Raw genomic sequence first — 55,947 nt, forward strand, 5'->3', positions numbered from 1 at the left:
GCCAATCGATACGTACCCTCAGGCAACTTGTCCGCCAGACCGGCAAGGCAATAGCTCGATAGGTCTTCCGGATCGGACACGCCCCCAACCGCGAAGAAATCATCACCATTAGGCACGATGCCGATCTGACCCGCGCTGCCGTCAAACTTTTGCGCAGACAAACTGGCGCGCTGTCCAGCGCTCAAGGTTTTGGCGTATTCGTCGAAACCCTTTTGGGTGGTGAGATGGATCGCAGTTGCATCTTGCCCGCGATCGGGCTGGATCAGATCGGTAATATCAGTCATGTTTGTGTAAGTAAGCGTGATAAACTGCTTGTCACGCGCGAATTCAAATCGATCAGGGGATGGCGATGATCAAACATATGCTTGCGGGGGCTGCAGTGGTGGCATTGGCAGCGTGTTCCTTGCCCGAAGATGTCAGCGATGATGTCGGTGTCACAGCACCCGGAGCGCCGGACGCACCCGAAGCGCCTGATGCGCCAATCGCAGGTGACGTAACCTACGAGAACAATTCAAAAGGAAATTCCGGCGGTGAAGGCGGAACGCGCGAATTTTCCTATTCATGGCCTGGCCAGGTGGCTGAGATACCGGCCCTCGCCGCAGAACTCGAAACGCGGCGCGATGCGCAGCTTGCCGAGCAAAAAGAGTGGTGGGCAGACGCGCTTGCTGATTGCCCCGAAGAGTCGGCATCATGCCGCAATCTCTCGTTTGAACTTAGCTGGCAAGTCGTCGCCGATACGCCCCGTTTTCTCAGCCTTTCACACGGGTTTTACATGTATACCGGCGGTGCGCACGGCAATTCAGGAAGAGGCGCGCTCATTTGGGACCGCGAGGCAGAAGCCTCTATCGAGCCGAAAGCCATGTTCACCTCGATAGACGAGCTCGATGCTGCGATCAGCGAAACCGCCTGCACGATGCTCAATGAAGAGCGCGGCAAACGGCGCGGCGGTGAAAGCTATGGCGATGAAGGCGAATGGCCCAACCAATGCGTAACGATGGAAGAAACAGTGCTGTTCGTGGGATCATCGGGCGGCGACAAATTTGATCGTCTCGGTGTCTACTACGCCCCCTACATCGCCGGCGCCTATGCTGAGGGGGACTTCGAGTTCATCCTGCCTGTAACGCAAGCGGTGATCGACGCTGTGAAACCCGAATATCGCGGCGCTTTCGCAGTAAAGTAGAAATTGGCGCAGACCTTCGCTACATAGCGGGCATGACCGAATATCAACTCGTAGAGAGCACAGACACCGTCTACCGCGACGGCACGATCAAGCTGCACACTGAAGAGGGCTTCGATGGGATGCGAAAGGCAGGCCACCTTGCCGCGACCATCCTTGATGAAGTCGCCGATTTGGTGGTGCCCGGCGTAACAACCGCGCAGATTGATGACCGCGTGCGGGAAATGACACTGGATGCCGGCGCGGTACCCGCAACGCTTGGCTATCGCGGCTATGCGCATTCCTGCTGTATTTCGATCAACCATGTAATCTGCCACGGCATCCCTTCGGATAAAGCCCTGAAAGAGGGCGATATCCTGAACGTGGATGTCACCCCGCTGCTGGATGGGTGGCACGGCGATACGAGCCGCATGTTCTATGCGGGTGAACCTGCGATCAAGGCCAAGCGGCTGGTCGATGTGACGTATGAATGCCTGATGCTGGGCATTGATGCGGCCAGCAAACCGGGCGCGCGGCTGGGCGATATTGGCGCTGCGATTGAGGCTCACGCGAAACAGTTCCGTTACGGCGTGGTGCGCGAATTTTGCGGGCACGGTCTGGGCCGGTTGTTCCATGACGCGCCAGAGGTCGTTCACGCTGCAAAGGCGGGCACCGGGCCGGAGCTGAAACCGGGCATGTTCTTCACCATCGAACCGATGATCAACCTTGGCAAGCCTTGGGCCAAAGTGCTGGGCGACGGCTGGACCGCCGTAACCCGCGATAAGTCGCTCTCCGCGCAGTTCGAGCACTCATTGGCGATCACAGATGACGGTGTGGAAATTTTCACGAAAAGCCCGACCGGGCGGGATAAGCCGCCTTATTGATCCAAAATGGCCAGCGAACGTTTTTGGGATGCTTGGCGCAAAGTTGCTTTAGCTTTGTGTTTTGGGCCGGGTTTGATCACGGCTTTCGCAAGCTGGGACGGCAACCTTGCAGGCATTGCGGGCCTCATCGTTTTCGGGTGTATGCTACCAATTCCTCAGGCGGCGATGTTCTTTGTTTCCAACGCGGTTGCAAACCGGTCGACGCGAGCGGTTTGCGTTGCAGCTTCGGTTTTGGCCTTCGTAAATTACTGCTTCTACTTTTTTGTAGCCTTTGATGCGAGCTCAAGCTCGACATCTTCGATAAGTCTGGTCATCCTCCAGTTCTATTTGGCCATCGTAGCTTTGTTGGTTGTTGGGGTATTTGCATGGCTGCGCTCAGTTTTTTCGGACGGGGCGTAAATGTCCGGGAATCTGCTCACAAAAACCACACCGCTAGAACCACGACCATCACCGCAATCACCGCGACCGAAAACGCCAGCATCGCCAGCACTTCGCGGGTGATGCGGCCTTTGGTTAACCAGTCATAGCCCACCGCAATCGCGACCGTGATCGGCACTTGCACGCCGATTGCAACGGGATCGGGCAGGGCGAGCACTTGCACCACGCGGGCATAGGCGGGGGTCATCAGCGCCAGCGTCCCGATCAGCATCGCCTGACGGTGCGCGTGGATATTGCGGGCTCGCGCAAACAGCACAGCGGCGATATAGAGCGGGATGAAGGTCACGAACGCTGCGATGTTGACCACGGTGACTTCAGGTCGCCCCAACTCCTCTCCGATATTCACCGCAAGAATGCCGCCCGAAACGGCCATCGCCGCGACCAGCACAATGGATGCGCGCCCGCTTACCCGATGCAGCGCAAAACGCGCTCCGGCAGTGAGATAGGCTTGGCTGGAAAGCAGCGCGAGCCACGCCAGCATGGCCGCTGCGTGAAACACCACCAGCGGCGTGTAACGCGCCTGCACCTCGGAATGCGCCGCCGCTTTCACAGCGAACGCGATCACGGTGAACACCAGCAATCCGAGCGCAATGCGGCCCATCAGGACATTCGCCTGTTTTTCACTCACCGAGGATTTCAATTCAAACGTCCCTTGCAGCCCTGATCGCGGCGCCTGCGGCAAAGGGCGCGATGGCGACCAGTGTGAGGCTTATAGCTGCAACGAAGCCGAGGCTTGCTTGATCCTGACGCGCGAGCGCGCCTGCGCCGAAAATCAGGATCGGCAGGGCAAGCGGGATGAGCATCAGGCCAGATAGCGCGGCTCCAGCGCGCAGGCTCGCAGTTAGCGCCGCGATGATCAATCCGATGGCGGCAAGTCCCGGTGTGCCTGCCAGAAGCCCAAGCAGAAGCAGGTGCAAGCTCGGCCCATCCAGCGCAAGCAAAGCGGCGGCTGGGAAAGCGGCCAATATTAGCGGAGGGCCAAAGCTGAGCCAATGTGCGAGCAGGCGCACCGCCATCATAATCTCTTCGGTAAATCCGCGCAGGCGCAGCTGGTCAAATGTGCCAAGCTCTATGTCCTGCGCGACCAGTTTTTCCAGCGGCAGGATCGCGGCGAGCAGAGCGGCAATCCAGACAATTCCGCCGCCGGTGCGGCCCAGCAATTCCTGATCCGGCCCCACGGCGAAGGGATACAGCATCGCCACCGCGACAAAGAACACTACGGGCAGGGCGGCACCGCCGCCTGTAAAGGGGAAAAACTTGCCCAGATCGCGTTTGAGCAGCGCGCCGATCATGCGGGCTCATCCATTGGCGCAAAATCTTCAATGGCCAGAGTTCGCAGGCCGTCTATCGCGAGCGTCTGGTGCGATGCGATCAGCGCAGTTCCGCCGCCGCCAATATGGAGCGCGATTAACGCAGTGACTTGCTCAATTGCCGCCACATCCAGCCCGCTAAGCGGCTCATCCAATAGCCAGATCGGCACGCCGCGATTGAGCAGCGCGGCAAGGCCCGCCCGCTTACGCTGTCCGGTCGAAAGGTAGCGCACAGGCACATCCAGCAGCGGCTCCAGCCCGAGCACCTTGAGCGCGCCTGAAGGATCGCGGCAGCCATCGATGCGCTGCCAGAAGTCCAATGATTTGCCGAGTGGTTGATCCGGATCGAGGCCAGTGCGTTCGTCCAGCAATCCCAGCTCGCCCTTGCAAATGACGCTGCCTGCGTAAGGGGTGGTGAGGCCCCCCAGCGCGCGGATCAATGTCGTCTTGCCGGTGCCATTCGCACCGGTGATGTGCAGCGCCTCTCCTTCGCCCAGTTCAAACGACAGCCCTCGAAACAGCAGCCGGTCGCCGCGGCGACATGCCAGCGCGTTTGCAATAAGCTTTGGATTTGGAGAACCTTGCATGGTCCCGTGCGTTAGGCAAAAGCGACCCCGCAAACAACTCTCACTTCAGGAGCCCCCATGGCCAGTGTCACCGAGCTGAACGAAAAAGAACGCGCTACCTTGCTGGCGGACCGCCCCGAATGGGAGCTGACGCGCGAAGACAAAGCGATCACGCGCACGTTCCAGTTTGGCGATTTTTCCGAAGCATGGGGCTTTATGAGCCGCGTGGCATTGCTCGCTGATACGCAGGATCATCATCCCGAATGGTTCAACGTCTACGCCAAGATAGAGATTACTTTGACCACGCACGACGCGGGCGGATTGTCACAGCGCGATGCGACAATGGCGCGCGCGATCGACAAACTGGTCTAAAGCTCAACTCCAACACCCTGGCTGCGCATTTCCTTGCGCAATAGTCCCGGCATCCAGCGTTTAAGGCGGCGCATGCGCTTTGCCATTTTGCCGACGGTGTAATGCAGATCGTCCCCGTGGACGGCCTGCCACACGACGCCCGGCACGATGTCGACAGATGACACTTCGACACCGGCCTCGATCAGGGTCTCTTTGGCGGTCTGGTTCGAGTCTTCCTGAATTTTTCCGATGATTGGCGTGTCGATAAATCCGGGGCAAAGTGCGGCAACTTTGATCCCGTCATCGGCCCATTCCGCATCCAAACTTTCGGTCAGGCCGCGAACGCCCCATTTGGTTGCGCAGTAAGCGGCAAGGCCCGGTGCGCCGATGATGCCCGCGAGGCTTGCGGTGTTGAGCAGCACAGAGCCCGGCGCGGTTTCGGCGAGGTAGCGATGCGATGCCTGCGCGCCGAAAATCACGCCCTTCATATTGATGTCGAGCATGCGGGTGAGTTCGTCTTCGTCTTGATCCACCAGCGGCCCGCCATCACCGATACCGGCATTGTTGAACACAACATCGATGCGTCCGCCAGCGGCTTTCGCGAAGTCGGCCAAAGCCTTGTCCCACTGATCGCGGAACCGCACGTCGAGCGTGTGTGTCGAAGCTCTGCCACCGGTGATCATGGACAGCGTTTCGGCCATCCCCGCCTCGTTGACATCGGCGATGCCGACGAACCAGCCGCGTGCCGCAAAAAACACGGCGACCGCGCGGCCAATGCCCGATGCGCCGCCAGTGATGAAGATGGAACGGGTGGGTTCGCCTACGCTTGTTTCTGTGCTCATATCTGTACCCGCCCTATTTCCCGAGGAGTGCCGCGCCTTCGCGGTTCTGTTTGCGCACTTTGCCGGGCATCCAGCGCTTGGCAAAGTTCAGTTTCTTGGCAGTTTTGCCGACGAGATAGTGCAGATCATCCCCGTGGACAGCCTGCCAGATTGTCTCGGCGACTTCTTCAACCGGTGTGATTTCAAGTCCTGCGGCTTGAACGCGTGTTCGCACCGCTTCGTTCGAATTGCGATTGCCTGTGCCATCGAGCAGCGGCGTTTCGATAAAGCTTGGGCAGATCGAGCAGGACTTGATCCCCTCCGGTGCCCATTCCGCATCCAGACTTTCCGCGATGCCGCGCACCGCAAATTTGGTCGCGCTGTAAACGCTCATGCCGGTGCCGCCGCTGATGCCGGCCGCACTCGCGATGTTGACGAGTGCCGATCCGGGTGCCGTCTTCTGGAGATAAGGATAGACCGCCTGAGCGCCGTAAAGAACTCCGCGCAGATTGATGTCGAGGCAGCGATCAATCTCTTCGGTTTCCAGCTCGGCAAGCGCTCCGCCTGTGCCGATACCGGCATTGTTGACCATCGCATCGATCCGCCCACCAGCCGCGGTCGAGAACGCTTCCAGCGCGGTGTCCCATGCGGCGCGATCACGCACGTCGAGTTTGTGCATGTAGGTGAAGCCGCCGGGGATCAGGCCGAGCGTGTCTTCCATGCCGGTTTCATTGATATCGGCGATGCCAACAAACCAGCCGCGCTCCCCGAAATAGCGCGCCGTTGCGCGGCCGATACCGGAGGCTCCGCCAGTGATGAATATGCTGCGGCGCGGTTCTGATGCGCTCATGTGATCCCTCTCCAATTGCGATTTGAAACTTGTCTATCGCGGGGAGGGTCGCTTGTCATCAGGCCAAAGCGGCTTTCAATCCCTGCACATGATCCTCGCCTTCGACGATCTCGGCAGTCGAAGGCTTCAGCACATCGCCCAAAGGCTCCGCGCGTCCACCGATACATTCGGCGAGGAAGTTTTCGGCGACGGCAAAGAACGCGATCGAGTTGGCAGGTTTCGCAAAGCCGTGGCCTTCATCGGGATAGAGCACGTAGGTGACAGGAATGCCCGCGTCTTTCATCGCGCCGACGATCTGGTCGCTTTCATCCTGCTTCACGCGGGGATCGTTCGCGCCTTGCGCAATCAGCAGCGGTTTGATGATCTGATCCGCCTTGTGCAGCGGGCTGGCCGCTTTCAGCAGTGCGAGCCCTTCCTCGGTTTCGGGGTTGCCCATGCGTTCGTGAAAGGTTTTGACCAGCGGCGCCCAGTATGGCGGGATCGTGCCGAGCAGCGTTTCGAGGTTGGACGGGCCGACAATGTCCACACCGCAGGCAAACACGTCCGGAGTGAAGGCGAGGCCGGCCAGCGTCGCATATCCGCCGTAGGATCCGCCCATGATCGCGACCTTGTCTTTGACCGCGATCCCTTCGGAAACGGCCCAATCGACCGCGTCGATCAGATCGTCATGCATCTTCAGGCCCCACTGTTTGTTCGCAGCGTTGAGGAAGCTTTTGCCGAAGCCGGTCGACCCGCGAAAGTTGACGGACAGCACCGCATAGCCGCGATTGGCGAGCATTTGATGCGTCGAGTTAAACCCGTACCCGTCGCGCGCCCACGGTCCGCCATGGACAAGCAGAACCATCGGCACCGGAGCCGATGGACGCCCATTGCCATTCGCATCGCTGCCAGCGGGCAGGGTGAGGTAGGATGGCAGTGTAAGCCCGTCGCGGCTGGTAATCTCGACCGGATGCAGTCTTTGCAGCGGCGCGCCTTCAAGCTCTGGCCGCGTGACGTAAAACGGCGTCAACGTGCTTGCGTCACGATCATAAATATGGCTCGCAACCGGATCGCCGACCGGATCATTCCACACGATCCATGTGCGGTCATCCTCGGTGCGGCTCATGATGCCGTATTCGCCATCAAACTGAGTGCCGAGCCAATCAAGCGAGGCCTTCATCTCCGGGTCAATCGCAGTCCACTCGGTCTTGAGATAGTTCACGGCATAGGCCTGTATCTCGCCGGTTTTCTGATCCTGCATCGCGCCGCTGATATCGGCTTTGTCGTCCTCTGCGATCAGTGTGCGTTCACCCGTCGCGGTGTCCTGAGCATAAAGCGCTGCGGTGTCGCGCCCGCGGCTATCCATCCAATAGAGGATCGATCCATCGACGGTGTATCCGCTAGGCGAAGTGGTGAGCGCATCTTCCATCGCAGTGCTTTCAAACGGCTCATCGCTGAACGCGCCATCGCTGAATCGGAAATAGTCCGTCCCGCCAGCCTCGTTTTGCGCCATCGCCATGCGAAGGGTCAGGCTGTCATCGGACATAAAACCGGCATAGGCATTGTTCTCATAGACCAGCTCAAGCGCGCCGGTGTTGAGGTTGAGCCGGTGAACATCGTGGAACTGCGCGTCGCGATTGTTCAGGCCGACGAGCACTTCATCAAGGATGGTTTCAGACGCGCCGACAATCCGCACCCGCGTTTCTTCAAACGGGGTCAGGCAAACCTCTTCGCCGCTGGCAATATCGATCCGGTAAAGCAGGAAGTTCTCGTCCCCGCCTTTGTCTTGAATATAGCCGACGCTCTTGCCATCGGGTGCCCAGAAATGGTCGCGGATCGGGCGGTCTGTCGAGGAAGTGATCGCCTTCGCATCATCCGGGTTATCGCGCGGCGCGAGCCAGATATTCAGCGTGCCATCCAGCGGCGCGAGCCAGCTGAGCCATGTGCCATCGGGGCTGATCTTTCCTTGGGCGCGGGTCGGATTGCCGAACAAGGCATCGCGCGGGATCAGCGGAAATTGGTCGATAGCAGTGTTGGCGGCGCTCATGGTGTCTCCCTTGGGTAAGGGTGACAGCTAGGTATGCGGCGGAGAAATGCAATTGATCATCCCCCCGCTACAGTATTGTTCTATCCCTTACCTTTGGTCTTGGTTGCCCCCGGCTTGGCATTGCTTTCGATAAATTCGATGATCTGACCGGCAATATCCTTGCCCGTCGCGTTTTCGATGCCCTCAAGGCCAGGAGAGGAGTTCACCTCCATAATAACCGGGCCGTGATTGCTGCGCAGCAGATCAACGCCGCATACGTTCAGGCCCATTGCCTTCGCCGCGCGCACCGCGGTGGAGCGTTCCTCAGGCGTGATCTTGATCAATTGCGCGCTGCCGCCGCGGTGCAGGTTGGAACGAAATTCACCCTCTGCGCCCTGACGTTTCATCGCCGCGACGACTTTGCCGCCCACGACGAGACAGCGGATGTCCGATCCGCCGGCCTCTTTGATGAATTCCTGCACCATGATCGCGATGTTCGCGCCGCGGAACGCTTCGATAATCGACGCGCCGCCTTTCAGCGTCTCGGCCAGAACCACACCGATGCCCTGCGTGCCCTCTAGCAGCTTGATCACCACTGGCGGGCCGTTGACCGCTTTGATCAAATCCTCGGCCTGCTTTGGATCATTGGCATAAGCTGTCAGCGGCAGGCCCAATCCGTATTTGGCCATAATCTGGGTAGAACGCAGTTTATCGCGGCTGCGCCCGATCGCGACACTTTCATTCAGCGACCAGACCCCGCCCATTTCAAACTGCCGCAGAACCGCGAGGCCATAGGCCGTGATCGAGGCACCAATACGCGGAATGACTGCATCATAACCCGTCAGTGTCTCGCCCTTATACGTCACGGTCGGACGGTGGCTGGCGATGTTCACGGTGCAGCGGGTGGTGTTGAGAATATCGAGAGTGTGCCCGCGCTGCTCGGCCGCTTCGACCAGACGCTTGTGCGAATAGAGGTTTGGGTTGCGTGCGAGCATGGCAATTTTCATCGGCTTACTCATGATCTTTTACCTTTTTTGTTCTGCATGCTGACAGTCTGAAGCCAGGAATGGCCGCTATCCACCAGAAATCGGCGGCGTAACGATGATCGTCCAATAAGCATCGGAAATTTCATATCCGACCGATCAGCCAGACTGATCTCGGCCCGGAATTCGACGCTGCCAATCTTCAGCGGCGTCTTGATGACATAGCGTTGCTGTGTGTCACCGTTAGAGCTTGTTATGCCTCTGATGTCCACATGGACGGCTTCACAAATATGCTCCTCGCCATCCCAATCGACTGCGAACCGGATCAGCTGCTCGCCGTCCCGGTCAATCTCCTCGATCACGTGCCCGTGCAGCGACGATGTCCGCGCGCCGCTATCGATCTTGGCAGGGATGCCGTGCAAGCCAAGTTGCGGCAGATCGACAAGCTCGCGCCAGCCGACGATGGGCGATGTCTTACCCATTACAGGTCAATTGGATGTGGATTTGCGCACGGCGCATCATGTTTCCTGTCGTTCTCATAACTGATCTGTGTGCCTTAGCGTGAGATCGGGATCGCACCAACATGTTGGTTCAGGCGTGCGACCAGCGGAGATTGAAGGGGAAGATCTGCGATGTCCGCTACCGACCCCATTGCGGGCATGTGCTCAACAGTATTGTGCTTTAGTTGCCGAAGCTCTCTGACCACCAGTCCCAACCTTTGGGAAATTTCCCCAAGTCTTGAGATGTGGTGTCAGTTCCCGATTGGGCGCCCCTCTGAAAATTCTTAGAATTCCGCCGTTTTTTAAGTTTGGCACGCCTGATGCAAAGTGGTGGGCATCAAGCGGAACACCCCGCCGGACACACAAAACGGAGACTTAAAATGACCAACACCGCCAACAACTTCGCCGCAGCCGCCCTCTCGATCATCATCTCGGCCGGCCTCTTTGCTTACGCTATTATCCCGGCCAGCCCGACACTACTCGCCTAATCGCTCCCGATACACAGAGTGAAAGACGATATGAAACGAAAGCTCGCGATAGCAATCTCCGGAATCTTTCTCGTAACCGGCCTCATCAGAGTTGGTGTTGGTGCGATTGTGATCAGCGAATCAACCGGCTGGTGGCAATTGGGCGGAGAAGCAGCGCTCGCTGTTGCAGAAACACAGCAATTCATCGGTGATGCGAGCACAAATCTCGTCGGTTTCACACCTTTCTCCTACTTCGTATTCCTATTGTTCATGGGAGCAATCGTCAGCGTGGGCGCTATCGCGCAAATGCGGCGCAAAAGCTGGGGTCTTGCGCTGATCGGCACCTATCTGTGCTGCCACGCATTCCTGTTTCTCAACTTCATGACGATCAACCCAAAAATCGGATTGCTTGCTCTTGCATCGCTGTTGGCGCTTATTCTCGCTTGGGCCAACAAGGATAGTGCATCGAGGCGTGAACCTTCTCCGCTCTAGTATCAACGCACGGTCGTCCCGGAAACGAGGGCCCGCTGACGCAAAGGCCATTGTAGCTCTAACGAGCGTCTCACCGCTGCGATTTCTCATATTTTTGGTTATCGGCCTACCGGTTGGGTTCATCCTGACGAGGCTAGGGTTCACTTACCACCTTAGGATCAGACCTGCGCATCAACTTTCCTACACCTACCTAAACCGCTATCAGGCAGGCGGCTCTTTCAAATCGTTGACGCTCGATTTTCTCTGTAAGGCAGGCCTACGCATTGTGTGTGCAAGTTGGACAGTGGTCACCCGTGTCCTACATTTCTCTTTCACAATAAAAACAAATATCTAACGCTGTAGGCACCGCATGACATGTTGGAGAATGTGTCATGTGTGTCCTACACGTTTCAGCCCGCTTCTGCCGCTTCCAGTTTCTCGCTGAACGCCATCCATTCCGCTTCGACCGCGTCCAGTTCATCGGACAATTCGGAGCGCAAGGATAACAGCTCGCTCATGCTTTTATCGGTGAGATGTTTGGCGGCGCTCTCTGGTTCATACATTGCCTTGTCAATGGCGCTGCGGTCCGATTGCAGTTTGGCCATCGCTTTTTCCGTGCGTGCCACATCAGCTTTCACGCTGCGGATCTCGGCCCGCTCTTTGGAGCTTTTCTTGCCGCCTTTGCTCTTGGTGCTTTTACCGCCGCCCTCTTTCTTCGGCTGGTTCAGGCCCAGCACGAAATCGATGTAATCCTCCATGCTGCCGGAGAATTCCTTGGCGGTGCCTTCGTCCACCAGCACGAGCCTGTCGGCGCTGAGCTCGACCATGTGCCGATCGTGGCTGATCAGGATGACTGCGCCGTTGTAATCGTTGAGCGCCTGCACAAGAGCTTCGCGGGCATCGACGTCCAAGTGGTTGGTCGGCTCATCCAGAATAAGCAGATGCGGCGCGTCTCGGGTGATCAGGGCGAGCGCAAGCCGTGCGCGTTCTCCGCCGGATAGTTTGGCGACTTTTTGCGTGGCTCGGTTGCCTGAAAAACCAAACCGGCCCAGTTGCTCGCGGACTTTGCCCGGTGGCATGCCCTCCATGGCGTGGGTCATATGTTCTAGCGGGGTTTCGTCGCCGGAGAGTTCTTCCACCTGATACTGGGTGAAATAGCCGACCTTCATCTTGCCTGGTGCGTTCACTTCGCCTTCCATCAGGGGAAGCTGTGCGGCGAGCAGGCGCGCCAAAGTCGTCTTACCGTTGCCGTTACGCCCTAGCAGCGCGATGCGATCATCCGGCTCGATCCGCAGGCTGACCCGTTTCAGGATTGGCACATCAGCGGTGTAGCCGACCGCTGCCATATCCATGGTGATCATCGGCGGTTTCAGCTGGCTGGGGCTGGGGAAATCAAAGCTGAGCGAGGGGTCTTCCATCAGTGCGGCGATGGGCTGCATTTTCGCCAGCATCTTGGCGCGGGATTGAGCTTGCTTGGCAGTCGAGGCGCGGGCGCTGTTGCGGGCCACGTAGTCTTGCAACCGCGCACGCTGGGCATCCTGCGCAGCTTTGGCCGATTCCAGCTGAGCTGCGCGTTCGGCTCGCTGCTTTTCAAAGCTGTCATACCCGCCGGGATACAGGGTCAGCTGGCCGCCTTGGAGATGCAGGATATGATCAGCGACTTTGTTCAACAGATCGCGTTCGTGGCTGATGACTAGCAGTGTGGCGGGGTAGCTTTTGAGGAAGTTCTCGAGCCACAAGGTCGCTTCAAGATCGAGGTGGTTTGATGGCTCATCAAGCAGCAAAATGTCAGGTTGCGAAAACAGCAGCGCGCCTAGCGCGACACGCATTTTCCAACCGCCTGAAAAACTGTCGAGCGGCTGGCGCTGCATTTCCTCATCAAAGCCGAGGCCGATCAGAATGCGCGCGGCACGCGACGGCGCGCTGTAGGCATCAATCGCCAGCAGCCGATCATGCACATCGCCAAGCCGGTCCATGTCGGTGCAGGTTTCGGATTCTTCCAGCAGCGCGGCGCGCTCGGTATCCGCGGCCAATACAACTTCTTCGGGTGTCGTATCCCCGCTCGGCGCTTCCTGCGCGATATAGCCGAGACGGAGCTTGGACGACTTCGTGATTGCGCCTTCATCCGGCTCGATCTCGCCGATCAGAGCCTTCATCAAAGTCGATTTGCCTGCGCCATTGCGCCCGATCAGGCCAACCCGCGCACCATCAGGTATCGCAGCGCTGGCGTGTTCCAGGATCGAGCGGCCGCCAAGCCGGACAGTGATATCATCGATGGTCAGCATGGCGCGCCTCTAGCAAGTCATTGCGCGCTTCCCAACGAAATTGAACCTGCAACAAAAGGAATTCGCAAAGCTTGCATCCTTGCCACAGACGTTTAGCCAAGCGGCATGGATATGGAACATCTGCTGCAACGCTATTTTGGCACAACCGATCTGGGCGAGGTTCAGGTTGATGCCATCCCCGCCGCCACGGACCGGATGCTGGTTGATTTCGGGCTTGAGAAAGACAGCGGGAAGCGTTTTGCGCTGTGGAGTCTTCTGTTCATGATGGATGCCGCGCCTGATTTGGACGTCGCGTTTGAAGATGAAGAAGAGCGCGAGGCGGCGCGCAATTTCATGGATATGATCATCGCCGCCAGCCAAACGTAGTCAGATCAAAGCGCCGGTGCGTCGTAGTACCGCCATGAAAACAGCGCCATGGCGGCCCTGTGCGGGGACCACCGTTTGCCGATCTCGCGCAGTTCTTTTTCCTTTGGTCGTTCGTCCAATTCGAGCAAACGTCGCACGCCTTCCTGAACCGCCAGATCGCCGGCAGGCCACATGTCCGCGCGCCCTTCGGCGAACATCAAGTATATCTCCGCCGACCAGCGGCCGATGCCTTTGATGCGGGTGAGTTCCTCGATCGCTTCTTCATCGCCCTCGGGTAGATCGTCGAAGTCGATCTCACCCGCGGCGACCAATTCACATAGCGAGCGTGCATAGCCCTGTTTTTGGCGCGAAAGGCCGCACGCACGCAGAGTGTCGAAATCACGTTCTAACACGCATGACGGCGTGAAATCCTCGCCCAGTTCTGCCGCGAGCTTGTTCCACATAGACGTGGCCGCCGCGACAGAGACTTGTTGACCCACGATAGTGCGCAGCAAAGTCTTGTAGCCCCGATCTCGCAAGCGCGGTTCGGGGTAACCGACACGCTGCAGTTCAGCGGCGAGCTTTGCATCCCGCGATGCCAGCTCATCAAGCCCGGCGCGAATTTGCTCTGCGGTGATGCCCACTTGGTTGTTCCTTGGCTTGCGTTGAATTTCGGAACGTCCTAGCAGCCCGTCTGTTCATCCGATAGCGCGCGTTCTTGCGCTCAATGTCATTGTCAAAGAGGAAGTCTGTCCATGCCAAAGCTCGTCGTCACCAACCGCGAAGGTGAAACAAGCGAAATCGATGTCGAAAATGGCCTAACCGTGATGGAAGCCATCCGCGACAATGGCTTTGACGAATTGCTCGCTCTATGCGGCGGCTGCTGCTCCTGCGCGACGTGCCACATTTACGTTGATGGCAGCGAGACAGCTGGCATGTCCGAAATGAGCGAAGACGAAGACGACCTGCTGGAATCTTCGGATCACCGCAAAGAAACATCGCGTCTCTCCTGTCAGGTTCCGCTCACGCCAGAGCTTGACGGACTTAAGGTAACTATCGCCCCTGAAGATTGATGTTGTTTGCCGGACCGGGGTTCGCACCCTAAATCCGCGCTCATGAACATTACTCAACCTATCGGCGAAACGCTCGCCTTGATCGGAAATACTCCGCTCGTACGCCTAACCGGCCCCAGTGAGGCAGCAGGCTGTGACATCTGGGGTAAGTGCGAATTCGCCAATCCCGGTTCTTCGGTAAAGGACCGGGCGGCGCTTTATATGATCCGCGATGCAGAGGCGCGCGGGGAGTTAAAGCCGGGCGGCACTGTGATCGAAGGGACGGCTGGCAACACCGGTATCGGCATCGCGCTGGTCGCGAATGCGCTCGGTTACAAGACGATCATCGTCATGCCGGACAACCAATCGAAAGAGAAAATGGACACGCTGCGCGCACTCGGCGCGAAGCTCGTTCTGGTTCCGCCGACCAAATATGCCGACCCATGCCATTTTCAGCATGTATCGCGCCGCATGGCAGAGGAAACCGAGGGCGCGATCTGGGCGGGTCAGTTCGACAACACTGCCAATCGCAAGGCTCATATCGAAGGCACCACCGAAGAGCTGTGGGAGCAAACCGGCGGCAAGATCGACGGCTTCACCTGTGCAGCGGGCACTGGCGGAACGATTGCCGGCGTCGGAATGGGATTGAAGGAAAAAAACGCGAATATTCGCATTGCTTTGACCGACCCGCACGGCGCCGCACTCTACAACTATTACGCACACGGTGAGCTTAAAGGCGAAGGTTCTTCTGTCGCCGAAGGGATTGGGCAAGGACGGATCACCGCCAACCTCGAAGGGGCACCGATCGATACCCAGTTCCGCATTTCTGACGAAGAAGGAATGATCTGGGTCGAGCGGCTGCTACGTGAAGAAGGGCTTTGTCTCGGCCTCTCATCAGGGATCAATGTCGCCGGAGCCATCGAACTCGGCAAGCAATTGGTCTCCGAAGGGCGAGACAATCCGCAGGTCGCGACAATCCTCTGTGATACCGGCTTCCGCTATCTCTCGACGCTGTACAACGCTGAATGGTTGGGAGCGAAAGGTCTGCCGGTGTTTGACTGGCTGGCGCATGAGGGCGACGCCTGATACTCTGGCGCAATGGCAGAGAAACAACTCTTCAGCCGATTGATCGGTGAAAAGGCAGACGGCGAAAGCGCGCCGCTTGGCGGCAACCGAGAGGAAGCGGCACAGCGCCTTCAGGTCGGACTTTTCGGAATTGGTGCTATGGTGTTGCTGGTCGGGCTTGCGAGCGTGATCGGCAATCAAGCTCAGTTGAGCGAGGAAAATGCGGTGCCAGAGGCTGCTCCCACAACAGAGCCGACCGATGCTCCGCCGCAGCGCGACCCGCTGGCCGATGCTGGCGTCGTCCCGGATATTCTGGCTGAACCAAGCCCAACGCCAACTGGTGAAGAACCAATCCTGCCCGAACAGGGCGGTAGCAATGCTGCCGGGCCGCCTGATGATACGCCTGCTCAATAGGATTGCGCTGGCGGGATTTACGATTGCCGCCGCTTCGTCCTGCACATCGGAGCCTAAGGTCTCCGCCCCAGAACCGGCCTGTTTCAGCGGCGAAACGCCGCCAGATTTGGCCTTAATGACCAGCTTGCCGATCTACTGGCCTGCCAATTTCTTTTTTGATGGGCTGGACGGTGAGATTGCGGAGCCCCCCTGGCAGCGGCTCATTATCGAGGAATGCCATACCCTGATCCCCCTCGACACACTTTCCAAGGATTCAGCTGGAACCGATCCTCTCCTTGGGCATGAACGGCTCGCCGTGATCCAACCGCGCGGGCTTTCACCTGCAGATAATGTGGCGCTCGATGAATGGGTGCGCGGGGGCGGGCAATTGCTGCTTGTGCTCGACCCAATGTTGGTGGGGGAATACGATTCTCCGCTAGGCGATCCTGCAAGACCGGTTGAAGCAGCGCTTATTCCACCAGTCGTCGCGCGCTGGGGTCTACAAGTCAGCTTCGATGAGAATCAAAGCCCTGATCTTCAAACGGAGATCATTGGCGAGGGGCTGGTTCCATTGATGCAAACAGGCACAATTTCTCGGGTGGACCCCTCTGATGAGACTTGCGGAGTTATCGCAAACGGCGCTGCGGCCAGTTGCCAGATCGGTGAGGGCCGGGTGACGCTTCTCGCCGACGCGACGGTCTTTGAAGCTGATGTGGAAGCGAGAGAAAACGGGTATCACCCATTGCTCAATCTGTTGAAATACAGCTTTTAAAACTACTGATCGGGAAAATTGCGGGAAAACGTCTGACGCGCGGTCTTATGGTAAAGGACTCGCGCGGGAACTCTGTGGAATTGGCCTGTTTTCAGCGGTTTCTTAAGGGAAATTGCGGGAATTTCCGTACTTCTTCGAGCTTAATGAAAATGTTACAAGTCTAAAAATTACATATAAAACAGTAAGTTCCCGACTAATCCCTAGATTTCCCGTAAAAAGCCCTTTCCTCGACACTGCGTTAACGATAATACCGTCTTCCATCAAACATAGCTGTTTGCCTCGCGTCACCTGTTTCGGTCGGCGCGCTGCTCCCGCTCGCGCGGTGGCGGCGACGGAAAAGTCATGGCTAAGCGCGTGTTTGAGATGAAGGCTGGTCGAGAGGGTTTTGGCCAGTCAGGGATTTTAGGGGAGCGCCGCAAGTGTCTGCGTTTGAGGGATATAATGGCCAAGCTTTTTCGCCTTCCGGCGATAAAGGCCGCTTTGTCCTGCCTCCCGCATTCCGCAAAGCGGTGAAGGAAAGCGGCGAGGGTGCGAAAACGCTCTGCCTTGCCGTGCATGATCGGTTTGACTGCCTGATCGGGTTCGGTCTCTCTCGTATCCCTGAGCTCCATGCAAAACTCGACAAAGAAGAAGAGCGCGCGATCCAGATGAAGGATTTCGATTGGGGCCGCGATGTCCGCGCCCAGCAGCTTTTTGGATTTGAGCAGCTTCCGTTCGACGATAGCGGGCGTTTTGTTATGCCCGATCACCTGCGTGATCTCGGCAATGTCGGCGATGGCCTCTATTTCCACGGCGCTGGCGATTTCTTCTTTATCTGGAATCCGGAAGAGCTGGCGCGGATGGACCGCTCCTTCCGCGGCGCTCAGGTTACATGCAAAAAGTTGATGGCCGAGGCGGAAGCTAAAGCCAAAGCGAAGGGCGGTAAGAAATGACCGCTCCCCATATTCCTGTGCTCCTCGAAGAAGTGATTGCAGCGATCAAACCGCGTGATGGACTGTCAGTCGTCGACGCGACCTTTGGTGCAGGTGGTTATTCCGCTGCATTGCTGGACGATGGCGCGCGCGTTTTCGCGTTTGATCGCGATCCGAATGCTATCCGTAATGGTGCTGCCATGGTCGCCAAATATGATGGTCGGCTTTCGCTGCACCAAGAGCGCTTTGCTGAAATGCGCGCCGAGCTTTCGCGCATTGGCGTTGAGCAGGTTGATGCGGTCGTGATGGATATCGGCGTGTCTTCGATGCAGCTTGATCAGGGAGAGCGCGGCTTTGCATTTTCGACTGATGGCCCGCTCGATATGCGCATGAGTCAGTCAGGTGAAAGTGCCGCTGAATTTCTCAACACCGCAGATGAAGCAGCGATTGCAGATGTGCTGTATGAATACGGGGAAGAGCGTCAATCACGCCGCGTCGCCCGCGCGATTGTTGCTGCGCGCCCGCTTGAGACAACGGGCGAGCTTGCCCGCGTTGTTCGCCGCGCGCTCGGACACAAGCCGCATGACAAAAAAGACCCGGCAACTCGCACATTTCAGGCCGTCCGCATCCATGTGAATGACGAACTTGGCGAACTTCGCGCCGGACTCGTTGCTGCGGAAGCCATGCTGAAAGAGGGCGGCGTTCTTGCAGTGGTTAGCTTTCACAGCCTCGAAGATCGCATCGTGAAGCGCTTCTTTAAAGAGGCATCAGGAGCAGGGCGGGCCGTTTCGCGTCACCTGCCTGGTGAAATTGCGGGGCCGGACCCGGTTTTCGCAAAAGTTTCCAAGGCGATCCGGCCATCTGAGGCCGAAGTTGAGCGCAATCCGCGCTCACGCTCATCAACACTGCGCCATGCGATCCGCACGGCTGCACCAGCACGGGAGGCTGCATTATGATCGTAACAAATTCACAATTGCGTTCGCTCGGTTGGGCGGCATTGCTTGCGATTTGTGTTGGCATGTTTGTGGTGCTCAGCCTCCGCGTGCACGCGGTGCATAGCGAAGTGCAGCTCGCCGAGCGGAAGATCGTATCGCTCAAGCGTGAGACGAAGCTGCTTGAGACAGAGTTTCAAACACGCGCCAACCAGCGCCAAATGGCGAGCTGGAACAGAGTCGATTTTGGTTTCAAAGCGCCGCGCGCAGATCAATATTTTGATAGCGAGCGTCAATTGGCCAGTCTTGGCCAGCCGCGTAGCCCGGGCGCACCAAGTCCGATCCGCGTTGCTCGTGCTGATACCGGAACATCGTCTAGCGCACCGTCAGAAGAGCGCGAGATGGTTTCGCCATTGAGCGGCGAAGCGATCACGCTGGCGTCCGCTGCTGTTGAGGCAGATGGTGGTGCTGTATTTGCCGATGCCTTTGGTGACTTCTTGATCGAGGCCTCTCCGATCCGCGCTGCTAACGCGCAGACGGTGACTGGCGAAGCTGCGGCCGGATTTGCGCAAGAAATGGCCGGGGGCGGCGAATGAATGCGTTTAGCCCTCAACTGGGGCTGGACTTTGGCTCAAACGCGTTCCTTGAACCCGAATTAAAGCCTGCTGGCGAAGGCGCCGCCACTGGACCGGCCATCCCCGCTGGCCGCGTTCAATTGGTGCAATTGCGGTTCCAGTCAGTTCTGACAGCGCGTATGCGTGTCTTGCTGATCGCTGCGGTTTTTGCGATTGTCGCCTTTGTTGCAATCATTCGGATTGTTTGGTTGGGCTTTGCAGGTCATGCGCCAAGTCAGTCGAGCCTTGCCGATCAATTGCTGCCACCGCGCGGAGAGATTACTGATCGCAATGGCGCTCCATTGGCCCGTGCCTTCCCTGCTTACGCGCTTTGGTATGATCCCGATGCTATGGGTGACGGCGGTGCGCCACTCGTTGCAGCGCCGAACGAGGTTGCGGCGCAGCTCAAGAGCATTTTTCCGGATATGGACGAGGCCAAGACTGCCGAACGTCTCGCAACGGGCCGTGCGGGTTACCTGCGCCGCCGCGTGCTTCCCGAAGATGCGAACCAAGTATTCGACCTTGGTGAAATCGCTCTGCAATTCCCGCAGGAAACCGATCGTCACTATCCTCAAGGGAGGTTGGGCGCGCATATCTTGGGCTATGTTGTAGAGCAGCAAGGCGGGCAGCTTGGCATGGAGCAGGTGCTAGAAAAGCGCCTTTCAGACCCTGATCTTCGCGGTGAACCGGTTCCATTGTCGATTGACGTGCGGGTTCAGGGCGCTCTCGAAGACGAACTCAATCGCGGCATGCTGGCGACCAATGCGATTGGCGCTGCGGGCGTTGTGTTGGATGTGGATACTGGCGAAGTATTGGCGTTAGCCTCTCTGCCGGAATTTGACCCCAATATCGTCGGCGCCGATGGCGCGCCCAACGTGTTTAACCGCGCGACAAACGGCGTTTACGAGCTTGGCTCAACGTTTAAACCGCTTACGGTCGCCGCGGCGATTGATGCCGGGGTGGTTCGCAACCTGTCGAAGGCTTGGAACGCAAGGCCGGTCGAAGTTGGCACACGCACCATTCAGGATTTGAAGCCCAAGGGCAGCACGTTGAATGTGCCTCAGGCGCTTGTCTATTCATCGAACACAGTGACCGCGCGGATCGCGGACGAAATGGGCTCCGACCGCCTTCAGCAAATGCTGGTTGATCTGCGGATGGATAAACGCCCCTTCATTGAGCTGCCTGCCAAGGGCAAACCGCTATGGCCCCAAGACCCTAGCAATCGCCACACCAATATGGTGATCGGCTATGGTCACTCGCTGGCTGTAACACCGCTGCATCTCGCCAACGCCTATGCTGCGATGGTGAATGGCGGCATCTGGCGCCCATCGACACTGCATAAGCTCGCACCGGAAGATGTGCCGCGCGGCAAACGTGTTTTTAAGGCGTCCACTTCGGCCCGTATGCGTCAAATGCTGCGGATGATTTCTATCTACGGGACAGGGCGCAGTGCAAATGCGCCGGGTTTCCGTGTCGGCGGTAAAACCGGCTCGGCGGAAAAACCGAATGCGCGCGGCGGATACAGCGAGCGTAAGATCATCTCGACCTTCGCAGCCGCATTCCCGATGGATCGCCCACGCTATGTCATCGTAACGATGATTGATGAGCCGCGTGGAACTCGCGCAAGCTCTTTCCAGCGGACTGCAGCGTTTAACGCGGCTCCTGTCGTTGGGCGGCTTGTCCCCCGCATCGGGCCGATGCTCGGCGTGCGTCCGGATGCTAACCGCGATGTCGACATTTCCGATCTGCGTTATCTGGTCGAGGGTCGCAAATGAAGCTCGCCGACCTGATCCAGCGTGCCGGTATCTCCGGCGTCGAAGCCGGTGACGCCAGCGTTACCGGCTTTGCCATTGATCACCGTAAAATCGCACCGGGGACAGTCTTCGGCGCGTTTCAGGGCGCAAAGTTTAACGCCGAAGATTTCATTCCTGCTGCTATTGAAGCTGGCGCGGTTGCAATCGTCGCGCGCGGTGAGGCGGGAGTCGATGGTGCGCTGCATATCGCGAGTGACGAACCGCGTCAGACATTCGCAAATCTGGCCGCGGAATTCTTCACGCCGGTACCGCAAACTGTCATCGCGGTGACAGGCACCAACGGCAAAACCTCTACCGCCGAGATGACCCGCCAAATCTGGCGTATGTGCGGCGAACGCGCTGCCAGTATCGGAACTCTTGGTGTCACAACGCCAGATGGCAGCGTTTCGACTGGCCTCACCACGCCTGACATCGTCACGTTCCTCTCCAACATGAGCGGCCTGGCGCGCGAAGGTGTGACGCATGTCGCCTACGAAGCATCCAGCCACGGCCTATCGCAATTCCGCAATGAAGGGCTGCGCGTCAGCGCAGGTGCTTTCACGAATTTCAGCCGCGACCATCTCGACTATCACGGGACGATGGATGAGTATTTTGCGGCAAAGATGCGCCTGTTCGACGAAGTTGTCGAAGATGGCGCACCGGCAATTATATGGACCGGCGGGGAAATTAGCGAGTGGACCCGCCGCGCCATCGAGCACGCTGAAAAGCGCGGCTTGCGCGTGCTCACAGTGGGCGAGCAAGGCGAGTTCCTCCGTCTTGCCGCCCGCGAGGCCAGCCAGCTTGGTCAAACACTGACGATTGAGCATGACGGCGAAACGCGGACGGTGAAACTGCCGCTTATTGGAGCCTATCAAACCGCTAACGCGTTGGTATCCGCCGCGCTTGCGATGGCCACCGGCTCTGACAGATTGCAAGTCTTTGATGCGATTGGCCGTTTGCAGCCCGTTCGCGGAAGGCTTGAACGTGCGGTGATCACCGCGAGCGGTGCACCTGTCTATATCGATTACGCCCACACGCCGGACGCTTTGGAAGCCGCGATTATCGCGCTGGGACCTCATGTTGATGAAGCGAAAGGCGGCAAGCTGATTGTGGTCTTCGGCGCAGGCGGAGACCGGGATACGGGCAAGCGCGCGCCAATGGGCGCAGCCGCTTCAAAACACGCCGACGCGGTGATCGTAACTGACGACAATCCGCGCGGCGAAGATGCGTCCAACATCCGCGCAGAAATTCTGTCTGGTGCAGATGCAAATGCCAGCGAAGTGGGCGGCAGGCGCGAAGCAATCGCAGCCGCCATCGCCGACAGCGGGGCGCACGACATCATTCTAATCGCAGGCAAGGGCCACGAAGAGGGCCAGATAATCGGGTCAGGGGACACTATGCGGGTATTGCCGTTTAACGACGTACAGGTCGCACGCGAATGCGCGGCGGAGATGGTGGCATGAGCGCCGTCCACGCAATGCTTCGCGCATGGCCGGCCAATCCGCGCGACAATTTGCCGCTCACGCTTTGGAACTCGGCCGAGATTGCCGACGCGACGGACGGTGTAGCAAGTCACGCGTTTCAGGCATCTGGTATCGAGATGGACTCCCGCGATGTGTGCCCCGGCGATTTGTTTATCGCTCTAAAGGGCGAAGCGATGGATGGGCACAAGTTCATCGCCGCAGCCTTCTCTAAAGGCGCTGTTGCAGCAATCGTCGATCGTCCGGTCGATTTCCCGCATGTGCTCGTCAAAGACACCACGCAGGCGCTTATTGATCTGGCTCACGCGGGGCGTAGTCGTTGCCAAGGCGTCCGGATCGCTGTGACTGGTTCTGTCGGCAAAACCGGCGTCAAAGAAGCGATCTTCAACAGCCTCGACCGCGCAAGTCGCGGCTCAGCGCATCGCTCGGTTCGCAGTTACAACAATCATGTCGGCGTTCCCTTGAGCCTCGCTCGACTTCCAGCACGCGCAGAGTACGGCGTGTTCGAAATGGGCATGAACCACGCGGGCGAAATCGCGCCGCTGGCCGATCATGTTCGCCCGAACGTCGCGGTCATCACCACAATCGCGCCCGCTCACATCGAGAACCTTGGTTCGATGGAAGCGATTGCTGACGAAAAAGCACAGATATTCACCGGCCTTGCAAAGGGCGGGACCGCCGTCATTCCAGCGGATAGCGAATACACACCTCGCATAGTCGAGCACGCCCGGAAGCTTGGCGTGAATGTGGTCACGTTCGGCCGCAGCGCGGATGCCGATGTACGCCTGCTGGATGCGATCCCCAGCGCGAATGGCGGATCGCTCGTCACAGCAGACCTCGGCGACACACGCCTTTGTTATTCTGTGGCTGAGCCCGGCGAACACTGGATTGCTAATTCGCTTGGTGTCATGGCGGCGGTTCGCGCCGCTGGAGGCGATCTCGCCAGCGCTGGATTGGCTCTCGCAGAAATGGGCGGCTTGAAAGGGCGCGGTGCGCGTTTCAACATTGCGGTGCCGGGCGGCAAAGCCCTGCTCGTCGATGAAAGTTACAACGCGAACCCTGCTTCGATGCGCGCGACACTGCGCGCCATTGGGCAAACGCCGGCGCATCGCCGTGTCGCAGTTCTGGGTAGCATGATGGAATTGGGCGATTTCGGCCCGAAATTCCACCGGCAGCTGGCAGAACCTATCGGCGAAGCAAAAATCGACCACGTGATCCTTGTCGGCGATGAGATGCGTGCTCTTGCAGGGCAGTTGGGGAAAGCCTCCATTGGCCCGCTTGGCATTGTCCCTAGCTTCGACCATTGCGAAGGGCCTGCCGAAGCGATTTTGGCACTCGAAGAGTTCGGTCTCACCCACGGCGACGCTGTCCTCGTAAAGGGTTCCAATTCCGTCGGTCTCGGCAGGCTGGTGACACACTTTACGAACGCTTCGGCTTGATCGCCGGGCGAGGGGTCTGAATGCTATATCTACTTGCGGAATGGCTTGGCTTTGAAGGCGCGCTGAATTTGGTGCGCTATCAGACGTTCCGTTTCGGCGCGACGTTGATGACAGCGCTTATCCTTGGTCTGATTATCGGACCGCGCTTCATCAACATGCTGCGCGTGCGTCAGGGCAAAGGCCAACCGATCCGCGAAGACGGGCCGCAAACACACCTCGCCAAAGTCGGTACCCCGACCATGGGCGGATTGATGATCCTTGTCGCGCTGGTATTGTCTTTGCTGCTTTGGATGGACCTGAGAAGCCCGCTCGTCTGGGCGTGTCTGGCTGTCACGATTGGCTTTGGACTGATCGGGTTTCTGGATGACTATGACAAGGTGACTAAGAACAGCCACGCCGGTCTGTCGGGCAGGATCCGGCTGCTGGCTGAATTCGCTGTTGCGGGTGTCGCATCCTATCTGATCGTCAGCCAGATCAACACCAATCTCTATATCCCGTTTTTCTCGGATGTGAGCATCCCGCTTGGGCCGCTCTATTATGTCTTTGCAGCATTTGTAATTGTCGGGGCGGGCAATGCCGTGAACCTGACGGACGGGCTCGATGGTCTTGCGATTATGCCGGTCATCATCGCGGCAGGCACCTTTGCCATTATAGCCTATCTCGTCGGACGGACTGACTTTAGCGAATACCTCGGGATTCCTTACGTCGAAGGCGCTGGCGAACTTGCCGTATTCTCGGCGGCGATCATGGGGGCTGGTTTGGCTTTCCTGTGGTTCAACGCTCCGCCTGCTGCAGTGTTTATGGGGGACACCGGTTCGCTCGCTCTTGGCGGTGCTCTTGGAGCAATTGCGGTTGCAAGCCATCACGAAGTCGTACTCGCCATCGTCGGCGGTCTCTTCGTACTCGAAGCGGTGTCGGTCATCATCCAGGTGTTCTGGTTCAAGCGGACGGGCAAGCGCGTATTCCGAATGGCCCCGATCCACCACCATTTTGAACAGCTCGGCTGGAGTGAGAGCAAGGTAGTGATCCGGTTCTGGATCATTTCTATCATTCTCGCGCTTATCGGCCTTGCAACTCTTAAGCTGAGGTAACGGGCTACGCGTGATCACTTCCACTGCCTTTGCCGGAAAACGCTATGCCGTCCTCGGCCTCGCGCGCTCCGGTGCGGCGACGGTGGAGGCATTGCTTGCGAGTGGAGCCGAAGTCACTGCTTGGGATAGGCAGGATGTTTCGCGCGAGCCATTTGCGGATCGTTGCGCGATCGCGGACCCACTTGATCTTGATCTGAACGGCTTCGCAGGTGTGGTCGTTTCGCCCGGTGTCCCTCTCAATACGCATCCGATCAAGCCGCATGCTGAGAAGTTTGGCGTGCCGTTGATTGGTGATATCGAGCTGTTTGCTCTGGCGCGCGGTGATCTGCCTGATCACAAGGTCGTGGGCATCACCGGCACGAATGGCAAATCGACCACAACCGCGTTGCTTCATCACATTCTGGAAATGGCGGGTCTTCCTGCCGTGATGGGCGGTAATATCGGCGAGCCGATCCTGTCGCGAGAGCCGCTGTCGCCAAACACGAATGGCGCGGGCGCGTATGTTCTCGAATTGTCGAGCTATCAGATTGATCTCACTCAATCGCTGGCCTGCGATGCTGCTGCGCTAACGAACATCACACCTGATCATCTCGACCGCTACAATGGCTTTGAGGATTATGCATCGGCAAAAGGCCGTCTCTTCGCGATGCAGAAGACTGGACAATTTGCGGTTTTCGGATCAGTCGAAGGTGCTGCGGGCGCCGTTATGCACGCAGAACAAGCCCGCCGGCCTGCAGGTCGCGCCGGCCCAGCTGATCTTTCGCGCTTCGCACCTTTGCAAAGCGAGTGGCCTAGCCTCCAAGGGCCACATAATCTGGAGAATGTCGCTGTTGCGGTTGCCTTGGCCGAAGAGTTGGGCGTTACCGAGGCGCAGTGGCGCCATTCCTTGCCGCGCTTTCGCAACCTTCCCCACCGGATGGAGCAAATTTGTGAGGAAGCTGGCGTCATTTTCATCAATGACAGCAAGGCAACCAACCCTGCGTCCACAGCGCCTGCTTTGGCTGCATTCCCGCCAGCTAAAGCCATTCGTGGCGGTAGCCCCCGTGTTCACTGGATTGTCGGCGGTCTTGCGAAAGAAGATGGGCTGGGAGAATGCGAGGCCATGCTTGGTAATGTCGCAGCGGCTTATACGGTTGGCGAAGCCGGGCCGCGTTTTGCCGAGCTGCTGGAGGGCCGCATTCCGCGCGTCGAAAAGTGTGAGCTTGTCAGCGAAGCAGTTGGCCGCGCCCGCAAAGCCGCCATGGCTGGCGATGTAGTGCTGTTCTCTCCCGCCTGCGCGAGCTTTGATCAGTTCCGCGACTATGAAAAGCGCGGCGAGCATTTCCGGTCATTGGTCGGTGTGATCGCTGAATTCGGTGATTGTGCGCCTGCCATCAACGAAGCGGATCTTGCAACATGAGCGGCAATGGGACCATCGCTGCGCCGCGCGGAGACCGGACGTTCCACGCTCCGGTGCCAACCAATCGCAGACTAAGTGAGCATGTACGAATATGGTGGCGGGAGATCGACAAATGGCTGCTGTTCCTAATTCTGCTCGTCATGGCGCTAGGCACCGTGGCCGTCGCCGCCGCCGCACCAGCCGCCGCTGAGCAGCTCTCCCGGCGCGGGATCGAAGTCGGTGAATTTCACTACCTTCGCCAGCACATCATGTTTCAGGTGATGGGCATTGGCGGCATGATCTTCGTATCATTCATGGACCGCGAGACGGCCAGAAGACTCGGTATTCTTGTTTTTGTAGGGTTCCTCTTTCTGTTGTTTCTCGTCCCGATAATAGGTGTCGAGAAGAACGGCGCTCGGCGTTGGCTAGAATTCGGTATGTCGGTTCAACCGTCTGAGTTTCTCAAGCCTGGCTTTGCGGTCGCGCTTGCATGGATACTAAGCATGAAATTGCGCGATCAGAACCTGCCTGTGCTCACCGTTGTTACGGCTATCATGGCGCTGATCGCAGGCCTTCTGATGTTGCAGCCAAACCTTGGTGCGACCATCCTTTTTGGCGGCGTTTGGTTCGTTCTGGTCTTGCTTGCCGGCGTCTCGATCCAGCGGATTAGCGCCTTGATCGGGGTCGGGCTGGTCGGCCTGACCGCGACCTATTTCCTCTATGACAATGCGCGCTACCGGATCGATTCCTTCCTTGGCGGTGGTACTGCGTTCGATCAGGTTGATCTTGCGCAGCGCACTCTGCTGGCCGGAGGGTGGACCGGCAGCGGCTTGTGGCTCGGCATACGGAAAATGAACCTGCCCGAACCGCACACTGACTATATCTTCTCCGTCATTGGCGAGGAGTTCGGGTTGTTAATGTGCGGGCTCATTGTGCTCGTCTATTTCGGTATTATCGGTAAGGCATTGATGCGCTTGGTTGATGAGGAAAATCTGTTCGCCTTGCTTGCAGGGGCGGGTCTCGTCACCCAGATCGGTGGTCAGGCATTCATCAATATCCTGGTGAATTTACAGCTGTTCCCGTCAAAAGGGATGACACTTCCGCTGATCAGCTATGGCGGATCATCCACACTGGCAGTGTGTTTCACGGTTGGGCTGCTGCTTGCCATTACGCGCCGCAATCCGTTCCTTGAGCGTGAGAGCAGCGGTTTGAAGAACCTATTCGAGCGGCCCAAAAACGGCCACAGGGAGGAACGCGCATGAACAGCGAGACACCGCAGACAGTGCCAAGCGGCGCAAGTCGGCATTTTGTCCTCGCGGCAGGGGGCACGGGTGGGCATCTGATCCCGGCATTCGCGCTTGCGACTGAATTGGAAGCGCGCGGACACCACGTGGCGCTTATCACCGATGATCGCGGCGCGAATATTCCCGGCAAGCCGGACAGTCTGACCGCCCACGTCTTGCCCGCGGGTCGGTTTGGAAAGAACCCGCTCAACTGGATTGGCGGCATCCGCGCGGTATTGGAAGGTCGCAATATGGCGCTCCGCTTGTTTGAAAGTTTCGAACCGAGCGCTGTTGTCGGCTTTGGCGGTTACCCTGCGTTACCCGCCTTGCTCGCCGCGACATCGGCCAAAGTTCCGAGCATTGTGCATGAACAGAATGCTGTGTTGGGACGTGTCAACCGCCTGCTTGCAAGCCGGGTTGAGGCAATCGCGACGTCCTATTCAACCGTTGAAAGGCTGAAGCCAAAGTTCGCTCCGAAGACGCATCTGGTCGGCAATCCGGTCCGTGCAGAAGTGCTTGCTCTGCGTGACGAAGAATTTCCGCCGTTCACCGACGATGGCATTTTGCGGGTCCTTGTAACTGGCGGGAGTCAGGGCGCGAGCGTCCTGTCCGATGTTGTGCCCGACGGTTTGTCGATGCTGCCCGATGGCTTGCGTCAACGCTTGCAAGTGACCCAGCAATGCCGCAGCGAAGATGTCGACCGTGTCCGTGAGCGTTACGTCAACCATGATATTGCCGCTGAGCTCGGCACGTATTTTGAGGATATGCACGAACGGCTTGCCGATACGCATTTGTTCATCGGACGAGCGGGCGCTTCGACCATTGCCGAACTGACCGCCGTGGGACGTCCCGGAATTCTCGTTCCACTGCCGATAGCAACCGATGATCATCAAGCGGTGAATACCCGCGATGTGGTGAAGGCGGGCGGCGCGCGTATGATCCGGCAGAGCGGCTTCACTCCCAAGGAGCTTGCCAAGCAAATTCAGGCAATGGCGCAGAACCCCTCCAGCCTTGCCAATGCGGCGCATGGTGCGTGGAATTGCGGCTATCCTGATGCGGCGAAAGACCTCGCTGATCTGGTCGAGAGCATGGCGGGAATTGATTTGATGGACGTGGTGCGGGTTGGCGAAACCAATCCCCGTGCCGCCAAAGTGGCGACCAAGGCCCAGCCTGCCACCCGCGACACCGCAAAGGATGTTGCTGCGTGAAGGGTGTTGGTACGGATATTGGGACGATCCATTTCGTCGGCATTGGCGGCATCGGCATGTCCGGTATCGCGGAGGTTATGGCGAACCTTGGATACACGGTCCAAGGCAGCGATATCAAAGAAAGCCCCGTGGTTGAGCGGCTCCGTTCGCGCGGCGTAAAAATCGCCATCGGTCAGGTGGCCGAGAATGTTGAAGGCGCGGCCGTCGTCGTCACCTCAACAGCTGTGCGCAGAACGAACCCTGAAGTCGCCTATGCGCTTGAAAATCGGATACCTGTCGTGCGCCGCGCAGAGATGCTGGCTGAATTGATGCGACTGAAATCCACCGTCGCCGTGGCTGGAACGCACGGCAAGACGACGACCACCAGTATGATCGCTGCACTGCTGGATGCCGGCAATGTCGATCCGACCGTCATCAATGGCGGCATTATTGAACAATACGGCTCCAACGCGCGCCTAGGTGATAGCGACTGGATGGTTGTTGAGGCGGATGAAAGTGATGGAAGCTTTCTACGGCTAGACGGCACGATTGCGGTCGTGACCAATATCGATCCCGAACACCTCGATCATTACGGCGATTTTGACGGCGTGAAGAAAGCGTTTGTCGAATTCATTCACAACGTGCCGTTCTACGGCGCTGCGATCCTGTGCGTTGACCATCCAGAAGTTCAGGCCGTGATCGGGAATGTGCGCGATCGCAAAGTAGTGACCTATGGTTTCTCGCTTCAGGCCGATATTTGCGGGGTGAATATTCGTCCGAATGAAGGCGGGAATACCTTTGACGTGATCGTGCGTCAGCGCGGAGAGGAAGACCGCCGCATCGAAGGCGTGCATTTGCCGATGCCGGGCCGTCACAACGTGCAAAACGCGCTTGCCGCCGTCGCCGTCTCTATCGAGATGGGCTGCGAAGATGATGTAATCAAAAACGGCTTCGGCGGCTTCAGCGGCGTTCGCCGCCGCTTTACCAAGGTCGGCACGATCGATGTCGAGGGAACCGGTGTGAGCGTTGTCGATGATTACGCGCACCACCCGGTTGAAATCCGCGCTGTGCTTGGAGCAGCCCGTGAGGCCGTGCCCAAAGGCCGGGTGATCGCTGTCGCCCAGCCGCATCGCTACACGCGCCTTAATGATCTGATGGAAGATTTTCAGACCTGTTTTAACGATGCAGACATTGTATATGTGACGCCGGTCTACGAAGCTGGCGAAGACCCGATCGAAGGCGCTGATGCGGCAGGATTAGTCGCCGGTCTCAAATCACGCGGGCACCGTGCTGCCTCCACGATTGCCGATGAAGATGAACTCGCAACCGTGCTTGCTGAGGAAATCATGCCCGGCGATATCATCGTCTGCCTCGGCGCGGGGGATATCACACGCTGGGCTGCTGGCCTTGCGACAGCGATTGAATCAAAGCGGGTTGCATGAGCGATATGGTTCAACCCGACGACTGGCTTGATCGAGACGATGGCTCCGCCCCTACCTGCGCGGTCGAAGGGACGATGACTGCTCCTGTCCCATTGGACAATATTCGCGGTGATCTGACGTGTAAGGCACCGCTCGCGAAGCTCGTTTGGTTCAAGACCGGCGGACAAGCTGACTGGTTGTTCGAGCCTGCTGATCTGGACGATCTGAAGCTGTTTATGGAATGCCTCGGCGGGACAACGCCGGTGATGGCGCTTGGTCTAGGGTCCAACCTGATCATCCGAGATGGCGGGGTTCCGGGTGTGGTCGTCCGATTGGGCAAGCCTTTTGCTGGTGTCGAAGTGACCGGTGAGCTTGAAGTGACTTGCGGAGGGGGCGCTCCGGGAATTTTGGCTGCATCCAAAGCGCGCGATGCCGGTATCGCTGGAATGGAATTTCTGCGGGGTATTCCGGGCACTGTCGGCGGCTTTGTGCGCATGAATGGCGGCGCTTACGGCCGTGAGGTCGCTGATATCCTGATCGATTGCGATGTGATCATGCCAGATGGCGAACTGGTCAAACTGCCGGTTGCGGACCTGCAATACACCTATCGCCACTCTGCTTTGCCAGAGAGCGCGGTTGTGGTCTCGGCGCGGTTTAATGGCACGCCGGGTGATCCAAGGGATATCGGCGAAGAAATGGACCGGATCGCGAAAGCACGAGAAGAATCGCAGCCGCTGCGTACCAAGACCGGCGGATCTACATTTAAGAATCCTGACGGCGGCAAGGCTTGGCAGTTGGTCGATGAAGCGGGCTGCCGCGGCTTCCAAATGGGCGGCGCGCAAGTGAGTGAGAAACACACCAACTTCCTCATCAACACAGGCAATGCAACCAGCGCCGATATCGAGGCCCTAGGCGAAGAAGTGCGCGAGCGGGTCTACAAACAATCGGGCGTTACGCTGGAGTGGGAAATTCAACGAGTGGGGCGGCCATGAGTGATACCCTGCATATTGCGGTGCTTATGGGCGGCTGGGCAAACGAACGCGAAGTCTCTTTGATGAGCGGCGCGGGTGTTGCCGATGCGTTGGAAAGCAAGGGACACACGGTCACTGAAATCGATATGGGCCGCGATGTCGCGATGAAGATCGCAGAAGCCGCACCTGATGTTGTTTTCAATGCGCTGCACGGTGTTCCCGGTGAAGATGGCACGGTTCAGGGCATGCTTGACCTGATGGGAATTCCCTACACCCATTCCGGTGTCGCGACTTCCGTCATTGCGATTGATAAGCAACTGACAAAACAGGCACTCGTGCCGCATGGCATTCCGATGCCCGGCGGGCGTATTGTTGCATCCGCAGAGCTGTTTGAGCGCGATCCATTGCCGCGTCCATATGTGCTGAAGCCAGTCAATGAAGGCTCTTCCGTCGGTGTCGCTATTGTCACCGAGGATAGCAATGTTGGCAATCCGATTGCGCGCAGCGCAGCGGGGCCGTGGCAGGAATTTGAAGAACTGCTCGCCGAGCCGTTTATCAAAGGCCGCGAGCTAACCACTGCCGTGATAGGTGGACCGGATGGCCCCCGTGCCCTTGGCGTGACCGAGCTGATTATCGAAACCGGCTTTTACGATTACGAACACAAATACACTGAGGGGCGGACGCAGCATGTCTGTCCTGCGGAAATCCCGCCAGAAATTGCAGCGCTTTGTGAGGACTATGCAATCCGCGCGCACAAAGTACTCGGCTGCCACGGTACGAGCCGTACCGATTACCGCTGGGACGATGAGTTGGGCGAAGAAGGCCTGTTTGTGCTCGAAACCAACACCCAGCCCGGCATGACACCCCTCAGCCTGGTGCCTGAACAAGCCCGCCATGCGGGAATTGATTATCCAGAATTGTGCGACATGATCGTTCGTGAGGCGATCCGCGTCCACAATTCAAACCATACGGAGGGCGCCGATGGCTAAAATCAAGCGTTCGAGCGGGAAAGGTGTTCGCCGCGTAGCCAAATCACAGAGCCGCGCAGCCGGTGCCCACCGCGCCAAGGCAAAGACCACGGGTATTCTCGATAGCGCGATGGGCATCTTGCCTTTCACGGAAGAGCAATGGAGCCGCATCTGGCTCGCGATTATTATTGGCGGAGCGGTGGCTTTGGCATGGGTCATTGCAAATCTTGCAGGGGTTCCAGCAATGGCGCAGGCGCAAGTCGCGCAGGTGGCTGCTAATGCCGGTTTTGAGGTCAAGCAGGTCCGCGTAACCGGAACCGACCGGATGGACGAACGCGAGGTCTATGCCCGCGCGCTCGCTCGCCGTGACCAACCTATGCCACAGGTTGATATTGAGCAATTGCGCGCTGATCTGCTCGAACTTTCATGGGTCGCCGATGCGCGGGTTTCTGTGCAACTGCCAGACACACTTGCGATTGATATTGTCGAACGCGAACCGCATGCGGTTCTTGAGAAGCCGGACAGGCTGGTGCTGATTGATGCTGAAGGCCACGAACTTGCTCCGGTGGCGGCTGACAAGGTGGAAGGTCAACTGCGTATATCCGGACCCGGTTCTGCAAAGCAGGTCGGCAACCTTGATCGCCTGCTTGCTGCAGCACCGGCGCTTCAACCGCAAGTTGCCGGCGCCGAATGGATTGGCAACCGCCGTTGGAATGTGACTTTCACAACCGATCAAGTGCTTGCGCTGCCTGAAGGTGAAGACGAAGCAGCATCGGCACTGGTCAAGTTTGCGCGGATGGACGGGCAGAACCGTTTGCTCGGCGGTAAAGTCGCGAACTTCGACATGCGTGATCCGCCGCGTATTTACATGCGCGTGCCGGGGCGTTCGGAAGACGTTCTTCTTGCGGGGAATGGGCAATGAGCGGCGCGAACAAATCCAAAGCACCCGTATCGCGGGCGCGCCTCGCTAAAGTGTTTGGCGCGGTCAATATCGGCTCGTTCCGCATTTCCGCGATGATTATGGGGGAGACGGAGACGGGTGATCTGATCGTTCTTGGTTCCGGTCACCGTGCCAGCCAGGGGATCAAGCGCGGCTACGTCACTGATATGAAAGCGGCCACGTACGCAATTCGCGACGCGGTGGAGCGAGCAGAAAAGAATGCTGGCCAAAGCGTGCAAAGCGTCTGGATCGCCTGTGCGGGAGCCGGTTTGAAAAGCCGCGTTTCCAAGGTTGAAATAGAAATCGGCGGACGGCGGATCGAAGAAGACGATGTCGAACATTTGCTTGTCGCCGCACGCGATATGATCCAGCCAGATGGCCGCACCGTACTGCACGCGCAACCGGCGCACTATACGCTTGATGGAGCGCATGGCGTTGCCAATCCGCGCAATCTCCATGCTGAACGGCTGGGTGTAGATGTGCATGTGATGCTGGCCGATGGAGCTCCGGTCCGAAATCTCATGGAAGCCGTTCAAAGCGCCCACCTCGAAGTTGAAAGTGTCGTCGCGGCCCCGCTTGCGTCAGGATATGCGTGTCTTTCGATGGAAGAACGCGAACTTGGCGTCGCTTTGGTCGAGATCGGCTCCGATGTTACAAATGTTTCCGTTTTCGCTGGCGGCATGCTTTTGGGGCTGCGCGCGATCGCGATGGGTTCGGGCGATATTACTGATGCGATTGCGAGTGCATTCGGCATCAGAAGGTTTCAGGCCGAGCGTCTGAAATGCGTATCCGGATCGGCAATTGCGAGCCCTTCGGATCACCGTGAAATGATACCGGTAAACGGGCCAAATGACGGCTGGGATGAGGAAGCTTCTGGCCCCGTTGCACGCGGAGCCGATGAGAAAAACCGTATCCCGCGCGCTGAACTCGTCTCCGTCGTGACTCAGCAACTTTCGCTGCTCACACGAGAGATTGGCAAATCACTGAAGGATATGGGCTTTTCTGGATCTCGAGCGGGTCAAGTCGTTTTGACCGGTGGCGGCGCCGAGCTCGCGGGACTGGCAGAATTTACGCAAAGCGCACTCGGTATGCCGGTGCGCGTCGGACGTGCGCCATCACTCACCGGATTGCCAGAGGCGCATTCGACACCGGGCTTTGCGACGCTGGCCGGATTGTGTCTCTATGCGGCTGATGATCCGATCGACATTCGCGCGATCGGAGCGCGCCATCGAGAGGTCCATGGTGGCAACACAGGTAAGGTCGGAACCGTTGGTTTCACGCGCTTGTTTCGAGCGTTGAAAGAGTATTTCTGATCAGGATTGAATTTTAACGCGACGCTGCGTGGTGTATGAGGGTTAATAAGCCACTGTGGATAAGGAATTCTGCGGTATAACGGGCTTCTATCGTATGTGTCACAAGCGAGTTGAGCAAAAAGCAAGACCAGGCGGCAAATAGAACAGGGACGCCCCGTCTGCTTAGAGGAAAAGTAAAATGAGCATCAATATCGGACCTGCAGTCACTGACGATCTTCGTCCACGCATCACCGTTGTCGGGATTGGCGGCGCGGGTGGCAATGCGATTGCCAACATGATCGCCTCGGAAATTGAAGGCGTCGAGTTCATCGTTGCGAACACCGATGCACAGGCATTGAGCAGCAGCCCAGCAGAAAAACGCATTCAGCTTGGTCCAGATATTACTGGCGGTTTGGGGGCAGGCGCCCGGCCCGAAGTGGGTAAGGCAGCAGCCGAAGAAACCGTGGCCGAAGTCGAAGAAGCGCTGGAAGGCGTGAACATGGTCTTCATTGCAGCGGGCATGGGCGGGGGCACCGGCACTGGTGCGGCGCCCGTCATCGCTGAGGCTGCTCGCCGCAGAGGCGTGTTGACTGTTGGTGTTGTGACGAAGCCATTCTTGTTCGAAGGAACTCGCCGGATGCGTGCTGCAGAAGCGGGCATTGCCGAGCTTCAGGAGCATGTTGATACGCTTATCGTAATTCCCAACCAGAACTTGTTCCTAGTTGCGAAGGCGGAGACCACATTTAAGGAAGCGTTCGAGCTTGCGGATGAAGTGCTGCAACAGGGCGTTCGCTCGATTACCGATCTTATGGTCATGCCAGGCCTTATCAATCTGGATTTTGCGGATGTCCGTTCAGTGATGAGCGAGATGGGCAAAGCCATGATGGGCACGGGCGAGGGTGAAGGCGAAACACGCGCGCTCGATGCAGCGGAACAGGCGATTGCCAACCCGCTTCTTGACGGTGTGAGCATGCAGGGCGCCAAAGGCGTCATCATTTCGATCATCGGCGGCGAAGATATGAAGCTTCTCGAAGTCGATGAGGCTGCAAATCATATTCGCGAACTGGTTGATGAAGATGCAAACATCATCTGGGGTAGCGCGTTCAATGCCGACCTCGACGGCAAGATCCGCGTTTCTGTGGTCGCAACCGGTATTGAGCCCGGCGCGATTGGACATGCCGAGCATTCCACGCCGGTTTCGCTTTCCAGTTCCCGCGCGCCAAAACGGCCTGTGCTTGAGCTTCCTGAAGACAATCTCGCCGCAGAAGAACCGGCCACTGAAGAAGTCGAAGAACAAGAGCCGCTGACGCTAACAGCACCAGACATGCCGGAATTCGAAGCCGAACCAGAGCTTGAGCCCGAAGAAGAGCCTGAAGCCGCCAATGAAGCTGAACCGTTCGACCTGAGCGGTATGCAGGCGGGTGACGATATGGGTGAGACAGGGGATGACGTTGACGGCATCGTTGATCCGCTCGCTGGCCTGCGAGATGTCGAAGAAGAACCTTATGACCTCGCCAGCGCAGAAGATGCTGAACTGGCTGATCCGGCTGATGACAGCCATTACGGCGTTGCCGATGATGATGGCTTTGCCAGCGAAGAAGGCACGCTCGATCTGACAGGTGAATTGTCTGAGGGCGAAGGCACTGAAGCCGGAGACGATGTTCTTGCCGATGCCGACCGTCTCGCTGACGAAGACAAGCCGGTCGAAGCGCGCCTAGGGGGCGGCCGTCGACGCGGATTGCTTGGCGGTGCCAGTGGCGGTGAAGCCGCTGATGGCGGTGCAGAAGCAGGTTCGAGTTCCGATGGCGCTGCTTCCGGCGGCGGAAGTACATTGTTTGAACGCATGGCGAATCTGTCGCGTTCCGGCTCAGATGATGGCGATAGCGAGAGCGACGATGAAGATAAAGATGGCGACGATGCGCCCGCGCTCAGCATCCCGCGTTTCTTGGGTCGTCAAAACAACCAGTAATTGAATGTGCGGCGGGCAGGCATTGAGCCTCCCGCCCGACCTCGGTCTCGGTTCGACTTGAACGTAAGGCTATTCGCCCTGCGTTCACATCAGTGGGGCTATTCGACGAGCGAGGATTGATTAGCTGACAACGTGATGACGAGCACCTTTACCAACTTCCTGCACGCTCTTGCGCTGGCCACCGGCACTCTACCAATCTTGATTGCTGCTCCGGCAGCGGCGCAACAATCCACTTCGCGAGAGGTGGTTCAAGCGCTTCCTTCCAAAGATGTGCAGCGATTGAATCGTGCATTGCTGCGCCTTGCAAAGCGGCCAGACAACGTAGCGGCTTTGCTTGAGGCTGGTGAAGCTTCGGCGAAAGTTGGCGATCTGGATGCGGCAATAGGCTTTTACCGCCGTGCGAATAACCTCGCTCCCAATGATGCCCGCACAAAGCTTGGCATGGCGCGAGTAGTCCTAAACTCGGGCCGACCTGCGGATGCCTTGCCGCTATACGCCGCAGCACAGAGTGCAGGCGCAAATGCGAGCGACCTTCTAAGCGACCGCGCCCTCGCATTCGATATGGTGGGCGACAACGCCAGTGCGCAATCGGCGCACCGACAAGCGGTCGCGCTACAGCCGGATGACAACGAAGCCAAACGCCGCCTTGCGATTAGTTATGCAATCTCGGGCAACCGCGCCGGGTTTGAGGATACACTCCGGCCGATGCTCGATCGCCGCGACTTTGCATCTTTTCGCACTCGCGCATTTGGATTGGCGATTATGGGTGAGCAGGATCGCGCAGCTGCGATTGTCGATGCTGTCATGCCGCGCGATTTGGCCGGGCGGATCAATCCATATCTCGAGTTTATGCCGCGTCTAACAAAGGCGCAGCAAGCAGCGGCCGCCAATCTGGGAATCTTCCCGCAAGCCGCCGATATTGGCCGCGAAGACCCCCGCATTGCTGCTTACAAGAACGGTTCAAGCAACAGCGATGCCGCAATTGCGCAGGCTGCTGATAGCAAGCTTGAACCGGCAGGTGCGCCGCTCGGTGAAGCTGCAGAGACTGTTTCGGTGGCTGCGGCTCCGGCGCCTGAGCCAGGTTTTGATTTGGCAACTGTCGCGCCCGCTGAGATACTACCGGCCGCTGCCTCACCGGTAGAAGCCTCGACAGCGCCTTCCGCTCAGCAACCGGCAAGCGTAGCCGATGCTTTCGCAGATCTTGGAAGTGCGTCTCTGCCTACAGCGAGCAAAAGCGGTGATGCTGTCGATCTGGCCGCAATCGAAATCCGTCGTGAGGGTGCTGCGAAGGTAGAGGCAGAGGAGCCCGCCAAACCCGATCATCCAAGCCGGATTTGGGTGCAGCTCGCCACAGGGCGCGATGTCTCCGCGCTGAAGTTTGATTGGCGGCGCTTTACGCGCAAAGCGCCCGGCTTGCTCGATGATTTCAAGCCACATGTTACACCATGGGGGCAGGCCACCCGTTTGCTTGCGGGGCCAGTGGACTCGCGCCGGGCGGCCAGTGAGCTGATCAACGCGCTTAAGCAACAGGGCGTTGACACGTTCCGCTTCATCAGCCCAGAAGGCACTGAAATAAAAGAATTAAAATAGTTCTTTTCGATCATCCCCGCCTTTCTGTGCACAAGCTTTAAACAGCCGAAATCGGTTCTCCCCAGCCGCCCGCCATATGCGGATTGCCAAACAATGGGGTGTGCAGGCATCTCTTTGATCGATGTTACAAATGGTACCCCACCGATGAGAACGAGCGAGCACGACTTCGCTGCGCAAGATGATGCCGCTCCGGTAGACATGCTCGCCGCGCTGTTTGAAGCGCGCGGTTGGTCCTTTGACGTCGCCTCCGATGACGAAATGAGCGGTGAGGTTCAGGGCAGCTGGGCGAAGTATCAATTAAAGGCAATCTGGCGCGCTCAGGACAACGTGCTTCAATTCCTTTGTTTGCCCGAAATTCGCGTTCAAGATGACAAGAAAGAACGCGCCTACGAATTGCTAAGCCTGATCAATGAACAGATGTGGCTGGGACATTTTGATATATGGTCCAACGGCGATGTGCTGCTGTACCGGCATGGCGCGTTGTTGGGCGATGACGGCATGTTGAGCCTGACGCAGGCGCAATCGTTGGTCGAAAATGCGATTGATGAATGCGATCGTTTTTATCCTGCATTCCAGTTCGTCTTGTGGGGTGACAAAGCGCCGCGTGCGGCATTGGAAGCGGCAATGGTTGACGCGGCAGGGGAAGCGTAGCCATTTGGGCGTTCCAAGAGCTCAAACATAGAGATAGTTGCGATGCCTGACGCCCCAAAAATCCTGATCATTGGTTACGGCAATATGAGCGGCGCGATGCTGGCCGGCTGGCTGACTGCCGGAGAGCCGGCGGAGCGCTTTGCGGTGCTGAACCGGTCGCCAAAAACTGCACCGGCCGGGGTCACCGTGTACCGCGATCTTGACGAAGCTGTTGCCGCGGGATCGCACAACGCCGTGATGCTCGGGTTCAAACCCAATCAACTGAACGATGTCGCCCCTCAAATTCAGGCTCTGACTGGTGAGGGTGTCGCGGTTTATTCTCTGCTGGCGGGGTTGACGATCGCACAATTGAAAAGTGCTTTCCCCAATGCCGCTGCGCATATTCGCGTGATGCCGAACCTCGCCTGCCGCATTAATAGGTCACCGATTATCCTGCTTGAAAACGGATTGAATGCGGACAAACGAGAGAGCACGTTTACGTTTTTTGATGCGCTTGGCACTGCCGTCTGGTTAGAGGAGGAAGGCAAGTTTGATCTGGTGACGGCTCTGGCAGGCTCAGGTCCCGGCTTCGTTTATAGATTTATCGATGCGCTTGCGGGTGCGGGTGCCGATCTAGGGTTGGAACCCGCGCAGGCTGAGGCGTTGGCACTCGCCATGGTCGACGGCGCATCTGCTCTTGCCGCAGGTGAAACTTTGTCCCCCGGTGACCTCGCCAATCGTGTTGCTAGCCCGGGCGGTATGACACGCGAGGGCTTGAATGTGCTTGATGCGGAAAACGCGCTTCAAGAGCTGCTGGTCGAGACTTTGCGGGCGACTGCAGAGCGCGGCGCCGAATTGTCAGCCGATAACGGTTAATCCCTGTCAATATCTTGATGCGGGTTTCGCTTGAAATTGAGCTGCAAAACACCGATATTGGTCGGGACAGGCGTGTATTGTCGCGCCCTATTTGGAGACAAGGGATCCATTATGTCTGATTGGAATGACACTCAGCGCACCGGCTTTGGCTCGGTGCCACGCGCTGGCGGCGACATCGCTGGCGTCACCTATGATGAGGGCCTGCGCAAGCATATGCTCTCTATCTATAACTACATGTCCTCTGGCGTTCTTTGGACAGGTATCGTCGCGATCCTGTTTTCATGGGGCGGCATGGAATCGCCAGCTGCATCGCTCGCACTGAATGGCGGATTGCTTTTCTGGGCAGTTAAGCTTGCTCCGCTCGCATTCATCCTTGCGATGAGCTTTGGCCTTCACAAGATGAGCCAAACCACGCTGCAGATCGTTTTCTGGGCGTTTGCGACCGTCATGGGCCTTTCGCTTTCGACGATCTTCCTAGTTTACACGGGTGAATCGATCGCCGTTACGTTCTTCGCTACAGCAGGTGCATTCGCTGGCCTTTCGTTGTGGGGCTACACCACGAAGAAAGACATTTCCGGCTGGGGCAGCTTCCTGTTCATGGGTGTGATCGGTCTTATCATCGCCAGCGTGATCAACATCTTCCTCGGGTCCGAAACGATGGCATTCGTCATCAGCGGCATTGGTGTGTTAGTATTTGCGGGTCTGACCGCGTACGACACGCAGCGTCTGAAAAACGAATATCAGTATGTTCGTGGCACTGAATTTGCGGGCAAAGCCGTGATCATGGGCGCTACCAGCCTCTATCTCGATTTCGTGAACATGTTCATGTTCCTGCTGCAGTTCCTTGGAAGCCGCGAATAATCGCGCTGACAGAGCGGTCGGGCTCATGAATTTCCGACCAAACTGGTGAAATCTGCGATGCCCGGAGCCTTTCATTAGGCTTCGGGCATTTGCTTTGTTACATCAGACGACTATCGCTGCGTGCTTCATACGTGAGCAAGGCGACTTCTGGCATCATGCCTTAGCGCTAATGAGAGAGAGTTGAGATGAGCAAAGCGGATTCCGGCACTGCCAACCCGATCGGTCTGAAAATCGCCGCAGTGGCTGCCGCAGTTAGCATGCTGGGCGCCTGTGCAACGCCGCCTCCGCCTCCGCCACCTCCTCCTCCGCCACCTCCGCCGCCTGCGGCCGAGATCATTCCTCTACGGCCATTGCCGCCCGGCGGTGCGTCTTATGTGATGCGTATTCCGAGTAAGGACATTTTGGGTCGCCGTCAGACGGTCAATCGCGGGATTACCGATGATGAAAAGGTGTGGCACTTCCGTTCTGCGTGGAACGTGGCAGCGCTTAATTGCACCTCAGCGCGACATCAGCCGGTGCTTGATGCATACAGCGCTTACATCAAAGATCATGCGCGCGATTTAAAGCGCGTGAATGACCGGATCGACCGTAAATACCGCAATGAAATGGGTGCGCGCCGTGCGGGTATTATCGAGCGCGAAGGCAAGATGACCAGCGTCTACAATTTCTTTGCGCTTCCTCCTGCGCGCAGCGATTTTTGCGCTGCTGCCCTAGATATCTCGAACCGCGCATTGGCTGCGCCGCCAACTGACGGCGTTGCCTTTGCCATGCAGAATTTCACTTTGCTCCAGCAGCCGTTCCTGACCTTCTTCGACGAATACGATCAGTATCGTAGAGAATCCGCGCGTTGGGACGCGAAATATGGCGCAACTTATGGAGCATCACAGCCCGGCTGGGTTGCTGTCCAAGACGCCAAAGCACGAGGTGTGGTGATTCCAACTGTCGGTGAAAATCCTGCGGCAACGACGACGGCTTCAACGCAGACCGCTGGCACCGTCGTTGACGAAACCACGGGGGCTGAAGTGCCAGTCGTACCCGTACAGGACGGATTTATCTCTCAGCCAGTGGTTGAACCAATCCCGACCGAAGGTGAGGAAACACCTGCGCCTGCGCCGCGCGGCTTGCGATAAGGCATATACGCGGCTAATCCCGCCCAATCACTTCGGTAACGGGAATGCGGTTAGAATCCGCAGCTGTCCCTGCAACTGTAAGCGGTGAGCGATTGTTTCGCGCGGTCTTTAGTGAGATCGCAGCCACTGAGGGAAACCTTGGGAAGGTAGAAACACCCGCGCTGATCCGTGAGCCAGGAGACCGACCGGAGCGTGTCGCTTGTTGCCCCTCTCAGGGATTGGTGAGGCGCGAAAAAGACTTTCGTTTCGAGCGACGATAGCTGGCCGTTCGGATTGTTTCCGGGCGGCTGAGATGTTGCTCGTTCGGAAGGGATCCGAGAATGAAGAATACACTATATTGCGGCGCTGCGATTGCAGCGTTTGGCCTCGCTGCGCCTGTATTGGCTCAGGACGTTCAGGCTGACTACGACGACGCCGAAGATGATCGAATTATTACATTGCAAACGAACATTCGGATCGAAGGCATTCTAGTCAGTGCAAATCGCGATGAAAGCTCAGGTTACATCGAAGACTACACCGGTTCAGCCACAATCATTGAACGCCGGGATATAAACAACAGGCAGACGCGCGACATTGCCGATGCGCTGCGCGATGTACCGGGCGTCGCGGTCAGCAGCGTCGCTGGCCAGACACAAATCCGCCTGCGCGGCTCAGAGGCGAACCATGTGCTGGTGCTGGTGGATGGGATCGAGGTTTCCGATCCATTTGCCGGTGAGTTCGACATTGGCACATTGCAGGCCGAAATCGGCAGCAAAGTGGAGGTGCTGCGCGGCCCGCAATCTGCGCTTTATGGAGCAGACGCTATCGGCGGCATCGTGGCCTATGAAAGCGCACGCGGTGCGCAAGTGAATGGCTTTGGTGCACGCGTTGAAGCAGGTACGAACAATACGATCAACGGCTCTGCACAGTTCGGGATTGGTGACTATGATGCCGATCTGGCGATTAACGCCACCGTGGTAAGCACAGATGGTGAGCCGAACGCTCGTGGGGGGACGCGCGATCTTGCCCGCGACAGCTACACTGTGTCCGGGAAAGGATCGGTAAGGTTAGGGGAGGCTCTGCAAGCCCGCGTAGCCGCGCGTTTTATTCGTACTGAGGGTGATTTCAACAATTCGGATTTCGATACGACCAGCCCGACATTCGGCCTTATTATCGATGCGCCGGAAACGCGGTTTGAAAACGAAGCGATCTATGCACTTGCAGGGTTGAACCTCGCAACTTTTGACGAAGCGTGGACGCATGACATTTCGGCGCAGCTTGCCGACATCAATCGCGATACATTCGGAGCGTTCGGCCGCAGCAGCGGAAGCGAAGGCGACCGGTTAAAAGCATCCTATGTCAGCGCAGCACAAATCGACAATGGTAATGATAGCCATTTCTTGACCTTCGCCGTCGATTGGGAGCGGGAGCAGTTCCGCAATAATGATCCGTTTGGCATCGCCTTTTCCGGCACACGCGAGATCGAGAATGTCGGTCTGGTCGGTGAGTATCGCTTTGCCGCGCGAAGCATCAATCTATCCGCTGCGATCCGCCATGACATCAATGACCGCTTCGCTGACGAAACCACGTTTCGTTTCGGGGCAGCATACGATTTGACTGACAGCACCCGCGTTAGAGCGAGCGCCGGATCAGGTATCAAGAACCCGGGTTTTTTCGAATTGTTCGGGTTCTTTGATGGCCAGTTCATCGGTAATGAGAACCTGCAGCCGGAAAAATCGACCGGCTGGGAAGTGGGTGTGGATCAGACTTTTGCAGACGGGAAAGCGAATATCTCGTTGACCTATTTCGATAGCGAATTGGAAAATGAGATTTTCACGATTTTCCCGGCGCCGACTTTCATCGCCACGCCCGCCAATCGGCAATCGGTAAGCAGTCGGCGCGGGGTCGAAATCTCCGCAAATGCTGACCTAGGCGGCGGCTTCTCTTTCGACGCGGCATACAGCTATCTCGATGCAGAAGAGGACGGCGTCGAAGAAGTTCGCAGGCCTGACCATATCGCGAGTGCAGCGTTGAACTGGACTGCATCCGATGAGGGGGCTTCGGCAACGCTTGTCGTCCGGCATAACGGCGAAACAGAGGATCTCGCTTTTACCGATCCGAGCTTTATTCCGGTGCGCGAAACGCTTGATGACTTCACTCTCGTCAATTTGGCTGGTGAGTTCCGTTTGACCGATGGTGTCAGCCTGTTCGGCCGTGTCGAAAACCTGTTCGATGAGACATATGAGCAGGTCTTCAGCTTCGTCTCACCGGGTCGGACCGCGATCGCTGGAATTCGCGCAACCTTCTAATCTTCTCGCAATTCGTCGAGGAAATGCATAGGTGCATTCCATGCATTTCCTCGATCAAGCCAAAATCTATCTCAAATCAGGTGCCGGAGGGCCAGGAGCGGTCAGTTTCCGGCGCGAGATGTACGTCGAATTTGGCGGTCCTGATGGCGGCAATGGCGGCAAGGGCGGCGATATTGTCTTTGAAGCGGTCCCTGGCCTCAACACCCTGATCGATTTCCGCTATTCACAGCATTTTAAAGCCAAGCGCGGCGATCACGGTAAGGGTAAAGACCGCACGGGCGCAGCGGCACCGGATCTCGTGATTAAGGTTCCGGTTGGCACACAGGTTCTGTCGGAAGACAAAGAAGAGGTGCTGGCCGACTTTACTGAGGTTGGACAGCGTGTCGTCTTTCTCGAAGGGGGAATGGGTGGCCGCGGCAATGCGTCTTACAAAAGCTCAACCAACCGCGCTCCCCGTCAGCATCAGCCCGGCATTCCAAGCGAGGAGATGTGGGTCTGGCTGCGGCTGAAATTGCTGGCCGATGTTGGCCTGCTGGGCCTGCCCAATGCCGGTAAATCAACCTTTATCAACGCCGTGTCGAACGCTCGGGCGAAAGTTGGCCATTATGCCTTCACCACGCTGGTCCCGAAACTGGGCGTGGTCTCACATAAGGCCCGCGAATTTGTGATCGCGGATATTCCGGGTCTGATTGAGGGCGCTGCTGAAGGAGCGGGGATCGGTGACCGGTTCCTAGGCCATATTGAACGCTGCCGCGTTTTGATTCACTTGATCGATATTGCGGGTGATGATCCGGCGGAAGCAATGACCATCGTTCGTGATGAGCTTGCTGCCTACGGCGCAGGCCTTGAGGACAAGCCTCAACTGGTTGTGCTCAACAAGATGGATCTCGCCGATAAAGAGCTTGGTGATGCCTTTGCCGATGAATTGATCGCTGCGGGGGCAGACAAGGTCTTCTCAGTCTCTGGCGCCACAGGTCAAGGGATCGAAGAGTTGCTGGATGCAGTTTTGGGTTACCTGCCTGACCGTACATCGACTGAAACAAAGACCGTCGAAGTCGAAGATGAAGACGAAGCCAATAGCGAATGGTCGCCAATCTGATCCGATGGTCTTGAATGCGATCAGCGAAATCGGTTCCGCCAAACGCGTTGTAGTAAAAATCGGCAGCGCGCTGCTGGTCCGTGATGGCGAGGCCAACCACACGCATCTCGCTTCGCTTGCCGATGACATTGCAAAAATGAAGGCCGGCGGGGCTGATGTTATCGTCGTAAGCTCCGGCGCGATTGCGCTTGGCGCTGCTCGGCTAAACCTTCCCAAAGGAGGAAGGGCGAGCCTCGCCGACGCACAGGCGGCTGCGTCTGTCGGTCAAGTCGCGCTCGCGCAGCTATGGGCAGATGTCTTGGGTAAGCACAGTATTCAGGCCGCTCAAATGCTGGTCACGCTGGATGATTTGGAAGACCGCCGCCGGTATCTCAATGCGGCGGCCACGCTGGAACGCTTGTTGGAAGCAGGCGCGGTGCCAGTGGTCAATGAGAACGACAGCGTTGCGACCGCAGAAATCCGGTTCGGCGACAATGACCGACTGGCCGCCCGCGTTGCGCAGGCTGCGAATGCGGATGCCGTTTTACTGCTGTCAGATGTTGACGGCTTTTATGATCGCGGTCCGGATGAGGAAGGCGCGAGCCTGATCAAGCGGATCGAGGGCGTGACCCCCGAAGTGATCGCTCTGGCGGGTGAGGGATCATCGTCCGGATTGGGCTCTGGCGGAATGAAGGCCAAATTGCAGGCGGCAAGGATCGCAGAGCGGGCAGGGATATTGCTTGCGATCATCAACGGAACCCATGCGTCACCGATTTCAAAGGCAATCGCAGAAGACCGAGGCACAGTGTTCCTTCCGGTTAGGGCGGACAATGCCCGCAAGGCATGGCTGGGCGGTCGCTTGGCACCCGAAGGTGTGCTGACTGTGGATGCCGGATGTGTGGCCGCACTTGGCGATGGCGCGAGCCTGCTTGCAGCAGGTCTGACCGATGTCGAGGGCGAATTTCAGCGCGGCGCACTGGTCAGCTTGCATGGGCCCAAAGGCGAGCGGCTGGGCCAAGGACTGGTGGAATACAGCGCAGAGGAATGCCGCGCCATTCTGGGGCTGCGTGAAAATGAGCAAGAAACGCAGCTCGGATACGCGCCGCGCGCAGCCGTGGTGCACCGCGACCATATGGTGAGAACATGAGTATTGCGATTACCGGAGCGACAGGCTTTGTCGGCAGTGCAACCCTTGAAGTGGCTTTGCACCGGGCGAATTCGGTGCGCGCACTCACGCGCGGCGAACAGCCGCGTCAGAAACAGGTAGAATGGGTGCGCGGCACTCTGGATGACACCGCTGCCTTGGCCAAGCTGGTCGAAGGTACCGATGCGGTAGTCCATATCGCGGGCCTTACTAGCACTCCCAACCCCGAACGGTTTGAAGCCGCCAATGTTGCCGGAACTGCCAATATGATCGCAGCAGCGAAAGCAGCGGGCGTGAAGCGGTTCGTATTTGTCTCCTCGCTGTCGGCGCGCGAACCCGGTCTTTCTGCCTATGGCGGGTCGAAAGCGCGCGCTGAGGAACTCGTCAAAGCGAGTGGTCTCGATTGGACAATTGTCCGCCCGCCCGCCGTTTACGGACCGCGCGATGTCGACATGTTCGAACTGTTCCGTACGGCAAAGTTCGGCGTCGTCCCTGTACCAGCGGAAGGCAAGACCTCGATTATCCATGTCGAAGACCTTGCCCGCTTGCTCATAGCGCTTGTCCCAATGAACCCGGTGACCACCGGACAGACATACGAGCCGTGGGACGACAATGCATTTGGCTATGAGCATACCGAGCTGGCGAAGCTGATCGGAGAGGCCATGGGCAATCAGCATGCAAAAGCCTTGCCCCTGCCGCCGGCTGTTATGCATTTCGGCGCGAAGGTTGATGGCTTTCTTCGCGGACCAAAGGCGAAACTGACGCCAGACCGTGTGGGCTACATGCTGCACCCCGATTGGGTCTGCGACATGAAGAAAGCGCCGCCAATCTCAGTTTGGCAAGCCGTCTGGTCAGGCGAAGACGGGCTCACGATGACAGCCGACTGGTACAAAGAAGAGGGCTGGCTGTAAGCACTTAGAGGAACGGTTCCTCGCCCGGCTGGTGGATGCCGCATTCGACTTTGTCCCAGCCTTTCCAACGGCCCGAACGCGGATCATCGCCCTCGGCAACCTTGTTGGTGCAGGGTTCACAGCCGATCGATGGGAACCCTTCGGCGACCAGCGGATGGCGCGGCAAATCATGTTCTTTGAGATAGGCTGAAATGTCCTCTGCTGACCAATCGATCAGCGGATTTATCTTGAGCCGACCTTGCCCGTCGGAGGAGTCTATTTCGAACCGAGGCAGGTTTGCGCGGGTCGATGACTGGAATGCTTTGCGTCCCGTAAAACTCGCATCGTAATCGGCGAGCGCCTTTGCGAGAGGAATGACTTTCCTGATTTCGCAGCAGCCGTCCGGATCGTAAGACCAGCGAAGGCCTGTTTCGTCTTTTGCAGCCAGTTCGGCCTCGTCCGGTGTCAGCACGACTAGATTGGTAAGGTCAAGCCGCTCCACCACTTCGTCGCGGTATTTCAGTGTCGCGGCAAAGTGTTTGCCCGTGTCGAGGAACAGCACGGGCACCGAGGGATCAACCTGCGCGATCAGGTGAAGCAGCACGACACTTTCCGCGCCGAAACTGGAGACTGTCGTCACATCACCGGCAAGGTTGCCTTTGATCACACCTTCGAGCATTTCCTGTGTTGAGGAACCGCGAAACATGCGATTGAGACGAACCGCATCATGCTCGGTAAAGCGTGGCCCGGTGTCGATCCGGTCAATTTTGCGTACTTCATTCATGACGCAATTCCTGAATTGTGCGGCGCCCGTCGACGGTGCTTTGGTACACGTTGTCCCATGTGGCGAAGGCGCGCTCCGCGTCAGCTTCGTCCAAAGGCGCATCCGGCGCGAAGGCATCAAAGCCGCAGCGCCGCATATGGCTAAGCTGATCGATCAGCACATCGCCGACTGCGCGCAATTCACCCGTATATCCGGCTTCACGCAGGATGCGCGCCGCCGAATAGCCGCGCCCATCGCCAAAGCTTGGGAAGTTCACTTCGACGAGCGCAAGCCGGTCCAGAAACGGCAAAAGCAAGCGCGCATCGTCGCCCGGTTCAATCCGGACAGCGGTTGCATTGGTCTGGTCGCAGCAAGCGTCGACTGTGACAGTTCCATGATCGACGACTTCGTCATCTCGGAAGCGGAACTGCACCTCATCAGGACTGGTTCCGAGATCGTTACGATCAGTCATTCAGACCTCCATTTGGAACGTAGCCGCTAGAATGGCGGAAGTGGAAATGAAGTACGGTGTCCATGCTCTCGGCGGTCCTGAGGTCTCGCTCAGTCATAAAGAGCCTCCTTGAAAGGAGCCATGCCAATGCGCCGATAGGTATCGAGGAAACGTTCCTCGCCCTCCCGCTTATCAAGGTAGACATCGGTCACCTTCTCGACCGCCTCGATCACGCCGTCCTCGTCAAAACCAGGGCCGGTGATCTTGGCGAGCGAGACGTCCTCCGCTTCGCTGCCGCCGAGGGAGAGTTGATAGTTCTCTTTGCCTTTCTTATCGACGCCAAGGATGCCGATATGTCCGGCATGGTGGTGCCCGCAGGCATTGATGCAGCCTGAGATCTTGAGTTTTAGCTCGCCCAGTTTTTCGGTCTTGCCAGAGGTATCGAACTTCTCGGAAATACGCTGTGCGAGGGGGATCGAGCGCGCATTGGCGAGCGCGCAGTAATCCAGGCCAGGGCACGCGATCATATCCTCGATTGTGTCCATATTGGGCGCGCCGAGATCAGCCGCATCGAGCTGTGTCCAAAGCGCGTGAAGATCGGCGATTTTCACGTGAGGCAGAACAACGTTTTGAGTGTGCATGATGCGCAGTTCGTCAAAGCTGTACTGCTTGGCCAGTTTCGCCATGACGCGCATCTGATCACCAGTCGCATCGCCTGGAATACCGGCGACCGGTTTCAGCGAGATAACCGCACTGACATAGCTATCATGCTTGTGCCGGTGCGTATTCCGATCAACCCACAATGCAAAGTCCGGATCAGCGCGGTCGACTGTCTTGGTACCGTCTTCAAACACAGGGTCGGCGAAAAATGGCTTGAGCCGTTCCAGTTCTTCGCGGGGAGGCTCAACGCCTTGACCCAGCATGTGTGCGAATTCTTCTTCGACTTGACGCGTATATTCCTCTCTGCCCAGTTCGTGGACGAGGATTTTGATGCGCGCTTTGTACTTGTTGTCGCGCCGTCCGTAACGGTTGTAGACCCGCAGGCATGCCTCGGAATAAGTGATCAGTTGATCAAGCGGCACAAAATCGCGGATCATCGGGGCGATCATCGGCGTGCGGCCCATGCCGCCACCCACGTAAAACGCAGCGCCTATCTCACCATCCTGCTCAACAATCTGGATGCCGATATCGTGAAGGCGCATTGCCGCACGGTCCTTTTTTGCCGCGATGACGCAGATTTTGAACTTGCGTGGCAAATATGTGAACTCTGGATGGAAGCTCGACCATTGTCGCAGCAGCTCTGCGTATGGGCGTGGGTCGACGAGTTCATCATGCGCTGCGCCAGCAAAATGATCGGACGAGATATTGCGGATGCAGTTTCCGCTCGTCTGGATCGCGTGCATTTCAACCTTGGCCAGATCGGCGAGGATGTCAGCCGCGTCCTCGAGCTTGATCCAGTTATATTGTAGGTTCTGGCGCGTGGTGAAGTGGCCATATCCGCGGTCATATTTATCCGCGATGTTCGCCAGCGCCGTCATCTGCTCGCTGTTGAGTGTGCCGTAGGGGATGGCGACACGCAGCATATAGGCGTGGAGTTGGAGATAAAGGCCGTTCATCAAACGCAGCGGTTTGAACTGGTCTTCGGTTAGTTTGCCTTCGAGACGGCGGCGGGCCTGATCGCGGAATTCCTCAACGCGGGCATCAACCATCGCCTGGTCATATGAATCGTATTTGTACATGTCAGATTACCCAATCGAGAGCGTCGGTGTTTTGCGGATCTAGCGTCAGGTCTGGTCGTACTGTCGGTCCAACTGCGCGCACGCGGTCTTTGATATGGGCAGGGCGCACGCCGTCTTCGGTGCGTTCTGCTTCGATAATGTAAGGAACGTTGACGCGCCGCAGAGCTTCCTCGCGGGCCAAGATTTCTGGGCCTTGCTCGCCAACGTCTAAGGCGCAATCAACATGGCTTGACCAGTTCTCGCCATCCCACCAGATGACAGCACCGGATTTAAGATCATTTCCTGTAAGGATTTTCATTGCACCGCCTCCAATGCGGTTTGGGCGAGGGCAATATTCTCGCGTGCTGTCACGTCGCCGATTACGATAAGCGCGGGGCTTTTGATTTTCTCGCCTGTCACAAGATCGGGAAGACCCGCGAGCATACCGCGCACGATACGCATGTCGGACCGCGCAGCGTTTTCAATCACGGCGAGTGGCATGTCCGGAGCAAGCCCGTCTGCCATCAGTTTTTCGGCAATCTGCGGCGCGGTTTTGACGCCCATATAGATCACCAGTGTGCGTCCTGCCCCGGCAAGGCCTGACCAGTTCTGGTCCGACAAACCTTTACATTGGCCAGCGACAAAGCTGACAATGCTGGATGCATCACGGTGGGTGAGCGCAATCTGCGTCGCGGCGGCGGCGCCATTGGCGGCGGAAATACCCGGTACGATTTCAACCTGTACGCCAGCGGCCTTGGCATCCTCTGCCTCTTCTCCGCCGCGCCCGAAGATCAACGGATCGCCGCCTTTCAGACGGACTACATCGCGGCCTGCAAGGGCCTCACGAACGAGAAGAGCGTTGATCTCGTCCTGCGGCAGTGTGTGCTTTGACCGCTGCTTTGCGACAGAGATTAAACGCGCATCTGGTGACGCCATGGCGAGGATTTCGCGGCTTACGAGACCATCATGCACGATGATTTCAGCATGCTCGATCAAGCGTGCTGCGCGCAGGGTCAAAAGGTCGGGATCACCCGGTCCTGCGCCTACGAGAAATATTGTTCCGGTGTTTTCCATGAGGCCGAGATGATCGACCCAGCGGCTAACCGCCAGTGAGAATGGGTTTGCGCCTACTAAGGAAAGCTATTGTAGCCTATTTCTTCGCACCGTTCTGCGCTGACATCGCTTCAATCAAACGGTCAATTTGCTTGCCTGCGCGCAGATTGAGATCGCGCTGCGGGAACGGAATCTCGATATCGTTTTTCTGGAACAGCTCCCAGATCCGCAAGTAAACGTCCGACCGGATGTTCGCGAGGCCTTCTTCGGGATCTTGAATCCAGAAACGGACTTCAAAATCCACTGAACTGTCGCCAAAGCCCATGATGTTCACGCGCGGCTTTGGCCGCTCCAAGATACGGCTTGTTTCCTCGACCGCTTGATAGAGAAGCTCTGATACCAGCTTCAAATCGCTGCCGTAGGATACGCCAACGGGCGCTCTCACCCGGACGTCGCGTGAGGAATAGGACCAGTTGACCACTTGGTTGATCATCAGATTTTCATTCGGGATCAGATGCTCAGTCTGGTCGCGGGTGATTACCGAGATTGCGCGAATGCCGATCTTGCGGATTTGTCCGATAGCCTCGTTGCCCGCTTGGTCCGACACCGAGATAACGTCTCCCGGCTTAATCGATTTGTCGAGCAGCAGCAGTATGCCTGAGATTAGGTTACCGAAAGTCTTCTGCAAACCGAAACCGATGGCCAGACCGAACGCGCCACCAAAGAAGGCGAGGGCGGTCAGGTCGATGCCTAGCATGTCGATGCCGATGAGGAATGCGAGGGCCCAGATCGCCACAGTGCTCAGTTTTTCAGCAAGCAGTTTTTGAGTGCTGTCGAACTTCGTGATTTTGCGGATAAGGCCGCGACTAAGCCGTGTCGCGATCCACGCGAGAGTTATGACAAACAGGATAACGCCGATAACGAGCAGCACATCGAGCAGTGAAATCCGCATATTGCCAAGCTCGAAAGCGAAATCCTGAAAGGATTGAAGAACTGCGCCTGCGGTTTCATTCTTCTCACCAACGCCCTCGACAATCTCCTGAGATGCCTCGATCGCTTCGACCGGTTCTTCTGGTGTAGGTTCCGGCTCAGGAGTTGCCGGAGCTTCTTGAGTCGTGCTTTCATCCGTGCCCGCATCGCCTTGGGCAGCGGGATCGGTTGTTTCGGTCACGTCGGCAGGTAGCGAGGCGGCAGTCGTCATTGATTATCCAATTTCTCAAGCGCCTGCGCCAGATCAGCGATCAGGTCGTCTGTGTCTTCAAGCCCGATTGATAGGCGAATGGCCGGCCTTGCGCCAGCTTCGCCAGCAGGCTTCGTGGGCGATACCATCGCGGCGCGGTGATCATGCGGGAAAATTGGCAGCGCCAAGCTTTCAAATCCGCCCCAGCTGTAACCGATACCGAAGAGTTGGAGTGCATCGGCCACTTTGCCGCTCGCTTCCGCATCATCACTGCTCAAAACAAAGCTGAACAGACCGCATCCGCCGGTAAAGTCCCGTTTCCAAAGCGCATGGGCGGAATCATCCGGCAGCATTGGGCACATCACCTGGGCGATCTGTGGGTGCTTGCTGAGCCACTCGGCGATGCGCGCCGCGCTTGCAGTCGATTTCTCAAGCCTGATCGCCATCGTTCGCAGGCCGCGCCCAGCAAGAGCCGCGTCATCAGGTGAGACCACCTGACCCAGTTCCTGCGAGGTTCGACGCAGTGCGCGATACCAACGCTCACCGGCGCTGGCACTGCCCATCATCAGGTCGGAATGACCGCCGACATGCTTGGAAAGGCTCATCATCACAATGTCACAGCCATGTTCGAGAGCGGCAAAACCAAGCGAGCTGGCCCAAGTGTTGTCGATCAGGCTGACCGCGCCGTTCTCGCGCGCGATGGCCGTGAGTGCGGGGACATCGCAGACCTCCATTGTGAGACTGCCGGGGCTTTCCAGCCACACAGCCTTCACTGGTTCGTCGAACAGCTTTGCGTAGGCATCTAGGTCAAGCGGATCGAAGAATTCGTAGGTTATGCCGAACCGTTTCAGCAGGCCGGTCGCCATGCTGCGCGACGGATCGTAAGCATTGTCGGTCATCAGCAATCGATCACCGGGACGCAGCACGGCCATCAATGCGCCCGCAATCGCCGCCACTCCGCTAGGGTAAAGCACGGTTCCGTGCGCGCCAGGCTCAATCTGGGTCAGTGCCTCGGCCAGCGACCACTGTGTTGGCGCACCGCGCCTGCCATAGAAGAACCCGCCATCGGCGTTGCTCTTGCCTGCTGCTTTGCGCGCTGCCTCCGCCTCATAAAGATGCGTAGAAGCACGCCAGACAGGTGTATTCACAACGGGTCCGGTCCACTCTTTACGCCGACCCGCATTGGCAACACGCGTTGCCGGGCGCATATCTTTGGGGTCTTTCCCGCTCATTGCGGGCCTTGTTGTTTTGGTGTGTCGGGATCGGCGGACCATTCGGCCCAGCTGCCGTCATACAACGCGATGTCATACTTTCCGATCAAATGAAGCGCGAACAGGAGTATACTCGCTGTAACACCGCTGCCGCATGACGTTACCAGCGGGCGCGAGAGATCGATGCCGGATTGTTCGAATGCGGTCTTGAGCGCACCGGGCGATTTGTAAGTTCCGTCTTCAGCGAACACTTGATTGAAAGGCAGATTGCAAGACCCGGGTATCCGGCCATTCTCGCCGCCATGAACTGGATCGGGGCCGTCGCCAAAGACGCGGTCAGCGCCGCGTGCATCGAGCACTTGCTCATCCCCATTCTGAACATTGGCCAGCATGTCGGCCTTAAAACGCACTCCGTTTGCGGCTGGGAGTGTAGCAGTTTCACATGTTTCGTATGTTGCTTCTCCTGCTTCGGTTTTGCGGCCCTCGCTGCGCCATTTAGCAAATCCACCGTCAAGGATGGCAACATCATCAATACCGTGCGCGATTAGTGTGAACCACGCCCGCGCCGATGTTCTAACCGCGCTATCATCATAAAGCACGATCTTGTGCCCTGATTGCACGCCAAGGCTGGCAAGCCTTTCTGCAAGCTGGGCAGGGCTTGGCAATGCCTGCGGAACGTCAGAACTGGTATCCGTCAGAGTGGCCAAATCCAGAAAGCGCGCGCCTGGAATGTGTGCCGCCTCAAAATCGGCACGCGGATCGCGATTTGCAGCAGGCAGATGGCGGGACGCATCAAGGATGACGAGGTCCGCAGCGTCCAGATTGTTGGCCAACCACTCTGTCGATACTAGGCCATTTAGATGATCACTCATGCAGGCAGCGGTAGCGCGGCGTGCACGTTGAGCCAAGTGCGGACTGGCTCAGGCGGTTTGCTTCTCCGGCAAATCTTTCAATTCATTCGCCCGCAAGCCGTGGACACCGCCGGGCGGCGTATCAAGCGGAATTGGGTGGAGCCGAGTTGCGCTTGCCGCGCTGGGCAGGCCAAGCACAAACCTATGCGTTTTGGAGGCTTGACCAGCAGCTTCGACGGTCAATTCGATCATAGGAATAAACAAGGGCTTGGAACCTTGCCGCAATGGGCTGATTTCTCGCAGTGGCAGCTGGAGTTTGCCACTGATCGTCTGGCTCTGTTGAGGCCCGATGCGTTCGATGTTCTCCATCGGCAAGTCGCCTCCAGTCACAGGCGCATTGGCCGATTGCCGCGCACAAACCAGGCGGGCGCTGACGGACAAATCGCGCAAGGCTTGATTCTTGCGGTTGGCGATGTTGAGGCGGTATTCGACCGTGAACATCATCATGCTTCGCGAAGCGCTAACAATGCCGAGCTGCAGCGCCATTTGTGAAGGCGCACGTGGAGCAGCTGCCGACGGCGCGGTAATTGGCTCAATTGGTGCGGGGGCCGATTTAGGAGTCGGTTCAGCGGTAGGTGCAGGTTCAATCTTTGGCTTGCGGACATCGGCGGCCAGTTTTGGCGCAGGAAGCAGTTGCGGCGGACCAGCTTCGCCTTTTTTACGTTGCCAGAACCACCAAACGGCACCGATCATGGCAGCAAGTAAGGCGGCCAATGCAGCGAGCAGTTGGGTCGATATGCCAAACCATCCAGCATCGCTGCTGCTGGAGATTGTATCAGATTCGGCCGCTTCCACCGCTGTCGAAGCAGGGTCTGCACTTTCGACAGGGGCAAGACCATTCTCGTCAAAGCCCGGTTCTACACTGTCGTCGCCCACAGTGGTGGCGGGTTCGGTAGTTACAGGAGCAGAAGACTGCACTGCGGTTGTTGCAGGCGCGCTGCGTGGTGGTTGCTGTCTCGCTGCTGCCGGACGTGACGCAGACGAAGCAGAATCACCGGCGCTGCCATTCTCGGTGGCTGATGGACTAGGCGAAGGTTCGGCAGGAGCCGGTGTCGGCGTGGCCTCTTGGGTTAGCGCAGTTTCTGGAGGCGGTGTTTGAATGCGCCGCGGTCCGATCGGCACACCGCTGCGCACGTCGACTGGCCCCTGAGGCGCTCCTGTCGGGGCAGGTGTCGGCGTGGGGGTGGTGTCAGGCAAGGAGAATTCAGGCGGCGCGTCTTGTGCAGCAACAGGTGCAGCCAGAACTGCGGCCAATGCCGCAAGGCTGAGCGAGAACGACCGGAAATCCGGTTGCTGGACATTGGGAAGAGAAAGTCTTGGCGCGCGCATGGTGCGGGTCTTGTACAATCGGCTATATTAACAGGCGGCCTACGGGGTCTGGCCGGGGCCTGACATAGATATTGCGGCGCGACAGTCTAGTTCCCCGCTTGCGTAGCCGACACTTTCACGGCAACAGCGCGGCATGGAAAGCACACCTGAAAACGACCAGAAGCCTGCATTTCTAGGCAAAGACACCCCTTTACCCCGTTCACCGGAGCAGGCGCAGCTCGACTACGTGCCCAATCCGCGCAAGGGGGCGCTGTATCTCGTTCGTTTCGCTGCGCCCGAATTCACGTCGCTTTGTCCGGTGACCGATCAGCCTGATTTCGCGCATCTTGTGATCGATTATGCGCCCGGCGACACGATTGTCGAATCTAAGAGTCTCAAGCTGTTTTTGGGCAGCTTCCGCAATCACAATGGTTTTCACGAGGACGTGACAGTGGGTATCGGACAACGGCTTGCTGATGAA

56 protein-coding genes, 1 tRNA gene and 1 riboswitch (2 of these 58 running past the window's edge) are annotated in these 55,947 nt (G+C 57.8%); of the genes, 37 read left to right on the forward strand and 20 right to left on the reverse strand.

The features are described 5' to 3' along the window. Nucleotides 1-284: the start of a leucyl aminopeptidase family protein gene (locus KCG46_RS06870; protein WP_218404533.1), read on the reverse strand. The gene continues 1,102 nt to the left of window position 1, outside the view; only the first 284 of its 1,386 coding nucleotides appear in the window; the start codon lies at nucleotides 282-284; the stop codon falls past the left edge of the window. A 65-nt stretch (nucleotides 285-349) separates the two neighbouring features. Here KCG46_RS06870 and KCG46_RS06875 point away from each other — a divergent pair, with 65 nt between their 5' ends. Next, the gene (locus KCG46_RS06875) at nucleotides 350-1,180 is read left to right on the forward strand and encodes a PdaC/SigV domain-containing protein (protein WP_218404534.1); all 831 of its coding nucleotides are present in this window, start codon (nucleotides 350-352) and stop codon (nucleotides 1,178-1,180) included. A 32-nt stretch (nucleotides 1,181-1,212) separates the two neighbouring features. Further along, nucleotides 1,213-2,040, forward strand: a complete 828-nt coding sequence (map, locus tag KCG46_RS06880; protein ID WP_218404535.1) for a type I methionyl aminopeptidase — start codon at nucleotides 1,213-1,215, stop codon at nucleotides 2,038-2,040. A 415-nt stretch (nucleotides 2,041-2,455) separates the two neighbouring features. On the opposite strand, the gene KCG46_RS06885 is transcribed toward map, so the two are convergent. The 3 genes from KCG46_RS06885 to ccmA are packed head-to-tail and all read right to left on the reverse strand — an operon-like array spanning nucleotide 2,456 to nucleotide 4,375. Next, nucleotides 2,456-3,106: a hypothetical protein gene (locus tag KCG46_RS06885; RefSeq protein ID WP_369410175.1), complete on the reverse strand. Its 651-nt coding sequence runs from the start codon at nucleotides 3,104-3,106 to the stop codon at nucleotides 2,456-2,458. Between the two features lie 13 nt (nucleotides 3,107-3,119). After that, a complete protein-coding gene (locus KCG46_RS06890; RefSeq protein WP_218404536.1) occupies nucleotides 3,120-3,770 on the reverse strand; it encodes a heme exporter protein CcmB in 651 nt (216 codons plus the stop codon). Continuing rightward, the gene (gene ccmA / locus KCG46_RS06895; protein ID WP_218404537.1) at nucleotides 3,767-4,375 is read right to left on the reverse strand and encodes a heme ABC exporter ATP-binding protein CcmA; all 609 of its coding nucleotides are present in this window, start codon (nucleotides 4,373-4,375) and stop codon (nucleotides 3,767-3,769) included. The genes KCG46_RS06890 and ccmA overlap by 4 nt, the downstream gene beginning before the upstream one ends. 57 nt (nucleotides 4,376-4,432) lie before the next feature. Here ccmA and KCG46_RS06900 point away from each other — a divergent pair, with 57 nt between their 5' ends. Then, entirely contained in the window at nucleotides 4,433-4,726 is a 294-nt protein-coding gene (locus KCG46_RS06900; protein WP_218404538.1) for a 4a-hydroxytetrahydrobiopterin dehydratase, read from the forward strand. Here KCG46_RS06900 and KCG46_RS06905 read toward each other — a convergent pair. The 5 genes from KCG46_RS06905 to KCG46_RS06925 form a co-directional block, all read right to left on the reverse strand. After that, nucleotides 4,723-5,547: an SDR family oxidoreductase gene (locus tag KCG46_RS06905; protein ID WP_218404539.1), complete on the reverse strand. Its 825-nt coding sequence runs from the start codon at nucleotides 5,545-5,547 to the stop codon at nucleotides 4,723-4,725. The two genes, KCG46_RS06900 and KCG46_RS06905, sit on opposite strands and share 4 nt — an antisense overlap. A 13-nt stretch (nucleotides 5,548-5,560) precedes the next feature. Beyond that, complete coding sequence (locus tag KCG46_RS06910; RefSeq protein WP_218404540.1) at nucleotides 5,561-6,376, reverse strand: SDR family oxidoreductase; 816 nt, start codon at nucleotides 6,374-6,376, stop codon at nucleotides 5,561-5,563. A 58-nt stretch (nucleotides 6,377-6,434) separates the two neighbouring features. Continuing rightward, on the reverse strand, nucleotides 6,435-8,402 hold the full coding sequence (locus KCG46_RS06915) for a S9 family peptidase (protein WP_218404541.1): 1,968 nt from the start codon (nucleotides 8,400-8,402) through the stop codon (nucleotides 6,435-6,437). Nucleotides 8,403-8,482: 80 nt separating this feature from the next. Beyond that, nucleotides 8,483-9,388, reverse strand: a complete 906-nt coding sequence (rimK, locus tag KCG46_RS06920) for a 30S ribosomal protein S6--L-glutamate ligase (protein ID WP_218405354.1) — start codon at nucleotides 9,386-9,388, stop codon at nucleotides 8,483-8,485. Nucleotides 9,389-9,396: 8 nt separating this feature from the next. Then, a complete protein-coding gene (locus tag KCG46_RS06925) occupies nucleotides 9,397-9,846 on the reverse strand; it encodes an ATP-dependent zinc protease family protein (protein ID WP_218404542.1) in 450 nt (149 codons plus the stop codon). Nucleotides 9,847-10,244: 398 nt separating this feature from the next. Between KCG46_RS06925 and KCG46_RS06930 the strand changes: the two genes are divergently transcribed. Then, complete coding sequence (locus KCG46_RS06930; protein WP_218404543.1) at nucleotides 10,245-10,352, forward strand: enoyl-CoA hydratase; 108 nt, start codon at nucleotides 10,245-10,247, stop codon at nucleotides 10,350-10,352. 30 nt (nucleotides 10,353-10,382) lie between these two features. Beyond that, nucleotides 10,383-10,823 carry a hypothetical protein gene (locus KCG46_RS06935; protein ID WP_218404544.1) on the forward strand — a complete coding sequence of 147 codons (441 nt, stop codon included), beginning with the start codon at nucleotides 10,383-10,385 and terminating at the stop codon, nucleotides 10,821-10,823. A gap of 389 nt (nucleotides 10,824-11,212) precedes the next feature. Here KCG46_RS06935 and KCG46_RS06940 read toward each other — a convergent pair whose 3' ends face one another. Beyond that, nucleotides 11,213-13,087 carry an ABC-F family ATP-binding cassette domain-containing protein gene (locus KCG46_RS06940; protein WP_218404545.1) on the reverse strand — a complete coding sequence of 625 codons (1,875 nt, stop codon included), beginning with the start codon at nucleotides 13,085-13,087 and terminating at the stop codon, nucleotides 11,213-11,215. A 105-nt stretch (nucleotides 13,088-13,192) separates the two neighbouring features. Here KCG46_RS06940 and KCG46_RS06945 point away from each other — a divergent pair, with 105 nt between their 5' ends. Further along, entirely contained in the window at nucleotides 13,193-13,453 is a 261-nt protein-coding gene (locus KCG46_RS06945) for a hypothetical protein (RefSeq protein WP_218404546.1), read from the forward strand. 5 nt (nucleotides 13,454-13,458) lie between these two features. On the opposite strand, the gene KCG46_RS06950 is transcribed toward KCG46_RS06945, so the two are convergent. Beyond that, complete coding sequence (locus tag KCG46_RS06950) at nucleotides 13,459-14,076, reverse strand: DNA-3-methyladenine glycosylase family protein (RefSeq protein ID WP_218404547.1); 618 nt, start codon at nucleotides 14,074-14,076, stop codon at nucleotides 13,459-13,461. Nucleotides 14,077-14,187: 111 nt separating this feature from the next. Here KCG46_RS06950 and KCG46_RS06955 point away from each other — a divergent pair, with 111 nt between their 5' ends. The 29 genes from KCG46_RS06955 (at nucleotide 14,188) to KCG46_RS07095 (ending at nucleotide 46,892) form a co-directional block, all read left to right on the forward strand. Next, nucleotides 14,188-14,505 carry a 2Fe-2S iron-sulfur cluster-binding protein gene (locus KCG46_RS06955; protein WP_218404548.1) on the forward strand — a complete coding sequence of 106 codons (318 nt, stop codon included), beginning with the start codon at nucleotides 14,188-14,190 and terminating at the stop codon, nucleotides 14,503-14,505. A 42-nt stretch (nucleotides 14,506-14,547) separates the two neighbouring features. After that, nucleotides 14,548-15,570: a cysteine synthase A gene (locus tag KCG46_RS06960; RefSeq protein WP_218404549.1), complete on the forward strand. Its 1,023-nt coding sequence runs from the start codon at nucleotides 14,548-14,550 to the stop codon at nucleotides 15,568-15,570. 12 nt (nucleotides 15,571-15,582) lie between these two features. Then, nucleotides 15,583-15,963, forward strand: a complete 381-nt coding sequence (locus tag KCG46_RS06965) for a hypothetical protein (RefSeq protein WP_255551811.1) — start codon at nucleotides 15,583-15,585, stop codon at nucleotides 15,961-15,963. Continuing rightward, the gene (locus KCG46_RS06970; RefSeq protein ID WP_218404550.1) at nucleotides 15,926-16,714 is read left to right on the forward strand and encodes a motility-associated ABC transporter substrate-binding family protein; all 789 of its coding nucleotides are present in this window, start codon (nucleotides 15,926-15,928) and stop codon (nucleotides 16,712-16,714) included. The genes KCG46_RS06965 and KCG46_RS06970 overlap by 38 nt, the downstream gene beginning before the upstream one ends. A gap of 419 nt (nucleotides 16,715-17,133) precedes the next feature. Beyond that, entirely contained in the window at nucleotides 17,134-17,646 is a 513-nt protein-coding gene (locus tag KCG46_RS06975; RefSeq protein WP_218404551.1) for a division/cell wall cluster transcriptional repressor MraZ, read from the forward strand. Further along, on the forward strand, nucleotides 17,643-18,581 hold the full coding sequence (rsmH, locus tag KCG46_RS06980) for a 16S rRNA (cytosine(1402)-N(4))-methyltransferase RsmH (protein WP_218404552.1): 939 nt from the start codon (nucleotides 17,643-17,645) through the stop codon (nucleotides 18,579-18,581). The genes KCG46_RS06975 and rsmH overlap by 4 nt, the downstream gene beginning before the upstream one ends. After that, the gene (locus tag KCG46_RS06985; protein WP_218404553.1) at nucleotides 18,578-19,153 is read left to right on the forward strand and encodes a hypothetical protein; all 576 of its coding nucleotides are present in this window, start codon (nucleotides 18,578-18,580) and stop codon (nucleotides 19,151-19,153) included. Before rsmH ends, KCG46_RS06985 begins: the two co-directional genes overlap by 4 nt. Next, nucleotides 19,150-20,946, forward strand: coding sequence for a peptidoglycan D,D-transpeptidase FtsI family protein (locus tag KCG46_RS06990; protein WP_218404554.1), 1,797 nt, complete (start codon nucleotides 19,150-19,152; stop codon nucleotides 20,944-20,946). Before KCG46_RS06985 ends, KCG46_RS06990 begins: the two co-directional genes overlap by 4 nt. Then, on the forward strand, nucleotides 20,943-22,427 hold the full coding sequence (locus tag KCG46_RS06995; protein WP_218404555.1) for a UDP-N-acetylmuramoyl-L-alanyl-D-glutamate--2,6-diaminopimelate ligase: 1,485 nt from the start codon (nucleotides 20,943-20,945) through the stop codon (nucleotides 22,425-22,427). Before KCG46_RS06990 ends, KCG46_RS06995 begins: the two co-directional genes overlap by 4 nt. Then, nucleotides 22,424-23,884 (forward strand): UDP-N-acetylmuramoyl-tripeptide--D-alanyl-D-alanine ligase, encoded by a 1,461-nt coding sequence (locus tag KCG46_RS07000; protein WP_218404556.1) that lies wholly within the window; start codon nucleotides 22,424-22,426, stop codon nucleotides 23,882-23,884. The genes KCG46_RS06995 and KCG46_RS07000 overlap by 4 nt, the downstream gene beginning before the upstream one ends. Nucleotides 23,885-23,904: 20 nt before the next feature. After that, entirely contained in the window at nucleotides 23,905-24,975 is a 1,071-nt protein-coding gene (gene mraY / locus KCG46_RS07005; RefSeq protein WP_218404557.1) for a phospho-N-acetylmuramoyl-pentapeptide-transferase, read from the forward strand. 10 nt (nucleotides 24,976-24,985) lie between these two features. Continuing rightward, on the forward strand, nucleotides 24,986-26,374 hold the full coding sequence (murD, locus tag KCG46_RS07010; protein ID WP_218404558.1) for a UDP-N-acetylmuramoyl-L-alanine--D-glutamate ligase: 1,389 nt from the start codon (nucleotides 24,986-24,988) through the stop codon (nucleotides 26,372-26,374). After that, nucleotides 26,371-27,615: an FtsW/RodA/SpoVE family cell cycle protein gene (locus KCG46_RS07015; protein WP_218404559.1), complete on the forward strand. Its 1,245-nt coding sequence runs from the start codon at nucleotides 26,371-26,373 to the stop codon at nucleotides 27,613-27,615. Before murD ends, KCG46_RS07015 begins: the two co-directional genes overlap by 4 nt. After that, a complete protein-coding gene (murG, locus tag KCG46_RS07020; RefSeq protein WP_218404560.1) occupies nucleotides 27,612-28,844 on the forward strand; it encodes an undecaprenyldiphospho-muramoylpentapeptide beta-N-acetylglucosaminyltransferase in 1,233 nt (410 codons plus the stop codon). The genes KCG46_RS07015 and murG overlap by 4 nt, the downstream gene beginning before the upstream one ends. Next, complete coding sequence (gene murC / locus KCG46_RS07025) at nucleotides 28,841-30,265, forward strand: UDP-N-acetylmuramate--L-alanine ligase (RefSeq protein ID WP_218404561.1); 1,425 nt, start codon at nucleotides 28,841-28,843, stop codon at nucleotides 30,263-30,265. Before murG ends, murC begins: the two co-directional genes overlap by 4 nt. Nucleotides 30,266-30,339: 74 nt before the next feature. After that, a complete protein-coding gene (murB, locus tag KCG46_RS07030; protein WP_218405355.1) occupies nucleotides 30,340-31,236 on the forward strand; it encodes a UDP-N-acetylmuramate dehydrogenase in 897 nt (298 codons plus the stop codon). Continuing rightward, complete coding sequence (locus KCG46_RS07035) at nucleotides 31,233-32,204, forward strand: D-alanine--D-alanine ligase (protein WP_218404562.1); 972 nt, start codon at nucleotides 31,233-31,235, stop codon at nucleotides 32,202-32,204. The genes murB and KCG46_RS07035 overlap by 4 nt, the downstream gene beginning before the upstream one ends. Next, nucleotides 32,197-33,105 (forward strand): cell division protein FtsQ/DivIB, encoded by a 909-nt coding sequence (locus KCG46_RS07040; RefSeq protein WP_218404563.1) that lies wholly within the window; start codon nucleotides 32,197-32,199, stop codon nucleotides 33,103-33,105. Before KCG46_RS07035 ends, KCG46_RS07040 begins: the two co-directional genes overlap by 8 nt. Next, nucleotides 33,102-34,436, forward strand: coding sequence for a cell division protein FtsA (ftsA, locus tag KCG46_RS07045; protein ID WP_218404564.1), 1,335 nt, complete (start codon nucleotides 33,102-33,104; stop codon nucleotides 34,434-34,436). Before KCG46_RS07040 ends, ftsA begins: the two co-directional genes overlap by 4 nt. Before the next feature lie 178 nt (nucleotides 34,437-34,614). Next, complete coding sequence (ftsZ, locus tag KCG46_RS07050) at nucleotides 34,615-36,384, forward strand: cell division protein FtsZ (RefSeq protein WP_218404565.1); 1,770 nt, start codon at nucleotides 34,615-34,617, stop codon at nucleotides 36,382-36,384. Nucleotides 36,385-36,519: 135 nt separating this feature from the next. Further along, on the forward strand, nucleotides 36,520-37,974 hold the full coding sequence (locus KCG46_RS07055; RefSeq protein WP_218404566.1) for a tetratricopeptide repeat protein: 1,455 nt from the start codon (nucleotides 36,520-36,522) through the stop codon (nucleotides 37,972-37,974). 144 nt (nucleotides 37,975-38,118) lie between these two features. Next, entirely contained in the window at nucleotides 38,119-38,625 is a 507-nt protein-coding gene (locus tag KCG46_RS07060) for a type III secretion system chaperone family protein (RefSeq protein ID WP_218404567.1), read from the forward strand. 42 nt (nucleotides 38,626-38,667) lie between these two features. Beyond that, the gene (locus KCG46_RS07065; protein ID WP_218404568.1) at nucleotides 38,668-39,480 is read left to right on the forward strand and encodes a pyrroline-5-carboxylate reductase family protein; all 813 of its coding nucleotides are present in this window, start codon (nucleotides 38,668-38,670) and stop codon (nucleotides 39,478-39,480) included. A gap of 111 nt (nucleotides 39,481-39,591) precedes the next feature. Next, complete coding sequence (locus tag KCG46_RS07070; RefSeq protein ID WP_218404569.1) at nucleotides 39,592-40,341, forward strand: Bax inhibitor-1/YccA family protein; 750 nt, start codon at nucleotides 39,592-39,594, stop codon at nucleotides 40,339-40,341. Between the two features lie 185 nt (nucleotides 40,342-40,526). Further along, entirely contained in the window at nucleotides 40,527-41,471 is a 945-nt protein-coding gene (locus tag KCG46_RS07075; protein WP_255551812.1) for a hypothetical protein, read from the forward strand. 16 nt (nucleotides 41,472-41,487) lie between these two features. Beyond that, nucleotides 41,488-41,675: riboswitch (cobalamin riboswitch) on the forward strand. 116 nt (nucleotides 41,676-41,791) lie between these two features. Then, nucleotides 41,792-43,759 (forward strand): TonB-dependent receptor plug domain-containing protein, encoded by a 1,968-nt coding sequence (locus KCG46_RS07080; protein ID WP_218404570.1) that lies wholly within the window; start codon nucleotides 41,792-41,794, stop codon nucleotides 43,757-43,759. A 40-nt stretch (nucleotides 43,760-43,799) separates the two neighbouring features. Next, a complete protein-coding gene (gene obgE, locus KCG46_RS07085; RefSeq protein ID WP_218404571.1) occupies nucleotides 43,800-44,858 on the forward strand; it encodes a GTPase ObgE in 1,059 nt (352 codons plus the stop codon). 4 nt (nucleotides 44,859-44,862) lie between these two features. Continuing rightward, on the forward strand, nucleotides 44,863-45,984 hold the full coding sequence (gene proB, locus KCG46_RS07090; protein WP_218405357.1) for a glutamate 5-kinase: 1,122 nt from the start codon (nucleotides 44,863-44,865) through the stop codon (nucleotides 45,982-45,984). Beyond that, nucleotides 45,981-46,892, forward strand: coding sequence for an NAD-dependent epimerase/dehydratase family protein (locus KCG46_RS07095; protein ID WP_218404572.1), 912 nt, complete (start codon nucleotides 45,981-45,983; stop codon nucleotides 46,890-46,892). Before proB ends, KCG46_RS07095 begins: the two co-directional genes overlap by 4 nt. 4 nt (nucleotides 46,893-46,896) lie before the next feature. Here KCG46_RS07095 and KCG46_RS07100 read toward each other — a convergent pair whose 3' ends face one another. The 6 genes from KCG46_RS07100 to KCG46_RS07125 form a co-directional block, all read right to left on the reverse strand. Then, entirely contained in the window at nucleotides 46,897-47,655 is a 759-nt protein-coding gene (locus KCG46_RS07100) for a phosphoadenylyl-sulfate reductase (protein WP_218404573.1), read from the reverse strand. Then, a complete protein-coding gene (locus tag KCG46_RS07105; RefSeq protein ID WP_218404574.1) occupies nucleotides 47,648-48,106 on the reverse strand; it encodes a DUF934 domain-containing protein in 459 nt (152 codons plus the stop codon). Before KCG46_RS07105 ends, KCG46_RS07100 begins: the two co-directional genes overlap by 8 nt. Before the next feature lie 89 nt (nucleotides 48,107-48,195). Further along, on the reverse strand, nucleotides 48,196-49,824 hold the full coding sequence (locus KCG46_RS07110; RefSeq protein WP_218404575.1) for a nitrite/sulfite reductase: 1,629 nt from the start codon (nucleotides 49,822-49,824) through the stop codon (nucleotides 48,196-48,198). Nucleotide 49,825: 1 nt separating this feature from the next. Continuing rightward, nucleotides 49,826-50,122, reverse strand: a complete 297-nt coding sequence (locus KCG46_RS07115) for a DUF2849 domain-containing protein (protein WP_218404576.1) — start codon at nucleotides 50,120-50,122, stop codon at nucleotides 49,826-49,828. Further along, nucleotides 50,119-50,877, reverse strand: a complete 759-nt coding sequence (cobA, locus tag KCG46_RS07120; protein ID WP_218404577.1) for a uroporphyrinogen-III C-methyltransferase — start codon at nucleotides 50,875-50,877, stop codon at nucleotides 50,119-50,121. Before cobA ends, KCG46_RS07115 begins: the two co-directional genes overlap by 4 nt. Nucleotides 50,878-50,953: 76 nt before the next feature. Next, nucleotides 50,954-51,349 (reverse strand): mechanosensitive ion channel family protein, encoded by a 396-nt coding sequence (locus KCG46_RS07125; protein WP_218404578.1) that lies wholly within the window; start codon nucleotides 51,347-51,349, stop codon nucleotides 50,954-50,956. Here KCG46_RS07125 and KCG46_RS07130 point away from each other — a divergent pair. Then, nucleotides 51,323-51,459 (forward strand) — tRNA-Glu (locus KCG46_RS07130). The genes KCG46_RS07125 and KCG46_RS07130 overlap by 27 nt on opposite strands. A gap of 594 nt (nucleotides 51,460-52,053) precedes the next feature. On the opposite strand, the gene metC is transcribed toward KCG46_RS07130, so the two are convergent. Genes metC through KCG46_RS07145 form a run of 3 tightly spaced genes read right to left on the reverse strand, consistent with a single transcriptional unit; the run spans nucleotide 52,054 to nucleotide 55,487 of the window. Beyond that, nucleotides 52,054-53,268, reverse strand: a complete 1,215-nt coding sequence (metC, locus tag KCG46_RS07135) for a cystathionine beta-lyase (RefSeq protein ID WP_218404579.1) — start codon at nucleotides 53,266-53,268, stop codon at nucleotides 52,054-52,056. After that, nucleotides 53,265-54,119 carry a sulfurtransferase gene (locus KCG46_RS07140; protein ID WP_218404580.1) on the reverse strand — a complete coding sequence of 285 codons (855 nt, stop codon included), beginning with the start codon at nucleotides 54,117-54,119 and terminating at the stop codon, nucleotides 53,265-53,267. The genes metC and KCG46_RS07140 overlap by 4 nt, the downstream gene beginning before the upstream one ends. 48 nt (nucleotides 54,120-54,167) lie before the next feature. Next, nucleotides 54,168-55,487: a hypothetical protein gene (locus KCG46_RS07145; protein ID WP_218404581.1), complete on the reverse strand. Its 1,320-nt coding sequence runs from the start codon at nucleotides 55,485-55,487 to the stop codon at nucleotides 54,168-54,170. A gap of 133 nt (nucleotides 55,488-55,620) precedes the next feature. On the opposite strand from KCG46_RS07145, the gene queF reads away from it, so the two are divergent. Further along, nucleotides 55,621-55,947, forward strand: partial view of a preQ(1) synthase gene (queF, locus tag KCG46_RS07150; protein WP_218404582.1) — the 5' portion only. It continues 144 nt past the right edge of the window; the window shows 327 of its 471 coding nt (coding positions 1-327); its start codon is at nucleotides 55,621-55,623; the stop codon falls past the right edge of the window.

This window comes from Erythrobacter crassostreae, assembly GCF_019204045.1.
GTDB classification, from domain to species: domain Bacteria; phylum Pseudomonadota; class Alphaproteobacteria; order Sphingomonadales; family Sphingomonadaceae; genus Erythrobacter; species Erythrobacter crassostreae.

Excerpts from the sequence above, each read along its gene's own strand:
- KCG46_RS07115 (WP_218404576.1), bottom strand. The coding sequence starts at position 50,122 with ATGAAAATCCTTACAGGAAATGATCTTAAATCCGGTGCTGTCATCTGG.
- KCG46_RS06925 (WP_218404542.1), bottom strand. The coding sequence starts at position 9,846 with ATGGGTAAGACATCGCCCATCGTCGGCTGGCGCGAGCTTGTCGATCTG.
- KCG46_RS07125 (WP_218404578.1), bottom strand. The coding sequence starts at position 51,349 with ATGATCAACCAAGTGGTCAACTGGTCCTATTCCTCACGCGACGTCCGG.
- KCG46_RS06940 (WP_218404545.1), bottom strand. The coding sequence starts at position 13,087 with ATGCTGACCATCGATGATATCACTGTCCGGCTTGGCGGCCGCTCGATC.
- KCG46_RS06945 (WP_218404546.1), top strand. The coding sequence starts at position 13,193 with ATGGATATGGAACATCTGCTGCAACGCTATTTTGGCACAACCGATCTG.
- murB (WP_218405355.1), top strand. The coding sequence starts at position 30,340 with ATGACTGCTCCTGTCCCATTGGACAATATTCGCGGTGATCTGACGTGT.
- KCG46_RS06915 (WP_218404541.1), bottom strand. The coding sequence starts at position 8,402 with ATGAGCGCCGCCAACACTGCTATCGACCAATTTCCGCTGATCCCGCGC.
- KCG46_RS07035 (WP_218404562.1), top strand. The coding sequence starts at position 31,233 with ATGAGTGATACCCTGCATATTGCGGTGCTTATGGGCGGCTGGGCAAAC.
- ftsZ (WP_218404565.1), top strand. The coding sequence starts at position 34,615 with ATGAGCATCAATATCGGACCTGCAGTCACTGACGATCTTCGTCCACGC.
- KCG46_RS07040 (WP_218404563.1), top strand. The coding sequence starts at position 32,197 with ATGGCTAAAATCAAGCGTTCGAGCGGGAAAGGTGTTCGCCGCGTAGCC.
- KCG46_RS06965 (WP_255551811.1), top strand. The coding sequence starts at position 15,583 with ATGGCAGAGAAACAACTCTTCAGCCGATTGATCGGTGAAAAGGCAGAC.
- KCG46_RS07140 (WP_218404580.1), bottom strand. The coding sequence starts at position 54,119 with ATGAGTGATCATCTAAATGGCCTAGTATCGACAGAGTGGTTGGCCAAC.
- KCG46_RS06930 (WP_218404543.1), top strand. The coding sequence starts at position 10,245 with ATGACCAACACCGCCAACAACTTCGCCGCAGCCGCCCTCTCGATCATC.
- KCG46_RS06910 (WP_218404540.1), bottom strand. The coding sequence starts at position 6,376 with ATGAGCGCATCAGAACCGCGCCGCAGCATATTCATCACTGGCGGAGCC.
- KCG46_RS06955 (WP_218404548.1), top strand. The coding sequence starts at position 14,188 with ATGCCAAAGCTCGTCGTCACCAACCGCGAAGGTGAAACAAGCGAAATC.
- KCG46_RS06875 (WP_218404534.1), top strand. The coding sequence starts at position 350 with ATGATCAAACATATGCTTGCGGGGGCTGCAGTGGTGGCATTGGCAGCG.
- KCG46_RS07060 (WP_218404567.1), top strand. The coding sequence starts at position 38,119 with ATGAGAACGAGCGAGCACGACTTCGCTGCGCAAGATGATGCCGCTCCG.
- KCG46_RS07100 (WP_218404573.1), bottom strand. The coding sequence starts at position 47,655 with ATGAATGAAGTACGCAAAATTGACCGGATCGACACCGGGCCACGCTTT.
- proB (WP_218405357.1), top strand. The coding sequence starts at position 44,863 with ATGGTCTTGAATGCGATCAGCGAAATCGGTTCCGCCAAACGCGTTGTA.
- ftsA (WP_218404564.1), top strand. The coding sequence starts at position 33,102 with ATGAGCGGCGCGAACAAATCCAAAGCACCCGTATCGCGGGCGCGCCTC.
- KCG46_RS07145 (WP_218404581.1), bottom strand. The coding sequence starts at position 55,487 with ATGCGCGCGCCAAGACTTTCTCTTCCCAATGTCCAGCAACCGGATTTC.
- obgE (WP_218404571.1), top strand. The coding sequence starts at position 43,800 with ATGCATTTCCTCGATCAAGCCAAAATCTATCTCAAATCAGGTGCCGGA.
- KCG46_RS06935 (WP_218404544.1), top strand. The coding sequence starts at position 10,383 with ATGAAACGAAAGCTCGCGATAGCAATCTCCGGAATCTTTCTCGTAACC.
- KCG46_RS07080 (WP_218404570.1), top strand. The coding sequence starts at position 41,792 with ATGAAGAATACACTATATTGCGGCGCTGCGATTGCAGCGTTTGGCCTC.
- rsmH (WP_218404552.1), top strand. The coding sequence starts at position 17,643 with ATGACCGCTCCCCATATTCCTGTGCTCCTCGAAGAAGTGATTGCAGCG.
- KCG46_RS07075 (WP_255551812.1), top strand. The coding sequence starts at position 40,527 with ATGAGCAAAGCGGATTCCGGCACTGCCAACCCGATCGGTCTGAAAATC.
- KCG46_RS06985 (WP_218404553.1), top strand. The coding sequence starts at position 18,578 with ATGATCGTAACAAATTCACAATTGCGTTCGCTCGGTTGGGCGGCATTG.
- KCG46_RS07110 (WP_218404575.1), bottom strand. The coding sequence starts at position 49,824 with ATGTACAAATACGATTCATATGACCAGGCGATGGTTGATGCCCGCGTT.
- KCG46_RS06990 (WP_218404554.1), top strand. The coding sequence starts at position 19,150 with ATGAATGCGTTTAGCCCTCAACTGGGGCTGGACTTTGGCTCAAACGCG.
- mraY (WP_218404557.1), top strand. The coding sequence starts at position 23,905 with ATGCTATATCTACTTGCGGAATGGCTTGGCTTTGAAGGCGCGCTGAAT.
- KCG46_RS07070 (WP_218404569.1), top strand. The coding sequence starts at position 39,592 with ATGTCTGATTGGAATGACACTCAGCGCACCGGCTTTGGCTCGGTGCCA.
- KCG46_RS06995 (WP_218404555.1), top strand. The coding sequence starts at position 20,943 with ATGAAGCTCGCCGACCTGATCCAGCGTGCCGGTATCTCCGGCGTCGAA.
- rimK (WP_218405354.1), bottom strand. The coding sequence starts at position 9,388 with ATGAAAATTGCCATGCTCGCACGCAACCCAAACCTCTATTCGCACAAG.
- murG (WP_218404560.1), top strand. The coding sequence starts at position 27,612 with ATGAACAGCGAGACACCGCAGACAGTGCCAAGCGGCGCAAGTCGGCAT.
- ccmA (WP_218404537.1), bottom strand. The coding sequence starts at position 4,375 with ATGCAAGGTTCTCCAAATCCAAAGCTTATTGCAAACGCGCTGGCATGT.
- metC (WP_218404579.1), bottom strand. The coding sequence starts at position 53,268 with ATGAGCGGGAAAGACCCCAAAGATATGCGCCCGGCAACGCGTGTTGCC.
- KCG46_RS07105 (WP_218404574.1), bottom strand. The coding sequence starts at position 48,106 with ATGACTGATCGTAACGATCTCGGAACCAGTCCTGATGAGGTGCAGTTC.
- KCG46_RS06900 (WP_218404538.1), top strand. The coding sequence starts at position 4,433 with ATGGCCAGTGTCACCGAGCTGAACGAAAAAGAACGCGCTACCTTGCTG.
- cobA (WP_218404577.1), bottom strand. The coding sequence starts at position 50,877 with ATGGAAAACACCGGAACAATATTTCTCGTAGGCGCAGGACCGGGTGAT.
- KCG46_RS06890 (WP_218404536.1), bottom strand. The coding sequence starts at position 3,770 with ATGATCGGCGCGCTGCTCAAACGCGATCTGGGCAAGTTTTTCCCCTTT.
- KCG46_RS06905 (WP_218404539.1), bottom strand. The coding sequence starts at position 5,547 with ATGAGCACAGAAACAAGCGTAGGCGAACCCACCCGTTCCATCTTCATC.
- map (WP_218404535.1), top strand. The coding sequence starts at position 1,213 with ATGACCGAATATCAACTCGTAGAGAGCACAGACACCGTCTACCGCGAC.
- KCG46_RS07065 (WP_218404568.1), top strand. The coding sequence starts at position 38,668 with ATGCCTGACGCCCCAAAAATCCTGATCATTGGTTACGGCAATATGAGC.
- KCG46_RS07015 (WP_218404559.1), top strand. The coding sequence starts at position 26,371 with ATGAGCGGCAATGGGACCATCGCTGCGCCGCGCGGAGACCGGACGTTC.
- KCG46_RS06970 (WP_218404550.1), top strand. The coding sequence starts at position 15,926 with ATGCTGCCGGGCCGCCTGATGATACGCCTGCTCAATAGGATTGCGCTG.
- KCG46_RS06960 (WP_218404549.1), top strand. The coding sequence starts at position 14,548 with ATGAACATTACTCAACCTATCGGCGAAACGCTCGCCTTGATCGGAAAT.
- KCG46_RS07055 (WP_218404566.1), top strand. The coding sequence starts at position 36,520 with ATGACGAGCACCTTTACCAACTTCCTGCACGCTCTTGCGCTGGCCACC.
- KCG46_RS07095 (WP_218404572.1), top strand. The coding sequence starts at position 45,981 with ATGAGTATTGCGATTACCGGAGCGACAGGCTTTGTCGGCAGTGCAACC.
- KCG46_RS07000 (WP_218404556.1), top strand. The coding sequence starts at position 22,424 with ATGAGCGCCGTCCACGCAATGCTTCGCGCATGGCCGGCCAATCCGCGC.